The organism is Exilibacterium tricleocarpae (assembly GCF_007004655.1).
In the GTDB taxonomy this organism is placed as follows: Bacteria; Pseudomonadota; Gammaproteobacteria; order Pseudomonadales; family Cellvibrionaceae; genus Exilibacterium; species Exilibacterium tricleocarpae.
In genome coordinates, this window is the sequence record NZ_ML660093.1 from 288,358 (window position 1) to 346,028 (window position 57,671).

Sequence of the window (57,671 nt, forward strand, 5' to 3'; positions counted from 1 at the left end):
TGTTTTATCCAACCGGCGAGGTCATTATCCTGCTCTTCGTTCACGGAAGAACCGGATAGTCACGCCGCAGAAGCTTATTTTCGAAACACAATGCCTGCAGGCAGTGCTTGACCCAGGTCAAAAAATAGCCCTCTTTATAATCATATAGACTCCGCAAACCGCAAGTCGGGGGGATTCGGTATAAGAAAAACCTTTTTACCGTCGAATTGCCGGCTGCCTGTATCAAGGCTCGAAATCCCCAGGTTTGCCTGGCCGCCCTGCAAGGAGAGTGGTTCCAAGCGACATTTCAGCGATAGCAATTAGACAGCAGAGTGATTGCCGAGGTCAAATATTTGTTTCTCATCCCCCCGCTCTGCACTGTGTCGCGTCTAACTAGGAATACGTCTAATAACGAAGTTCAGACAAACAAAAAAAATATAAGGAGTGAGAGAGACTATGGGTTTTAACGTCCGTAAATCCCGAAAAACCGTTCGATCCAATCTATTGTGTGGTGCCGCCATGGCTTGCCTGGTGACGGCGACTACCCCGGCGCAAGCCGACAGCGAGGCGCATTTCGATATTCCGCCGCAGCCTCTGGCGGAGGCGCTGCGTGATTTTGCCATGCAGAGCGGCTTTAATATTATGGCCGACGCCACTCTGGCTACGGGCAAGCGCAGCTCTGGATATACGGCGACCGCCGAACCCGAGGTGGCGTTGCAGACTCTGCTGGCCGACAGTGGTCTTGGTTATTCCCGCGATGGTGACACTATCGTTATTACTTCGGCGGCGGATGTTAAGCGGACGGTCGCCCAGGTCACCACCACCCAGGCTGGGACGGGAGCACGAACTATCGTGGATAACAACGAGGAACTCAGTGCTGGTAGCAGTCTGGAAGAGATTATCGTTACCGCCCAAAAGATGGAAGAGAGTATTCAAGAAGTTCCGATCGCCGTTTCGGCCTTCTCCAGCGAAGGGCTGGATGACCTGAAAATAGAGCGTGGTGAAGAGTTACTGCGCGCGGTGCCCAATGTCGCCTTTTCGAAGTCGAATTTCAGCGGCTATAACTTCTCTATCCGAGGCATAGGCACCAAGGCGATATCGGCCAGTACCGACCCGGCCGTCGCCGTCAGTTTCAACAACACGCCGCTGATCCGTAACCGGTTGTTCGAACAGGAATTTTTCGACGTCCAGCGTGTTGAGGTGCTGCGTGGCCCTCAGGGCACGCTTTATGGTCGTAATGCTACAGGCGGTGTGGTCAACGTACTTCCTGTGCTGCCTGAATCGGACTTCGGGGGGGAGATCGAAGCTGAAGTGGGCAACTTTGACACCCGACGCCTCAGCGGCAACTTGAATATCCCGGTCACTGAGTCCTTCTCTCTGCGTTTTGCCGGAGCGCTCACCAAGCGTGACGGCTTCGATACAAACACCTTCACCGGCAACGATGTCAACGACCGTGATCTCTATTCAACTCGTGCCATCGCGCAGTGGGAGCCGAGCGACAGGTTCAGCGCCAACCTCCTCTGGCAGCATTTCAAAGAGGACGATCGTCGCTCGCGCACAGGCAAGCAGCTTTGCAACCGCGATCCAGGCCGGGCGACGGTTGGCAGTGTTACGGTTCGTGAGGAGTTGCGAGGGCGCCTTAGCCAGGGTTGCCTACCTGGCTCGCTCTATGACGCCGAGGCGTTCGGCGCTCCGAATGGCGCAGGGCTTGCTTTCGTGACAGTGGCTTCGACGATTGAAGCGGGTAGGTTGGCCGGTGGCTCTCCCATCAATGTTATAGATTTCGGCGTTGATCCCTATGCCGGCGTCCAGCAGTCGCGAGACCTGCGCGAGATCGCCACCAGCTACGATCCGGTGTTTCGCGCCGAAAACGACCTCGTCCAGTTTAACCTGGAGGTGTCACTGAATGACAACCTGCAATTTTTCTCCCAGTCGACCTACGCCAGTGATGACTATTATTCTTCGCAGGACTACAATCGTTTTGTATCTGACACGGTGTTCAACGATTCTGCAGATTTGTTCAATGTTCTCGGACAGCCTAACCCAGATCCGGGGCCGACGCCGGAAGGCATATTTACAGACCCCCAACTCGGGCCGTCCGATCGCGTCTTGTCAGTTGATATCAGTCAGTCGGATAATGAGCAATGGAGCCAGGAATTTCGGTTGCAGTCGTCTTTTGACGGCACCTTCAATTTCAGCCTTGGTGCCAACTATCTCGATTTCGAATCACAGGACGACTATTACGTGTTCAACAACACGTTCACGCTTATCGGTGAATACTTATACAACAGCACCGTAGGTGAATCACCATTCTTCGTAGGAACGCGGAATTGCGACGGATTTAATGAGCTGCGAGAGTGTGTCTATATCGATCCGAATCCACTCGGCCAGTTAAATGACGAGGGCCATAACTACTTTCTGAGCAGAAACTTAGTGGAGACCAAATCTTGGGCCGTGTTTGGTGAAGCCTACTGGCAGGTTTCTCAGGACGTGAAGGTCACCGGTGGCCTGCGGTACACGAAGGATAGGAAGACGGCTACTCCGATTCCGAGCCAGTTATTGCTGGGTGCGGAAAACTTCGGGACTCAACCGGGTTCGGGCACCGGCGGACGCGTCAGTCGAGGCTATCCTGCAGATGATGATATCAAACAACAGTGGAACGAGTTTACTGGTCGTTTTGTAATCGACTGGCAGACCCAGACACCGTTCACCGACGAAACCCTTGTCTACCTATCACTCGCTCATGGCTACAAGGGAGGTGGCTCCAATCCCCCGCGCGTCGATATAGACCAGAGGGTGGTTCAATACCAACCACTGGAAGGCGTCTTCAAACCCGAATTTGTCAACGCTATCGAGCTAGGAACCAAGAACAGCTTGTATGATGGTTCATTGATTCTGAATACAACAGCGTTTTATTACAATTACCGGGATTACCAGATTTCGCAGATTGTTGATCGAATCTCTTTCAACGAGAATTTCGACGCTGAGAGTTGGGGATTGGAGATCGAAAGTTCATGGCAGGCGACGCCGAATACACGCATTGATCTCAATCTTGGCTATCTAAAGACGCGCATTGGCAAAGGTGAAGAATCGATCGACGTCATGAACCGCACGCAAGGCAACGAGGACTGGATGCTGGTGCGCCCGTGGCTGCAGGTTCCGTCCAACTGTATTGCGCCAGTCGATGTGGTCGAAGCCGTTCTCGGCTCGCTCCCCCTTACTTTTTCACCCCCGAGTGCAGCGGTACAGCCGTTGGCGGCGTTGTGCGGTGGCGCGAATCGCGTTGGTAGCTACAGTGATGCAATCGATACGGTTTTCCGGTGGGATCAGCTTTTATTACTTGATCAGCCCGGTTTTGACTTTAACTATAATCCATTCGAAGACGCGCCAAACAATGGTCGAGGCTTCGCTGCCGATCTCAGTGGGAATGAACTGCCGAACTCGCCTAACTTCACCTTCAATTTGGGTGTGCAGCACATTTTTGACATTCGCGACTGGCAGCTTAAGCTGCGTGCTGATTACTACCGTCAGTCCGACAGCTATGCACGGGTATACAACACTGTTTACGACGAACTGGAGGCCTGGGACAATCTGAATGCAGCGGTTACACTTACTCATCCGCCTTCGCTATTGCAGATGCAGCTTTATGTGAAAAATATCTTCGATGATGCACCGATCACCGATACCTTTACTAATAGTGACGACACCGGCCTCAGTGCCAATGTCTTCACTTTGGAGCCACGAATCTTTGGTTTCAGTGTAAACAAGCAGTTCTGATATCGAGCTATATGCAGGAGGTGGTAGTATGTATACCACCTCCTGTTTTTTCTTTATATAAATTCATATCTTCTATTTTTAATCGACAAGCTTAGGGGCTTTTGGATACATTTATCTGGATTAAGTCCTGCGTAACCTTTGTTTTAAATAGCTGACTGCAGGGCGTTTTTTATCTTGCCCTTACGATGAAATACAGAGTAAAGTGTCGGTTCAATAGCTCTATCACTTCCAGAAACAGATAGCTCCTAATATGCAGAGTTTATGCTCTTGCATACTTACCAAATTTCTAATCGATGCTAATCCCACAAATCCTCTCCCAGACTCACGAATAGAGCTGTTGTTGACAGCAGACATTCCAATGCAGTGGCGCTAGAGTAAAAACATCAGGTTCAAAATTACCAGCCTTTGCAGGCTAGCGATTACCGCGCCATTGTTATAGCATTCAGCGCAAAGTACCCCCCAAAAGTCCACCAATTGAACAATTGGTGAGCAAAAAACGATAAGAAACAACCGACAGGAGAGACAACCACCCATGACGGACTTCTACATCACCCACGAATACTGGTTCGCCGTATTCCAACTGGTCATGGCCATGTTCGGCATGGGTGCAACCCTGACCGTCAAGGACTTCGGCGAAGTGATTATGGAGCCCAAAGCCGTGACCATCGGCAATCTGGTGCAACTCTTGCTGGTACCGGTGGTGGCCTATCTCTTTATTCTGGGGTTCGGTCTAACGGGCGGTATTGCCATCGGGATCGCCTTACTGGCAGCCATACCCGGCGGCACCTCATCGAATATGTTCACCTTCTTTGCTCGGGGCAATATCGCTCTATCCATCTCGATTACCGCTATTACCACCCTTGCGTGCCTGTTGACCACGCCGCTGATTCTGGAATTGTTGATTTCCCGCTATATGCCGGCGGATTTTGTGATGCCCAGAGGCCAGATTATCAGCGAGATCTTTTGGACCCTGTTACTGCCCTTGCTACTGGGCATGGTGGTATTGCGGACCCTGCCCAACCATGCTGAGTGGATCGCCCGCTGGTCGATAAGAGCGTCGCTGCTCGGAATTCTCGCCATTGTGGTGTTTTCGGTGTTGGCGGGACGCCTTGATGCCCAGGCGTTTGGCCTCACCAATATTCTGCTGATCGCCGCGCTACTGGTGATCTTGACGGCCGCCGCCTGGGCGGTGCCGGTGTTATTTGGTCTGCCGCTGCGCGATGCTACCGCCATCGAGATGGAGGTGGCCGTGCGCAACGTGAACCTGGGGTTGTTGATCAAAACGCTGTTATTTCCGGCAACGCTGGGGCAAGCCGACCCACTGGGTGATACGGTGCTATTCAGTCTGTTGCTGTTCGGCGGCGCCCAATTGCTGATGGGGGCAGGGCTGATCGCCTGGCGCCGCCGGGCAATGCTTAAGACTGCCTAGCTTGGGGCTGGCGGGGCGGTTCGAGCCTATTCTACCCCTTGTCTTGCTGCCATTTGGCTCAGGTGGTTGATATTTGATCTATATCTATGCGTCCCAACAGCTGGGTAGTGTTGTCCTCTTATCTGTTATAGCTGCCGAAGAACTTGGGCTTTAGAGGGTAAGCTGTGAATTCAAGGCCATCTTGCCCGGTAAGCGCTGCAACAACGGTTCAACTCCTATGGATGCCAACGCCGTTTTCTACTATCAGCTACTAGTAATATTCAAGAAAAACAGATACTTGAATACAATTTGGTTTATTTTTCATCAACCATCTTCGCCCACCAGTCGATCAATCAGGTTGCGGGTTTGCTGTCCTTACCGGTTCCATAGTAAGAGGTTCTTCACAGGTATACTGACAGCTTTTTTATAGTGCGTGCTCCTGGGTAAGTATAAGACGAGCTCAATTGGACTATTTCGGCGGTTTGGGAGAGGTTAGTCTATGGATGTTCGGACGACAATGACGGCAAAAAAACACGATTCCGATTAAGAGTATGGATGTTGACAATAAGCCTCAAAAGAACCTGCCCGGCAAAAATTCAGGCCCCAGGGGAGGGCGCTATAATATGTCTGCGATTTCCTGCGCGTTTTTGGAGAATATCTCTTTTCTGAAAAGATTTCTCTCGCGCTTTTTACGCGACCAGCAGGATATAGAGGATGTTGTTCAAGAAGCGTATTTACGTGCTTACAACGCCGAGCAGAAAAAAGATATTGAACAACCAAAAGCCTTCCTATTTCAGATTGCCAAAAACCTTGCATTAAATGAATTGAGTCGCAAGGCGCGCCAGGTTACCGAGTATATAGAGGATAGTGATTCCAACACATTAACCGATACCGGATCGACCACTGAAGAAGAGTTAGAGGCCCGAGAGCATATAGCATTGTTTTGCGAGGCCATTGCCGCCTTGCCGGAGCGCAGGCGCCGGGTGTGCCTGTTGCGTAAAGTGCATGGACTGCCTCATAAAGAAATTGCCGAGCGTATGGGTATTACGGTCAGCGCCGTTGAAAAACACTTGCTCAAAGGTATGTTGTTTTGCCGAGCCTATATCCGAAAAAAAGAGCAGGGCCAATTAATGGGCAGTCCGGGAAAGCCGGCTCGCCCCATCTCGTTGGAGGATAGAGGCTGATGAAGACTATCTACAAGTTTTCAAACCGCGCCGCGATAGAGCGTGAGGCCGCTGAGTGGCTGATAAAGCTTGAAAGAGATACCAAGCCCACGGCTGAGGAGCTTAAAGCGTTGCAGGCGTGGATTAATCGCAGCCCTGTGCACCGCGAAGAGATAAACAGCCTGGCCGTGTTCTGGGGCAATATGAATGTGCTGACTGAGTTGGCTGTTCCGCTGGGCAAAACTGAAATCCAGATTGCACTTGAATCCAGTAAAAAGCGGTCTCGCAACAGTTTGCGTGGCTTTTTTATCGCGGCAAGTGTGTGTGGCTTTGCCTTCGCTATTGCGTTTGCTTATATGCTATTTTCTGGGGATGGCATGCTGCAGAACAAGGACGCCGGGTTTTATGCAACAGTGGTCGGTCAGCAAAAAACCACGACGTTAGACGATGGTTCTGTTATCCACCTCAATACGAATACACAGCTAGAGGTCAACTATAGCCACCAGTTTCGCGATATTCTGCTGCTGCAGGGCGAGGCGCACTTCACTGTTGCCAAAAATTCCAGCAGACCATTTCGAGTGCGGGCAGGCAAGGGCAGGGTGCAGGCAATTGGCACGGCGTTTTCTGTTTACCTTAATGGTCAAAACCTTGACGTTACAGTTACTGAAGGGCGGGTTGGCTTGGCATTTATCAATGAACCTCAGGTTGAGGAGGCTGATACCGAAGGCAACCCCGTGAGCGACAGCTCAGTTGGCCGGATTTTAGAGCGTGAGCCTAACCGCGGCTTGACTACCGTTGATCGGAGTGAAAGTTTTGTTGAAGAAGAGCTTGGCTTATTGGAAGCAGGACAGGCAACGACGATTAAAAACGCGCTCAGCAAGGGTCTGCACTTGGCTGGTGAGCTTGAATTAGTTGAACGTGTTACGAAAGATGAAATGGAAAAGCGATTGCTATGGCGAAAGGGACTATTAAAGTTCACCGGTGATCCGCTGGAAGATGTCGTCAAGGAAATCAGCCGCTATACATCGCTTTCCATAGAGATAACAGACCCTGCGGTGCGCGCCCTCAGGATCGGTGGTCAATTTCGCGTGGGCGAGACCGATGCGATGTTTAGGTCACTTGAGGTTAATTTTGGTATTCATGTTGCGCGAGTCGGACATAATAGGGTTCAGCTATCATTGGATAAAGACTAATTAAGTATGAAAGGAATTTTAAAAATAATAGCAGTCTGCTTTGCGGATTTTCTTTTCTCGTTAGTTGTGCGGTTGAGAAGGCTGCTAGTGCATAGAGATTCTCCTCAGTTTTTATGCACATAATCAGGCGGGTAATAAGGACAGGAGCCGTTGGTATTTCGGTGTGTTTTTTCTGGTTAGTACTGTTAAGCCGTGTAGCTTGCGGCTCAGAAATATCTGAATCAGCAGATGCTCCCGCAAGCGATTCGAAAAAACAGCTCTACGATATCAACATACCGGCAATGAATGCAGCCAAAGCGTTAAACATCTTGGCTGATCAAACCGGCGTTATGTTTTTATTTCCTTACGATGTGGCGGAATCTCGACGAGCGAGCACTGTCGATGGTCGATACACACTTGAACGTGCCTTGGCAATTCTACTGAAAGGTTCCGGATTGTCGGGAGGTCTCTCAAATCAGGGCGTTGTCGCGATTCGCGTTGACGATAGCGCTGTCAACGCGGATGAGGGAGGGGGTAGTGTAAATACTAGTAGTAAAATATTAGCATCTTTGGCTGGCTTTCCAGTGGGGAGCAGTGCTGCGCAAAGAGCAGTAGCGCAGGACCAAGGCGGTGGGAAGGATAATCGGGCTTTGGCGCTGGAAGAAGTTGTCGTCACCGCACAAAAGAAAGAGGAGGGCATTCAGGATGTGCCGATCGCCGTCTCGGCTTTCTCCGGCGAGGGCTTGGATAATTTCAAGATTGAGCGTGGTGAAGAGTTGCTGCGGGCGGTGCCGAATGTGTCATTTTCTAAAAGCAACTTCAGCACCTATAACTTTTCCATTCGCGGTATTGGCACTAAAGCGATATCTGCCGGTACAGACCCGGCGGTGGCCGTCAGTTTTAACAATACGCCTCTGATCCGCAATCGGTTGTTCGAACAGGAATTCTTTGACGTTCAGCGAGTTGAGGTGCTGCGCGGACCTCAGGGTACCCTCTACGGTCGCAATGCCACGGGTGGTGTAGTCAACGCAATACCGGTGTTGCCGGAGCCGAATCTCGGTGGAGAAATCGAAGCTGAAGTAGGCAACTTCAACACCCGGCGTCTCAGCGGCAACCTCAATCTACCGGTCACCGATACTTTGTCGATGCGCTTTTCCGGTGTCCTGACTAAACGTGACGGCATCGACACCAATACGTTTACCAACAACGATATTAATGATCGCGACCTCTACTCGACCCGTACCATCGTCCGATGGGAGCCGAGCGATGGGTTGAGTGCCAATTTTATTTGGCAGCACTTTAACGAAGACGACCGCCGTTCGCGCACCGGCAAGCAGCTTTGCACCCGCGACCCCGGTCCCGAGATGGTCGGCGACACAATGGTTGCCACCCCCATGTTGCGCGCACGTCTCAGCCAGGGTTGTCTGCCGGGCTCACTCTATGACAGCGAGGCGTTTGGCGCGCCCAATGCTGCCGGCTTTGCCAATATATGGTTCTCGACCTTTTTATCTCCTGTGGGCTTTCGTGAAGACGGCTCCTTCGCCTTTATCATCGAACCCGGCGACGACCCCTATTTCGGGGTGAAGCAATCGAGAGACCTGCGCGAGATTGAAACCAGCTATGATCCCGTGTTTCACGCTGAAAACGATTTGTTCCAGCTCAATCTGAAGGTGTTGCTAGGTGACAGTCTGGAGTTCTTTTCACAATCTACTTATGCCAGCGATGACTACTACTCCTCGCAGGATTATAACCGCTTTGTTTCCGCTTCTAATTTCACCGATTCTACAGGCTTATTTAATTCCCTGGGCGATCTGGGCAATCCCAATCCGCCGACACCGGGAGGCGTTTATACCGATCCGCAACTCGGCCCGTCCAGAGGTGTGCTTTCGGTCGATATCAGTCAGTCGGACAGCGAGCAGTGGAGCCAGAAGTTTCGCTTGCAGTCGTCCTTCGATAGTGAGTTCAATTTCGGTCTCGGCGCCAACTATTTCAATTTTAAGTCGCAGGACGATTATTATGTTTTCAACAATACGTTTACCTTCATTGCCGAATACGTGTATAACCGTGAAGATGGCGATTCGCCTTTTATGGAGACCCGTAATTGTGATATCGATGAACAGCGAGAATGTGTCTATGTCGACCCCAACCCGCTTGGTCAACTAGACGAACAAGGCCACAATTACTTTCTCAGCAGAAACCAGGCGCGGACCAAATCCTGGGCTGTGTTTGGTGAAAGCTATTGGCAAATTGCAGAGCGTGTAAAAATCACCGCCGGCCTGCGCTATACCCAGGACGAGAAGGTAGCAACCCCGATTCCCAGTCAGTTGCTGCTGGGCTCGCAAGCGGGTGGAACACAGACCGGGGACGGAAGTGGCGGACGGGTCAGTCGAGGGTATCCAGCCCAGCCCGATATCAAGCAGAACTGGAACCGATTTACCGGACGATTTGTCATCGATTGGCAAACCGAAACGCCGTTTACGGACGAAACGCTGGTTTACTTCTCTTTTGCCCACGGTTACAAAGGTGGCGGTTCCAATTCTCCGAGGGTCGATATTGATCCGCGTGTAGTGCAGTTTCAGCCGTTGGGTGAGACGTTTAAACCGGAATTTGTCAATGCTATCGAGATCGGTGCCAAGAACAGTCTCAATGATGGCTCACTAATCTTCAATGCCACGGCCTTTTACTATAACTACCGGGATTATCAGGTTTCGCAAATCGTTGATCGTATTTCGTTTAACGAAAATTTTGACGCTGAGAGCTGGGGGCTGGAAATCGAGACCGCGTGGCGACCGACACCTAATTCCCGCATTGATCTTAATATGGGGTATCTCGATACCCGCATTGGTAAAGGCGAAGAATCAATCGACGTAATGAATCGAACCCAGGGCAATGAAAACTGGATGCTTGTGCGCCCGCATGTGCAAGTGCCGTCCAATTGTATCGCGCCAGTGCAAGCTGTTGAGCGGGTTATTGCTCTCGAGCCCGTTCATGACAGACTTGTCGAACTTGCCTTGGCGTCATTGTGTGCAGGTACGGCGCGTTGGGGTTCCTTTACCCCGGAAATCGAGTCGGGCTTACGCTGGTACGAGACATTCGGCTTTATCTACAATCCGCTGACTGAAGCGCCCAATGCAGGCCGCGGTTTCGCAGCCAATCTTAGTGGAAACGAATTGCCAAATTCGCCTAACTTTACTTTTAATTTGGGCTTGCAACATATTTTCCAACTTAGCGACTGGGAATTAAAGTTGCGCGCCGACTACTACCGTCAGTCCGATAGCTATGCACGGGTCTATAATTCTGCCTACGATAAGCTGGAAGGCTGGGATAATCTAAATGCAGCAGTGACGCTTACGCATCCGCTTTCACAGCTACAGATGCAACTCTATATCAAGAATCTTTTCGACGATGCGCCAATTACTGATTTTTTTACAAACAGTGACGATACCGGACTTACTGCAAATGTCTTCACTTTGGAACCACGGATCTTTGGCTTTAGTGTGAACAAAAAGTTTTGACTTTCAAGCTATGTATTTTGGCGGTTTTTTCTTAGTTATTTAAAGATGTTCGCCATATTACTGTTGGTGTTTTGTGTGCTGCACATAGCTGCTTGATTTTTATGAAATTTTCCTGGGGTGGGATAACATTATATTGAAAAAGGCCGTTGAGCTTATAGGAAAACTGTGAGTAAAGTTTGTGAGAATTTCTTATTTTAAAATTTTTCGTTATTAATTTGACTTTGTAAACTTAGACGAAATTCAGGTTTATCGTTAAGTCTGCCCAGCTTATTAACACGGCAGAGTTTCGGGATTTAGTGATTTCTAAGTCTAGCCAAGTTGTAATTTTTGATTCATATAATGTTGTGTTGAGCAACTATAGTATCGTCTTTGCAGGGCACAGTATGCATAGTAAAAAAATCCTATAGGCTGGTATTTTTTATTAATAATTGTTGACAGTTTTTGGAGAGGGTGAATATTATCTAAAGCGCTGGATGTGTAAGTAGTCGGCTGCCTACGTTAGTGATAACACTTGCTTTTCGTTAACAATGACAACAAAAGGAATTTACGCCATGCTATCTTCCAGATCTTCTTTAGTGCTGTTTTATTTCATTTTTTCGCGTATGCTACTTTTGTTGTTGATGACAACATTAGGTGTGCTGGCGAGTGTACGGGCGGTGCAGGCTAACATAGACTTAAGTGCTAATTTATCGGCGCCAGCGACCAGTGACGGTAACTATACGGTAAGCTGGAACAATCCGGCCGGCTTCCGGTATACATTGATTGAGCAAGATGACAGCGGCAACTTTCAATTTGTTTACTCCGGCCACGGTAATTCGTTTACATTTACCGATAAACCTGAAGGCTCTTACACCTACAGTCTTATTTGTTTTGAACACATATGCCCTATCCCTGAAGACCAGGTCACTGTATTAGTGCGCGCAACACCCCCCGGCACCCCGGGCAGCGGCCCGGTCGTCGGCCACCCCGACGTCGGCGCCATCGGCGGCAGCCACAGTGTCGGCAACGACGGCAGCGCGTCTTACCAGGTTCCCATCGCACTGCCGCCGGGTATCGCCGGCGTGCAGCCTGAACTGGCCCTGGTTTATAACAGCAATGGCGGTGACGGCATTGTTGGCAAGGGATGGGGCTTATCCGGCCTTTCCGCCATCACTGTATGTCCGACCAATCTCCATGACGATGGCTATATCGCTACCAGTGCGGTTTTCTGCCTCGATGGGCAGCGGTTGGTGGCAGTGAGCGGTGCCTATGGTGCGCCGGGCACCGAATATCGGACGCAGCGGGAAAGTTTTTCACAGATTTTTTCTTACGGCGATATCGGCGGCAGGCCGGAATACTTCGTTATGAAGACCAAAGCGGGTCTTATCATGGAATACGGCGCCACCGCCGATGCGAGGACGACAGGGATCGAGGCTGCGCCCGTCCCGGCCTACGGCTGGTCTCTCAATGAAATTCACGACCGCTACAGCAACTATGCCCGCTTCACCTACCACACCGACAATACCGCCGGTGAACACTACATTACCGATATCAGCTACACTGGTAACGCCAATCTCGGTGTTGCACCGATTCATTCCGTTGCATTTGTCTACACTGAACGCGCCCCTGTCGACATCAGTCGGGGCTACTTTGCTGAGAGCAAGGTCCTTAACAACAAACTGTTGTCGGAAATTCAATTGCGTGCCCATGGCAGTATGGTGTCCCGCAAAAAACTCACCTACAGTACCGACTCTACGTTTGGTGATTCGGGTGGCCGCTCGTATTTGTCTCGCCTCGACGATTGCCTTGCCGACGGTACCACCTGCCTGGCGCCGACACAGTTTACCGTGGACCCGGCCGGACTGGTCAACTTTTCGGCCAGAACCTGGCCGGTGTCCAATGTTTGGGGTGGTGCCGGTTATATCAAGGTCGGTGATTTTAACGGTGATGGTATGGATGACCTGGCCTCCGCACAAAGCGGCCTTATGCATATGAAGCTAGCGACGGGCACGGGTTTTACCAGCGCGACCTGGCCGGTGGCCAATGCCTGGGGTGCGGCCGCTAACACCTGGGTCGGCGATTTTAACGGCGACGGACTTAGCGATATTGCGTCGGCCAACCGCGGCAATGTGTATATGAAACTGTCCACCGGTAACGGCTTCACCAGCCAGACCTGGACCGTGCCCAATGTCTGGGGCGATACCCGAAACATCTGGGTCGGCGATTTTAACGGCGATGGACGCAGTGATATTGCCACGTATAACGGCAGCACGGTGTATGTGCACCTGTCGACCGGCACGGGTTTCACCACCCAAAACTGGGGCGGTGGAGGGCTCTGGGGCGGCGCCGGCTGGAATTTTGTCGGCGACTTTAACGGCGACGGTATGATGGATATTGCGTCGCGCTACTACGAGAAAACCTATGTGCGCTTGTCTACAGGCACAGGCTTTACATACGACCGGTGGACCTTGTTCAGCAACTGGGGCAGCGAAGCCTATACCTGGGTGGGGGACTTCAATGGCGACGGCTTAAGCGATATCGCCTCGGCCAATGGCGGACAGGTTTTTATACAGATATCTAACGGGCGTACCTTTTTGAACGAGGCCTGGCCCGTACCGAACAACTGGGGTGATGGCTCCGGGTGGACCTGGGCGGCGGACTTTAATGGCGACGGGATGACGGATATCGCATCCACAGATCAAGCCCTGTCTCCTACATCAATTGAAATGAAATTGTCCACAGGCAACGGCTTTATCAGTAAAAGACGCACGGGTGGTAGGGAGTGGGGCGGCGCTGGAGGCGTCAGACTCGGCGATTTTGACGGCGACGGTATTACCGATATTGCCTCTATTCATGGTGGCAACGTTTATATGAAGCGTTCCACGGCTAAGACGACGACATTAAGTAAAGTTACGAATGGTTTTGGCTTTGAAACGAGGTTTACCTACAAACGGCTAACGGATGCCTCGGTTTACACAAAAGATCCGGTTTCACCTTACCCGGCCATGTCCGTGCGCAACCCCCAATACGTGGTGTCGAAAGTAGAGACCAGCGACGGTATCGGCGGCGTTAACAGCAGCAGCTACCGCTACACGGGTAAGAAGGTGCACCTGCGCGGTATGGGCACTCTCGGCTTCCGGCAGATGACCACCACCAACGATGATACAGGTATCACCTCGGTGGCGACTTTCAGCCAGGACTATAACGAGCGTCTGCAGGGTATGTTGTTACAGTTAACCACTACAGCGCCTGGCAGTATTGTCACCAGTAACACCGTCAATACTTGGCAAACAGCCCCGTTCGGCTCTGGCGCTGCGCGTCGCTATCAAACCCGGTTAAACCAAACCACGGTGACTAAACGCGATCTCAATGGTGCGTTTTTACACAAAGAGGTCAACACCTACCCCAGTTACGATGGTTACGGCAATCTGTTGACGACGGAGAGTAAACTCTACAACGCATCAAACGTCTTGCTGCGTACCTCGACCACTGCCAACACCTACACCAACGACAGTAGCAACTGGTTAATCGGCCAGCTCGCCCGCACCCGCGTCAACACCCATGTTGTGGGCCAGTTGCCTCGTGCCAAGGTTTCCACCTGGCTCTACGACGGCACTACCGGTCGAAAAACCCGCGAGCAGATTCGACACCCCGACAGCGACGACATTCTGCACGAGACCGCCTACGGTGTAGATGCCGGCGGAGCCACGGTGGTAAACGGCTTCGGTCATAATCTGGCGGTAACTGTGAGTGGCCCTGATTTTGCCAGTCGCACCAATAGTGTTTCCTACGACGGCAGAGGTCGCTTGAGCACCCAGACTAACGCGATTAACCAAGCAAGCTCGCGTACCTACTACACAACCGGCAGCACCCTTGATGGCGCCTACCCCGAAAAAGTGAAAACTGTCACCGACGCCAATGGTATCGTCACACTTTTTAAATACGACGGCTTTGGGCGGGTACAGGAGACGATCAGCGGCTGGGGTTCCGGCACACCCATCAGCACCACGGCTGCCTATCGGTATTGTGACAGTAGTTGCCCGGTGAACGCGGTCTACTACACCCTGGAGTACACCCAAGGTGGTACCGAAGGCCGTGTCTACCTGGACGCGTTGGGGCGGGAACTGCGCAAAGGTGTGCTCGGACTCGAGACCTTCAACGGCACGCCCAAGTTTGTGTACACGGACTATCAGTACAATACCCTGGGGCAGAACACCAAGGTCTCCGAACCCTATTTTGAGGGTGGGACGCGCTACTGGAGCCAGTTGAGTTACGATATCCTGAGTCGTGCCACCCAAACCACGCTGGCTGACGGCCGAGTGGATACGGTCGATTACAACGGGTTGACGGTCAGCTCCCATATGGATGTCACCGGAGTCAACCAGCACAAGGTGCTGGTGAAAAATGCCATGGGCCAGGTTATCCAGAGTCAGGACAGCGACAGTAACCAAGTCGATTACGAGCACGACAGCCATGGCAATATGACCCGGGTAATCGATCCCGCCGGCAATACCACCGTGATCACCTACGATGAACTGGGTCGCAAAATCAGTATGGATGATCCGGATAAAGGGGTATGGTCCTACACCTACAACGGTCTGGGCGAACTTATCACCCAGCGCAATGCCAAGGGCGTGGCCAGTTGCAGTGCTTACGACCTGTTGGGCCGACTGACCAAGCGTATCGATAATTACAGCGGTAGTGTGTCTGGCGCCGTGGGGCTGCCGAGTGATGCTACGCAGCAGTGTGCCAACGACACCGGCAATCCCGAAACGGCTACCTGGACCTATGATACGGCGACGGGCGCGGCAAAAGGCAAGCTGCACCGGGTCAACGGCAAAAACGGTTTTGTCGAGACGCATAGTTACGACAGCCTGGGGCGTCCTATAGAGACCCGCAAAACCGTCAACGGCAGCACCTACAGTGTCGGCATCAGTTACGACAGCTTCAGCCGCCCGTTGACTACGACCTATCCCGGCCCGAGCAACCGCCTGCAAATCAAAAATATCTATCACAGTAGCCTGGGTACGGTGGTCCAGGTGCGCAATGCGGCCAACAACGCTCTGTATTTTGATGCCAGGCAGTGGGATGCCCGGGGCAATCTGGTCGATGAAGTCTACGGCAACGGTGTGGAGACGTTGCGCGGTTATGAAAACACCACGGGCCGCCTGACCGATATTCGCAGCCATACCGCCGGCAGCGGCATGCTCGATGTGCAGGACCTGAAGTTTACCTTCAGTAAAGTCGGCAACTTGGACTATCGCGAAGACTTCCGCAATTACTTTCGCGAAGACTTCAGTTATGACAGTCTCAACCGGCTAACGACCAGTCAAGCCAACTTCGATGTGGGCGGGCCTTACAACGAGACACGCACCACGACGGTAGGCTATAACGCCATCGGCAATATCCTCAGCAAGACTGGCGTGGGCAATTATAGTTATGGCGGGACTTGCAGTGGTGTACAGGCCGGCCCCCATGCCGTGACGGCCATCAGTGGCGCCAAGAGCACCAGCTATTGCTACGATGCCAATGGCAATATGATCAGTGGTGATGGCCGCACCATCACCTATTCCCATTTCGACAAACCGACGCGTATTACCAAGGGCTCGGCTGTCACTGAAATCACTTACGGCCCCGACCGTGATCGTTACTTTCGTAAAGATACCATCAGCGGCAAGGTCTCCGAGTACACCTATGTCGGTGGTCTCTATGAGAAGGTGCAGTTCAAGGATAATGACACGACGGTTAACAAAACCGAAGAGCGTCACTTTATCGGCGGTTTTGCGGTACTGACGCTGGAAAACCGCACCGGCAGCAGCGCGGGAGTTAGCAAAACCCGCTATCTGCACAAGGACCATTTAGGGTCCGTGACCACCATTACTGACGAGACCGGCAGTATTGTCGAGGAATTCAGCTTCGACGCCTGGGGCAAGCGGCGGGCGAAGAGCCGAGCCGAACTGGAGGCGATTCTGGGTCGTAGTTGGCCGCAGTTGACGGGGTTCGAGAAAAACAACCAGACTCTACCCGCCCTGACGCTAGTCTCGACCATCACCAATCAGGGGTTTACCGGCCATGAGCAGTTGGATGCGGTGGGGTTGATCCATATGAACGGTCGGGTCTATGATGCGGAGATCGGGCGTTTTATCAGTGCCGACCCGTTTATTGACGACAGGACCAATTTACAGGCGCTCAATCGTTACAGTTACGTGCAGAATAACCCGCTGTCCTATACGGACCCGAGCGGGTATTTTTTGAAGCCCTTGTTATCAAAAGTGGCCAAGTTGGTGAAAAAGACCTTCAAGGCCATTGGCAATGCGGTGCAGTCGGTGATCCAGGGTGTGGGTCGCATGTTGGGCAAGGTGCCGTGGTTGCAGGCGGCGGTGGGGGCGGTGTTGGCGGTCTATTGCCAGTGGTGTCTGCCGATGTATTTTGAGGGTATGATGTATCTCAACGCCTCAATCACCCTGGCCAACGGGGGCTCGGTGGGGGATGCCTTGAAGGGTATGGCGGTAGCGGTGGTGAGTGGCGGTATCACGCAGGGCATCGGTGGCGGTATATCGAGTGCGCTGACAAAAGCGTTTAGTGTCACGACTGAATTGGGTGGGCAGATTGTGAGTCTTGCCAGTTCGACCATTACCAGTGGTATTGCGGCCAAGGCCAGTGGTGGGAAGTTTGCTGATGGAGCGCGGATGGGGGCGGCTTTAGCAGGGTTGAGTTGGGCGTTGAGTGCGAGTGCGCCGAAGGCGGGGAATCACAGTCCGGGGGAGGGGCCTGAAGATGAATATAAGATGGCAGGGTGCGAAGGGGTGCCTGGGAAGTGTGGTGATGTGTCGAAAAGTGCACAAAAGGGAGATGGAAAGATTGATTTAACCGAGCATGAAGGGGTAAATGGTTCTCATACAATAGCAAAGCATGTTGGCAAATCTGATCAGCAGTTATTAAAAAGAATTAACCAAAGTTATAAAGTTGGCCCCATAAAGATCGGGCTTAATGAAGCCAGTTCGTTCTCATCACTAGAATCTGCCAATAACCTTGTGTCATCTGTTTTAAGTACAAATGAAGCCGAAATATCAACTTTTTTGCAATCTGACCAGAATACTTTAGTTCTAAATAAATCTTTCGGATCGACCACTGGTAGAGTTGCTTATAGAACTGGAGGCAACATTTTTCGGCCTGGTAGAGTTAACTTCGGCACGGGTAATAGTGTAAGAGTGGTCATCCGTAGGAATGACAGTTTTAGTGGCGGTTTTAATGTTCATACCGCTTTTCCAACGAGGAATTAAATAATGAATATCCCCGAAGTATGGATTTCTTTTGGTATGTTTTTACATCAAGATTTTATTTCAATGTATCCAGATTTTTTTTCTGGAGTTATTGAGTTTGCTCAAGGACTTTCACCAGCTGATCGCTATGAATTTAAAGCTTTTATCTCAGAGATTGTTAGTGGTGATTTGAATAAGAAAGAGCTTTACGAGTTATGGGAAAAATCTGGTAGCCAGCTCAGAGTTGATAACCTTCCAGAAATGTTTGTTGGAATTGATAACGCGCTAAAAAAGATAAATTAAAATAATCAGAGTGGAAGCTTAGCCCCGCTCTTGCGGGGCTAACTGCGAGTTCTGGGGACAGTTCACCGGATTGAGTACGCAGCGCGACGCTTTTAAAGCCTAGCTTTAGCGTTGGACTTATGGCAATGAGCGTAGTGTGTAGGTTCTTTAATCTTTCAAGGGAGATGAACATTTGCATAGCTTCGAATGGGATGTAGCACAGGGGGTCAAGTCTTGACTAATAGTTAGTACTGAAATGCAAGCCATGCTAGACTCCCCCTTCAAGTTTTGAAGCAAGGAGGTTTCAAAATGGCTCGGCCGTTGCGAGTGGAATATCAGGGAGCGTATTACCACGTCATGAATCGTGGTCAGGATCGGAAGCAGGTATTTGACGGGGACAAGTATTACCAAGCTTTTCTGCAAGGACTTGCAGAAGCTCACCGCCGATTTGGTATGGAAATCCTGGCTTACTGTCTAATGAGCAATCACTATCACTTACTGGTTCACACACCACGTGGAAATTTGAGCCGTGCGATGCGCCACGTGAATGGCGTATATACTCAGCGTTACAACCGTCTTAAACAGAAAGATGGCCCGTTATTTCGAGGCCGTTACAAGTCCATATTGGTAGATGCCAGCGCGTATCTGCTCCAGGTTAGTCGCTATATTCACCGCAATCCGCTGGAAGTCCGAAATCCTCTGGTTGATAACCTATTGTCTTACCCCTGGTCGAGTTATAGCACCTATGTGACGAACAGCACTTGCCCGCAGTGGCTGTATCGCGAACCAATCTACGGGGAAATTGGTGGGACACCGCCGGGGCAGGCTTATCGTGAGTATGTTGAAGAAGGTACAGATAGAGAAATCCCGGAGTCTCATGGTAAGCCTGGATTTTCCGTAATATTGGGGTCGAAAGCATTCAGGGAAGAAGCTTGCGCGAAAGTGGTAAGTTGGAGGGAAGTATCGCGAAAAGGTTTGGCGGAACCGGTGTCGATCGTGGCAGTAGTGGATGCTGTTTCGGCCTATTATAGATGTGAAAAAACATCGATTATCATTGGCCGGCGCGGTCCCAGGGCAAATATACCACGCTGGATAGCGATGAAGTTATGTCAAGACCTTTGTGGACAGACATTGAGTGAAATTGGAAAAGAGTTTGGTGTCGGTAGTTATTCGACGGTATCGCAGACAATAGCTCGGCTAAAGACTTTGATGAAGAAGGATAGAAAAATCGTTGCGGACCTAAATACTATTAGTCAAGATTTGACCCCCACTTCTAGTGACGACTATCACCGACGAAACCGGCGGTATTGTCGAAGAATTCAGTTTCGATGCCTGGGGCAAGCGGCGCGCGAAGAGCCGAGCTGAATTGGAAGCGATTCTGGGCCGTAGTTGGCCGCAGTTGACGAGTTTCCAGAAAAACAACCAGACTATACCCGCCCTGACGCTGGCCTCGACCATCACCAATCAGGGTTTTACCGGCCACGAGCAATTGGATGCGGTGGGGTTGATTCATATGAACGGTCGGGTCTATGATGCGGAAATCGGACGCTTTATCAGTGCCGATCCGTTTATTGACGACAGGACCAATTTACAGGCGCTCAATCGTTACAGTTACGTGCAGAATAACCCGCTGTCCTATACGGACCCGAGTGGTTATTTCTTGAAGCCGCTGCTGTCAAAAGCGGCCAAGCTTGTCAAAAAAGCCTTCAAAGCCATTGGCAATGCGGTGCAGTCGGTGATCCAGGGTGTGGGTCGCATGCTGGGCAAGGTGCCATGGTTGCAGGCGGCGGTGGGAGCGGTGATGGCGGTTTATTTCCCGTGGGCCCTGCCGATGTACTTTGAGGGTATGATGTATCTCAATGCGTCGATCACCCTGGCCAACGGTGGCTCGGTAGGGGATGCCTTGAAGGGTGGCGGTAGCGGTGGTGAGTAGCGGTATCACGCAGGGTATCGGCAGCGGTATATCCAGCGCGCTGACAAAAGCGTTTAGTGTCACGAGTGAATTGGGTGGACAGATTGTGAGTCTTGCCAGTTCGACCATTACCAGTGGTATTGCGGCCAAGGCCAGTGGCGGGAAGTTTGCCGATGGAGCGTGGATGGGGGCGGCTTTGGGGGGTTAAGGTGGGCGTTGAGTGCGAGTGCGCCGAAGGCGGGGAATCACAGTCCGGGGGAGGGGCCTGAAGATGAGTATAAGATGGCGGGGTGTGAAGGACTGCCTGGGAAGTGTGGTGATGTGTCGAAAAGTGCGCAGGAGAGGTTAAATGAATTAGCCGCAGATACCATGGCTGGTAAATATGACTCGCCACAGTCTGCGGCAGAAGCTTTAAATAACGATGAAGCTCTAATGGATTTTGCGAAGGCAGCGGGTAAAGAAATTTGGGCTGTAATAGATCAAAAAACTTTTAGTATTAAAGAAGTCGGAGTGGGATCTTCTTCGTCTGCTAGAGGTGTATATCTTGGTTCCTATCGAGGGGGAGATAGTGTCTGGCACACACATCCTGGTGGTGGTGATATTCATTCTGGAGATTGGAATTCAGCATACCTTGAGGGGGGAAGGGGTAGCGCTGCTTATATCTTTGCTTCCGGTGACAGGCTTACTGGGTACAATATGCGCGCTCACTCATTACCGTTTAGCAGCGCTGGGGGTTACAGAAATTACAGTGGAAGCTGGAGGTTCGAGAAACTAATCTTCAGCAATGGCTCTTGGTCTTCTATCAATGGATCATTTTCAAAATAAAATTAACAAAGGGGATGTTACGAGGTGCAATGTTGTGAATAGGTTTTTATTGCTTTTTCTGTTATTTGTATGTATTAGCTCAAACTCTGATGAGCTTGTTTATACACGTGAAACAGTTAATAGTTATTTGAATTCTAGTGAAGGCATATATGTTGTTGTAAAAGTCGGTGGGCGAATTCCATACAGTGAATATAGAGAATATTTGATAAGTCAGTTGGATGAGCATCAGATTTACAGCTCTTGGAAAGGTATCGAATTCAAAAAAACAGAAGAGTTCTTGATTTTGAAGAATTATAAGGGGTTTGGTGATGTCGGTGGTATTATAAATGTCGCATCGCTTTCTGATTATGGATTAACTAAGATCGGTAAAAAATACTTTCTATTTATACGTAAAAATAGGGGAGTCTTAGAGTATGGAGCGTGTGATGTTTTTAGTTTGGAGGCTATTCCAAGTGCTATGGAGAAAAAGCTAGACGACATTATATCTTTTATTCGTAATAGCACTCTTACGCCATGTTTGTTTGATGTGAGATATGATGACCCCGAAAGTAAAGAATAGAAATAAGGACAAGAGTACAGGGGTCAGTACAGAGGGTCAAATCTTGACTAAGTACAGAGGGTCAAATCTTGACTAATAGTTAGTATTGGCTTGCGCGGTCCCAGTGCAAGTATATCGAGCTAGATAGCCATGAAGTTATGTCAAGACTTTGCGCACAAACATTGAGTGAAATCAGAAAAGAATTTGGTACCAGCAATCATTCGACAGTATCGCAAACAATAGGTCGGCTAAAGACGCTAATGAAGAAGGATAAAAATATCGTGCGGCTTAAATACTATTAGTCAAGATTTGACCCTCCCATCAAGAGGACCCCGCTGCGGCTGATCATTACTCTCGAAATGCCGAGAATGACCAGTTCTTCAAAGACGAAGGTCTATATGGAAGGGATGATCTCACGATCGACGAAGTGCAAAATGCAGGGGACTATGGCATGAAGCAAGCCTCAGCTTCAGAGACGGCGTACCATAGGATTGGTGAAGGAAATGAAAACAATCTGAAATTCACCAGTAAGGTAGCGCATAAAGAAAGTTGGTATCAGAGAAACTGGTCTAATCGTTATGGGCGATATGAGATAATACTGCAACCGAATGGAGATGGAACTTTTACTCATGTTCTAGGTAGCCTAAACATGGGTACTCTAAATCGAGGAAACAATCCTATAACACACTTTTATAGGGATGTTATCCCTTACAAAAGATACGGCAACATGCCGGAATAGTTTGAGGACATAAGGCGTGTTTATAAATAAGTTTAGGTTTTTTATTATATTATTGGTTGTTACTCCGTTTATGACTGCTTGTAGAGTGTATAATCTTTATCAATACAAACCTTTGGCTCTCGATGTATTGGGTGGAGAACTTATTGTCAGTCTAGAAGGTACCTATGGAGAAAATTACGAGAAAGATGGCAAAAGGTTTGCGGATTTTGGTGCTCCTTATAACTTGAAATTTATGCTTTCTATGCCTTATGAGTATGATTTGGTTGAAATTCAAATCAGGGATATAGAAATTGTTGGCGAGAAGAGTAAAAGGAAGTTTTTTTTACCTGATACCGGAAGCAAAAAGATCAAAAATCCAAGGAACCGTTCAAACCCTGATGCGACAGCAAGAACTGTTATTGCGTCAGTAGGTAACTTGTCATCAGAAGACTTTGAATATGAGCCGTACTCGTTAACCGCTACAGTGGTTGTTTATGCTAGTGAAACATCTTTTCGCGAAGAAGAAATTTCTTTACGGTTAGAAACAGACTATAAGAGAGAACGCCGCAGTGACTGGTTTGATAAAAACATGAGTATATAGGAAAAATGAGCCGGGATTCGGGGGACAGTTTAGAATGGCACTTCCTTAAGCTTAAGGAAGTGCCATTCGGGACAGTTCACTGAATTATGCATGGCATGTTAAAATTTATGGAAGGACCGATATTTAAAAGATGAACTGTATTAATAGGTTTTTCTATCAGTCTTTAATTGTTAGTCTAATGATTTTCTTGTCTGGCTGTTCTAGAGAACCAAAGATATGGCTGTATAACTTTTCGGGGGCATCTGTTAATATAAGTTATCCCGGCCAACAAATTTTGATTGAACATGAAGATGCTTCACTGTTTAAAAATTGGGGTGCAAAGAGAAATACTCTGGAGCCATACGATTTAAAAGTAGGGTTTGGTGAAAATTCCTTCTGTTATTTTTTACAGAGAATAACGATTGGAGGTTATGCTCAGTATGATACATCAAAAAAACTGGTTTTAAGACTTAGGCTTGACCAAGATAAAAGTATTAGTGTGTATAAAGCTAATGGTGATTTTAACTCACGAAGCCCGTTAGGCATTCAGCCTAAAGGCTATCCTTCACAACCTGAAAGATGTCCAAACGACTGATAAAAGTGAATAAGGAGTAGACTAGGCTGCTACTTTCTTAAGCCTGAACTATTAAAACAAAACACGATTTCTGTCTCTTCAAATTATCGGGGCTCTGGGGACAGTTCACTGAATTAGATGCGCAACGCGAACTTTTTAGAGCCTGGTCTTAGCTTTGGACTTTTCGTAGTGGGCGCAATTTCCCGCTTAATAGAGGGTGAGTGGAGTTAGAGTAAAATTTTATAAATTGGAATGGCCCCAAGCTCAGTGTGTTTGCTGGTCGCGCCAACATTGGAGAATGACAATTTTGGAGTGTCAATGCTATATCAAGTTGAACCCAGTAAGAGCAAAGATGGCAATAACCTCGCCGACTATTTCTGGCCCAGCTATCAAGTCATCGCACTCGGGATCGAATCGAACTAAAGCCACCCCACGAGCAGTATAAGGTTATGTGCAAGACGGAGCCGGCATGTCGCGCTGCCCATTGGACGTTATTTGCTACCCAGGTTGATAAAGAGCTACTTGGCACTGGTTTTTACTCTGACCCTAAACACTCCAAATATTCAGAAACCCTGTTGCACAAAAAGTCGCCAAATTGATACGAGAAAAGTGGATTTCGAGTCCTTGCAAGAAAACTCCCGGTAAGTAGCCGACCCACCGCAACAGGCCCACTTCACGCTACCCAAAAAGCGACCTGATTCTCCTACCCCCAGAATTAACCACCATCAACACCAAAAACTCATATTATGCTATTTCAGCATAAAGTGATCGATATTTCGAATGGTAAGCCAGGCATAAAGTGATATAGAGTGCGTCCTGATAAACGCAAACGTCTTAGCAGGTCCAGTGATCAGGGCCTGCCAGTAAATAGGAACCCGTGGTGATGTCAAAAGTCAAGTTCGTTGTTTTACTGGCGCACATCCTATATTTAATGATAATCGCCGGCAACGCCAGTGCGATATTACCGAGTAACGAACCTTTCAGCCCGGCCATCCCCGTGCCCGAAGCAGAGCTGGGGTTTGCGCCGGGAGATTGGCATGCCCGCCCGGAGCAGATCACCCGCTATATGGAGCGACTTGCTGCTGCCAGCGACCGCGCGACACTCCAGGTAATCGGCCGCTCGGTTGAGCAGCGGCCTTTGGTACACCTGATTGTGACCAGCCCGGAAAACCAGTCGCAACTGGAGTCGCTGCGCCAACAACACCTTGACATCGACACCAATGACGGCGGCCCCCTGGTCATATGGCTGGGCTACAGCATTCACGGCAACGAACCCAGCGGCAGCAATGCCGCGCTCGTGACCGCCTACCACTTGGTGGCCGGCGAGGCGCCCTGGGTCAAGGCATTGCTGGAAAACACGATTGTCATCATCGATCCCCTGTTTAACCCCGACGGCCTGGCCCGCTTTGCCACTTGGGCGAATATGCACCGCGGCCAGCAGACAGTGGGGGACAGGCTGCACCGCGCCCACTGGGAGGCCTGGCCGTCAGGTCGCTTCAACCACTACTGGTTTGATATGAACCGCGACTGGCTGCCGGCCACCCAGCCGGAATCGGTGGCGCGCTTGCAGCAGTTTTACCGGTGGCGCCCCCATGTTCTTGGGGACTTTCACGAGCACAGCGCAAGACACCATGGCTATTTCTTCCAGCCCGGCGTACCCTCGCGACAAAACCCGCTGACGCCGCGCGAAAACGTCCAGCTCACCACCGACCTGGCGCAGTACCACGCCAAGGCCCTGGAGGCCCTCGGGCAACGCTACTACACCCGCGAGACCTTCGATGACTTTTACTACGGCAAAGGGTCCACTTTTCCCGATATCAACGGCAGTGTAGGCATCCTGTATGAACAGGCGACGGCCCGGGGCCATAAGATGACCTCTGATCACGGTGACTTCACCTTTACCGATGGTGTCCGCAATCAATATGCCACCAGCCTGTCCACGCTGCGAGGCGCCGATGCGATGCGGCAGCGCCTGCTGGCCTATCCGCAACGCTTTTATCGCGAGGCGGCGGCCCGCGCGCGCAAGCAAAACGGCCGCGCCTGGGTATTCGGCGAAGATAGCGACCCCGGCCGCGCGGGTGCTTTGGTCGAGCTGCTCAGGCTGCATCAAATCAATGTCTATCGTCTGGCACAAAATATTGAGGTGGGAGGCCGGGATTTTCTGGCGGACCGGGCCTGGGTGGTGCCCATTCGCCAGCGTCAATCGGCGCTGATCGAAGCGATATTTGAACAGCGCACGACCTTTGCCGATAACCAGTTTTATGATGTCTCTGCCTGGACCCTGCCCAGCGCATTCAATTTGCCGTTTGCACAAACAAGATCACTGCCTGAATATCACCAGTCCGCCTCGAATAACGGTAACGACGCAGTGCCGTTTCAGCCGCAGCCCGCGGCGGTGGCTTACCATTTTCCCCGCAGCGGCCTTGGCAGCGCTGCGATGGCCCTACATTTATTGAACGATGAGGTTCGCGTCTATCGCGTCGGTTATCCTCACTTGACGATAACAGCCGAGAGTTCGGTACAACCAGGTGACTTCGTCGTGCCTGTACCGGCTGGCGGGGATCGGCAGGCTCTCGAGCAACTGTTGGGCGAGCAGGCTGAGCGTTGGCAGGTGTCGGTGCGCGCGCTTACCAGTGGCTTTAATCTGGCGGGCCCGGATTTGGGATCACCGAACATTCATGTGCTCAAGGCCGTAAAACCGTTGCTCGTGGTTGGCGCAGGCGTCGAACCGAAAGAGGCCGGCCATATCTGGCATTTTATCGATCGCCGTCTTGGCCTGCCGGTGCCGATGATTGATATCCAGCGCCCGGAGTTACTGGATCTCAGCGGTTACACCCATCTCTTGATGCCGGATATCAAACCCAAAGCGCTGCCTAAAACCTGGTACACACCCATCAGACAATGGGTTAAGCAAGGTGGTGTGCTGGTGACCCAGAAGCGCTCTGCCCGATGGGCGCAGGCGTTGTTTTCGGAGCGCCCGGCCGACACCGACAAAGCGATCACTGAAAAAAGTCGCATCGATAAACTGATAGCTGAAATTACTGCCAATAAAGATAACTCTATGGATAAACTGGGCCGGCAACCCTACGGCCAGTACCGCTCCGATGCGGCCGACAGGATAATAGGCGGCGCCATTTTCTCCGCACAACTGGATCTGACACACCCACTCGCCCAGGGTTATAACAGAGAGGCAGTGCCGATTTTTCTAAACAGTCTCACCCAGCTTAACGCCAGCAAAAATGCCTATAGCGCACCGCTGGTATTGGAAGATTCAACACCGGCGGCCGGCTTTGCCAGCGAGTTTGCCCGCAACCAATTAAAGGAAAAACCGATGTTGATTGCTGATAAAGTCGGTAAGGGGCTGGTGGTCAAGTTTGCGTTTAACCCTAACTTTCGCGCCTTTTGGCGAGGCACGGAAGGGCTGTATCTCAATGCTTTGATAAACCCCGCTTTAGTGCGGTCGACGCGATTGCCGTTTAACTTAAAGTCCGCCGGCGAATAGCTGGCGGGCAATACACACTGGCATTTTACCTGTCTTCCTATCCACACTGATAACTCCCTCACATAATGTCCCTCTCACCAGTGTCCGCTTTTATCGGTATTTACTGTTACTGCTAAGGGCTCTTTTTAACCATTACCGCTTGCAGTTTTTAAACGCCCGCTCATGCGGATGCGTACAGCGTTTGTGAACTTTATCAACTTTACGGACCGGTTTGTCTTTCATAATGCCGCACGGGTATGAGAGGCAGGTTGTGCGGTCACTGTCGAACCGCCTTCAAAGTTTTAGCCCATCAACGAACCCGTAGGCCATTCCAGCCAGTAACGCTACCCGCAACCGGCGCTTTCGATTTCTGGCATACCACTATTACAATAAGGCGGGCATACTCATGAGATTGTTAAAAACGATTATCTTTTTATCTCTGGTTAACCTGATCTTCGGCAACACGTTACTCTTTGCCCAGGGATTTCCGAATATTGACCAACCGGCGGCCGGCACCCTGTTACAGGGGCCCATCGATCACCAAATGGGTCGCTTGGCGATTATTGAATATCTCGGTGGCTATGTTATCACCATACCTGAAGCGCCCGGCAGTGAGGCGACCGACCATCTGCGGATGAAAGCCTGGGATATCTCCAACCCCCGCAGCGTCCGCCAACACCAGCAGTTTCGTGTTACCAGTATGCCCGGTTTGGCCCATTCAACATTTGCGCGCGATAACTGTATCTTCGTCGGGGGCTGGCCGAATGATGCGATCTGTGTCGATGAAAACGGGAATTTCGATAATGTGCCGTGGCCGGCCACGCGCCCGCACTGGAATAAGAGCGGCTTGATGCATCCGTGGGCGGCAAAACACTATTGGGCCTACAACGCACCCAACGATGACGCCTGGATAGACCTCGATGGCCAGCGTATGGCGACTTGGAATCACCTCGCCTTGACAGGCGTGCAGGGTTTTCCGGCCTTTATGGGAAACCTGTTGATTTATGCATCGGATCAATCCAATACAGGCATAGCGACATACGACGTGTCGGACCCGACCAACCCAGTTTTGCTCGATGTGTTGAATACACCAGCCACGGAGGGTGGTATCGGCGGTTATTGGTCGGAAATTCACAGTCACTATATGGTGTTTGCCCGCCGTTGGGGTAACGGCACCGGCAGATTTGCCGGTATCCAGGTGGTCGATTTTTCCGATCCGACCGACTTAAGGCTGCATTGCAATATCGATGTCATTCCCGATTCTTTCCCCGGCGCATGGCAGCCGTGGTGGGATCGCCCCGAACCGATGTATGTCGGTTTTCAAGACGAGTTTATTTTTTCCGAACGCTACAAAGTCAATATCGAAACCTGTGAATATCAAACGTTACTGGAGGAGCTTGACAACGGTATAGACACCAGCCAGTACTCTCTGCCCATGGGCAATCTACTGGTTACCGGCGGTTATCCCCTGCAACCCGGCACGGACGGGATGGCTATTTGGGTGCATCAGCAAGAAGCTGACAATCGCGCGCCTTATGTGGGCTACCATATCCCCCGGGCCGGGCAAACCAATTATCCACTGATGGCGCCGATCAGTTTTATGATCCCGGAAAAGCTGCGTCCACAAACTATTGTCGTCACCGAAACCGCCGAGCCGGGTGAGGCGCAAACCATTACCATTACGAAAGTGGGCGGCGACCCCATTCGACTCGATTACATTATTTCCCACACCGGCATCTTGACGGTCGATCCGGTGGCCTATCTCGAACCGGACTCCACCTATGAAGTGCGGCTGACAAGCGGTATTCTGGATGCTGCCGGCAATGCGATGGAGGAGTATACCTTTCGCTTCGCCACCGGAGATACGATTGATCAGGAGCCCGATCCCGATCCGCCAAATTCTCCCCCGGTGATTGAAAACGTTGCTGTAACCCCGCCAACCGGCGTGCAGGTAGGCGAAATAGTCGAGATTAGGGTAACCGCCAGCGATGTGCAATCGATGGAGTACCAGTTTGAGGTGTCCGGCCAGAACGCAGACTGGAGCCCGGATAACAGCAGCACGTTTCAGTTTGACCAGGTTGGTACCTACGCTGTTAATGTGCGTGTGCGGGACAGCCTGGGCGCTGTTTCTCCAGTGAGTCGGGTTGAGATTGTCGTGACAAGCGCGAGTGAACCCGGTCATGCCGGCCTCAACAGTAGTCAACTGTCGTGTGATGCGAGCAGTGACCAGGTCTGGGTGGTGAATCCGGATAATGACACCATCGCTATTGTGCAGGCCGGCACGCTGCAACTCGTTGACGAAGTCTCCGGCAGTGATGATCCCCGCGCGATCGCGAAAGCGTCCGATGACACGCGTTGGGTGACTGCCCATGACAGTGACAGCGTTGATGTCTACTCGGCGTCTGCCGACTTGCTGGCGAGGCTGAATACCGGTTACGGCAGTGCGCCTTACGGTGTGGTTGCCGGCCCGGACGGCACTACTGTCTACGTCAGCCTTTACGGCAGTGGTGAAATTGTACGCTTTGATGTGGCGTCGCGATCCGAAACCGCACGCTGGCCGGTGGGTCCGACACCGCGCGCGCTGGCGCTGTCCCCCGACGGGTCACGGTTGTTTATCACGCGGTTTATGTCTGCCCTGAACTGGGCGGAAGTGTGGGAAATCGATACCACATCAGGTACCTTGGCGCATACCTTCCGGTTGCATAAACACCTGATCGACGACGGTCTCGAAGACGGTCGAGGCGTGCCCAATTACCTGTCTGATATCATTGTCAACGGCAGCGGGGAAAAAGCCTATGTGGTGGCCAAGAAAGATAATACTGACCGCGGCTTATTAAACGGCCTGCCCCTGGATTTAGACGACGACAACACCGTACGTACATTGCTTATGACTATCGACCTGGATACGCGCACGGAGCTGCGCGGGCAGCGGTTCGATTTTGATAATGCCGCTTCACCATCGGCACTAGCGCTGTCGCCCCAGGGCGATATCGTGTTTGTGGCAATGCAGGATATTAACCAAGTGTTTGCGATGAGTGTTGGCGCCGCCGGCGAGATCGAAAACAGAGTTGCGCAGATTGCGGTTGGGCATGCGCCCCAGGGCCTGTGTATCAATGGCGAACAACTGTTTGCCAAGAATTTGACGGATCGCAGTATCAGTGCCGTTGATATCAGTGGCGCTCTGATCGGCGCCGATGTGACTGAGGTAACTACGGTGGCCAATGAAAAAATGCCACCGGATGTGCTCGACGGGAAGCGGATTTTTTACGATGCCGCCAATGACTTGCTGGCCGTTGGCGGCAAAATGAGCGCAGAGGGATATATCAGTTGCGCGACCTGTCATATCGATGGCGATTCCGACGGACGCAGTTACGACTTCACCGGCAGAGGGGAGGGGTATAGAAATAATATATCGCTGTTAGGGCGTGGGGGCGTACGCTTCGGCAATGTGCACTGGTCGGCTAATTTTGACGAAATCCAGGACTTCGAACACGATATTCGTAACGCCTTTCGTGGCCGCGGGTTTATGTCGGATGAATACTTTGCCGCGACGGATACACCACTGGGCGGTTTAAAAGCGGGGTTGAGTGAGGACCTGGATAAACTGGCGGCTTACGTCTCGAGCCTGGGGCGTGATTCCCTGCCGCGCAGTCCGCACCGGCAGGATAACGGCGACCTGACCGCCGCCGCTGTGCGCGGTCAGCAGGTGTTTGCGGATCTGGGGTGTGCTTCCTGCCACCAGGCTGGTGCATTTACCGATGGCACCTTACACAATATCGGTACCCTGCGCACCTACTCCGGCGGCAGGCTGGGCGGTGCGTTACCGGGAATCAAAACGCCATCGTTATTGGGGCTGTTTGCCACGGCGCCTTATCTGCACGATGGCAGTGCGGAAACTATAGTGGATGTTTTCAGCACCTTTGGCGGTACTGTCCACCAGGCGGAAACCGGCGATTTGTCGAACGGTGCCGTGGTGGTTAGCCACCTGGATGACTCATTCTCTTATTTAAGAGAAGGGCGGGGGGTACGCCTGACGGCCGGCGCCAGCATCACGCTGGCGAACGTCGATGGCGGCAGCGGCGGGGAGGGGCTGATCCGATTGCGCATCGGCTCGTCGCAGGGTGGAACGCTGACTGCGGCTGCAAACGGGACATCGGCTGTTATTGCGCTGGGCACACAGCCGACGGTAGAGTCCGCCGATGTCAATTTTATAGAGACAGCGGCTATACCTATCGATCTCCAGGCAGGAGACAACACTGTTGTACTGACCTTAGACGATAACGGTGGCGGTGTCATTGTCGACGATGCGACCGTTACCACGGCAGACACACTCGAAGTCGGCAGCCCCCATTCTGTCGCCATGAATCTGAGCGCAGGTGACAGCAACGATTTAAGCGCGTATCTGTTACAAATCGATCAACGCAGTGCGCCGGATGACGCTGCGCCTGTTATCCTGGGTGATCGGCATCCGCCAACTGTTGTTATGGATCTTGTCGTCAACGGTCAAGCCGTCAGTGCCGATGGCGGTGGGTCTTTTGATTCAACCGGCGATATAGTGGATTACACTTGGCAATGGGGGGATGGGACGAGCGACCAGGGAGCCAGCGCGGAACATGTGTTCGAACAGGATGGCAATTATACCGTTACACTGACTGTGTTGGATGCTGCCGGAAACAGCGCTGCTTTAACCGAATCGATCGCCATTGAAACCGGTGGACCTGGTGAGCCCGATGATCCGGATGCGGGTGGTGGATCATTGAGTTTATCGTTTCTTATGGCCATGTTGATACTGTTCGCGCTGCGGCGCAGCAAGCGATACCTGCCACGGAGCACGTAATAGCGAGCCCGGGGCGCAGGGTGCTAACCTGCGTCCTTGTCCCGGGGTTCGCAAAATTCACTGAAGCACTGTTAAATTTGGATGGTCTTGTTAACGCCGGCTTGTGCGACAAAGTCCTTGTCGTGGCTGACCACCAGGAAGGCGCCCCGGTATTGGTGGAGTGCCTCGGCCAGGATAACTTTGGACTCCAGGTCGAGGTAATTATCGGGCTCGTCCAACAGCAGCACAGTATCTGCCTGCTGGCTGGCTGCCAGGAGCAACAGTTTCATTCTTTGGCCGTCGCTGAGGTGTTCAATGGTTTTGTGTACGCTATCACCGCGGAGCCCTATCGTTGCCAGTGCGGTACGGGCGAGTTGTGCCGTAAATTGCTCGCACTGGGTCAGGAAAAACGTCAACACAGTCTGCTCATTATTCAATGGGTCGAAATTCTGGTCGACATAGAAATAGTTCACCTTGCTGTCTAAGGTGCCGGAAACCGGTAACAGCTCACCTTGTAACACCTTTAACAAGGTAGACTTTCCGGCGCCATTGTCGCCGTCAACCGCCACCTTATCACCCGCGTCGACAAACAGTGTCATCGGCTTATGGGTGCCAAAGGGTAAAACCAAATCAATAATATTGATTAACCTGCTGGTGGAGTAAGACGCATTGCCGATCGTCAGGCGCTGGTCCTTAAGCTGCTCGTGTCTGGATTTCAGTGCCTGCGCCTTGACATCTAATTTGGCAAGCTGTTGATTTTCACTTTTTTTGCGACTGCTGACCGCCGACTCGGCACTTTCCTTTTTGGCATCCAGAAGAATCTTGGGCTGGCCCTTTGAGCGCCTTATGCGATTGCCTTGTGCAGCCCGTTGCTGAGCTTTTTCATGGCTTTTTTGCCGGTTCTTTTCTGCGAGCCGCCGCTGCTGTCGCACCGTGTGGAGCTGGCGCTCTACAGCCTGAAGTTCCGCCTCTTTGCTGCTTTTGTAGTGATCGTAGTTGCCGCCGTAAACCGTCAAGCCCAAGGTGCTGAGTTCAAGTATGGTTGCGGCAGACCTCAAGAGTTCCCGATCATGGCTGACAAGGACAACCGTACCATCAAAGGCCTGTAGCTGCTGCAGCAACCAGGTTCTTGCACGGCGATCGAGGTGATTTGTGGGCTCATCCAGCACCAGGATATCAGCACCGGCGTGGAATCCTTGCCAAAGTGCGAGTTTACTCAACTCCCCGCCACTGAGCTGGCTGCAGGGGGCCAACGGATTTGAGGGCAACTGCAGGGCCTGTAAATCGGCGGTCAGCGTTTCACGTAAATTCCAATGGTCGCCCAGGGTATCAAAATCAGCTGTGCTGCCTTCTCCAGCCAGCACACGATCGAGTGCGACAAGCTTGTCATATAAGCCGAGGAAGCCGGCGATGGTCGTGTTTTGTTGCAACAGTTCCGATGGCTGGCTATAAAAGGCAAGCCTTCCTTTACACAGAACGGAACCGGACAGCGGTTTCAACTGCCCCGCCAGCAAGCGAGCGAAAGTGGTCTTTCCAATCCCGTTTCTTCCCACCAGTGCTGTCACTTTTCCGGGCACAAAGCTGTATGAAATATTTTCAAACAGCGGCTTCTCGCAATCAAAATGAAAAGTAAGGGAATCAACTTGCAATAAACTCATAGTGACACCTGATCAATATCAGGGTCGCGGGCTCTACCGTATAAGTCGTATCAGAAGAAAAGCTTAACGCCCACTAACCCTGGTTATCCAAAAGAAAAAGATTTGGCAGGTGTTAGTTGTTCATTTTGGGCGCAAACTCCTTGGAAGGGTTCGGGGCAGTATAGGCAAATTTTCAGTGCAAGGCAATCCGGGTGCGGAAAACCGTTAAAGCGCAATAGCGGGGGGTAGGGTCTGTTGGCAAAGTGATCCTATATGAGGAATATTTTCGACGCCGCGCCGATTATTGGTGCCTTTATCAACAGTTATCACATCGGCCTTGTCGCCAAGGCCGGTGCTCAAAGGGTGCAGGTTATTAGCTTCAGTATTAGCAAGCCGATCTGCACTAAGCCCGGTGTCGAGTCGGCCTGTTACGGTCCGACGGCACGCCGATGATAGCCTGGTGTCGCCGGGCGCTGGTCGGGGGCGGCCAGGTTGGGCTGGGGCAGGAGTTCAATTGCAATCTGTGTCTTATTGCGAGAGGTGACCCGGGCGATATTGTCGATTTCGAGCGCGCGCACGAAGCTTTCCACGTCACCGGTGCGGAAGACACCCAGAATTTCAGGCTCAGGCAGCCCGTTGTCTATGAACGTGAGCTTCTGTTGTGAATAGCGGTTGATCTCGGCAATAGCATCGGCCAGCGGTTCCCCGAGAAAGACCAGGTGCCCGTTCAGCCAGCTGGTCTGTAGGTGTACATCGACCTGCTCGACGACCCAGTTGCTGTCCTGCGGCGCTGAAAGCCGCCCGCCGGGTTGCTGTATATCCACCGGGGGCGGGTCCGGCTGCGCAGGGCCGCCGTCCGCCTCGACGCGCACGAGGCCTTCCACCAGGGTAACTGTCACATCGTCGCCCTGCATACTGACCTGGAACGCCGTACCGAGCGCCCGCACTGTCTTGGCCCCGGCGCGCACAATAAAAGGCCGGCTCGGGTCTTTGGCGACGTTGAAGAAGGCGCGGCCGCGCAGCAGCTCGAGGCTGCGGTTCGCGCGCATATCGCTCACCTGTAGCGCCGAGTCGGTGTCGAGGCTGACCGAAGAACCGTCGGACAGCGAAAAGGTCAGGCGTTGCCCCAGGTGAGTGCGGTAAATGGCGGTTTCCGTGTGCTGGGCAATATCGATATCACCGGCCAGGCCGGAATCGATGACCGTCCAGCTTGTTGTCACTGACAACAGTACCGCCGCCACTGCCAGCCCGGCTCGCCGCCAGCGGCTCGGCTTGTCGAAGGTTCGGCGGTCCTGTTCCCGCGCCGCCAGGATTTGCGGGTCCTGGGCGACGGCCTCAAACATTGCCCAGTGGCGCTCTATGCGCCGGTAGGCCGCGCGGTTTTCCGGGCTCTGACACAGCCACTGGTTGAACAGGCGCTTATCGGCATCGGTCATATCGCCGGCGCGATGCTCGTTGAACCAATGCGCTGCGGCGGTGCAGCCTAGTGTACGATCCGATTGGGGGCGGGCACTCACGACTCGTCCTCCTGCCCCTGCCTGAGCCGCCTCGGGGCGTAGACGTCGGCCTTACTTGCCCGCCGCGTAAAGTAACGCCGCGGGCCGGTGCCATACTGTCGTATCCAGGCGTCGAGATTGTTAATGCGTACTTCGCTCATGGAACCACCGGATTGCCGTCTCTTCGCTGTGGCGTGTCGAGCCCCTTGTCCTGCCCAACAAAGTCCTGTCCAACAAAGCTGCCTCTCTTTATTACATAACCTCTCAATATAGACTCCGCAGAAGGCCGGTCGGGGGGATTAGCCGGGCCGAGTGTTGTGACGATTTTTCCACTGTCTGTTTTTGCGTTATCACCCTTCGCCGGTATAGGGAGCTGGCACGCTTGGGCATATCCTGATATATAGACACTAAATATCAGTTTTATAAAGTTTTATATGCATTTTAGTTCTAGTTGCCGATAGGTAGTTTGATGAGGTTGTGTCTCTACTACACTGCTGACGCCGCAATCCATGGGGAATGGTAGCTATCTATACCGTGGGGCAGGCGCTCACACAGCAGTGGTCCCGATGTCACAAATAATGATAAATGAGAGATGTCAATGCAGCGTCATCCGAAAAAAAGAGCGCGCAAAAACGACTCCAGGCTTTTTGACGCCTACCTGGTCTGCGAGAGTTCGCTGAAGCGTTTTCTCTACCGGTTCTATTCCCGCACGGAAGATATCGATGAAATGGTTCAGGAGACTTTCCTGCGGGCCTTCGATGTCGAACTGGGTCAGGAAATCAAATCACCCAAAGCCTACCTGTTCCGCGTAGCGCGCAATATAGCCTTGCGGGAGCTGAGTAAAAAAAGCCGGCAATTGACGGACTACCTGGAGGAGTCGGTCGATGAGAGTATCCTGGCTCGGGTGGCCTCCATTGAGGAAGACGTCATCGCGCAGCAGAAACTGCAGCAGTGTTGTAACGCCATAGCCGATCTGCCCGAGCAATGCCGTCGAGTGTTCTTGTTGAGAAAAGTGCATGCCTGTTCTCACAAAGAAATCGCCGCGCAGTTGGGTATATCCGTGCGTACGGTAGAAAAGCACCTCGCTAAAGGTGTTGATCGCTTTACGGACTATATGGCCCAACAGGAATCAACCGCGGAGCCGAAAACGAAAGGCCCTGCATCAGCCAAGCATCCCTGGAACTGACATGAATCGCAACACCCGTAAGGACAAGGTCATCCCGTTTGAAGAGCCGCAAAGTGTGCAGGCACAAGCTTCTGCCTGGTTGGCTAGATTAGATGGCGATGATATCTCCGATGAAGACTTGCTCACTTTTAAACAATGGATCAACCAGGACGAGGCGCACGTTGCGGCTTTTGAAAAAGCCACAGCGGCCTGGGGCGAACTGAATATTCTCACCCGACTGCCGTCGGCCCTGCAACAGAAACGCCAGCAAAAGGTGCGCAATAAGAAAGTTAAAATAAAGTATTTACTGCGCAATGCCGCCGTAGCGGCCATAGTGGTTTTGGGTCTGCTTGCGGGTCTACAGCAGGCTTTTTCTCCGCCACAGCCTGTGAGTTACTGGACTGCCGTAGGTGAACAAAAGACGATTACACTGCCCGACACCAGCTTGGTGCAGCTAAATACCAGCAGTCGTATAAAAGTTGACTACAGCGCTACAGCGCGCGCTGTCTACTTGTATCAGGGCGAAGCTCACTTTGAGGTGGCATCGAATCCGGGGCGACCGTTTGAGGTGTATGCCGGCACCGGGCGCGTGCGTGCGGTAGGTACGGCCTTTTCAGTTATGTTGGTTGACAATAGTGATGACGTGAATGTGATTGTTACGGAGGGCGTTGTCGAGGTAGCCCCTGAAATCCATCCGCCGCCCGTTGCAAAAGGTCACTCCCCAGGCACTGTTGCGCTACCGCCTCCCGTAGCCAGTCAACGGATAGAAGCGGGTAAAGCGGCTCTCTTTGATGAAGACGAAGTCAAGGTCGTCCGGCAGATCGACGCCGATGAAATGCAGCGCCGCCTGGCCTGGCAGGAGGGGCTGTTAATTTTCAGTGGCGAGTCTCTGGAAGAGGTGGTGGCACAGCTCAGCCGCTACACCGATACGAAAATTCTTATAAAATCTGAGGCGGCCCGCGAACTCAGCATTGGCGGTCAGTTCCAAGTGGGTGATACCGAGGCCATCTTCAATGCCCTGGAGCGGGGTTTCGGCCTGCAGGCCGATTACGTCACCAGCAGTCTTGTCTATCTCTCCTACAGCAATGAACGATAAAAAAAGAATGACTCGATGGGGGATTTTCTTCACCTATGTCTCTTTAGTTGTGCGAGCAGTATGGAGAGACAAGAAGTGTGTCCTTTCATTGGGGCTTAAGGATTGAGTATGCAATACCGGCTGCCGAAAGAACTGTCGAAGGCGGTAGTGATTTCTATGCTGGTATTTGTGTCGATGCTGTCGACAGGTGAGAGTGTTCAGCGCTACCAGTTGAACATCGCGTCGCAAACTGTCGAACAGGCCTTGCGTGAACTGGCGAACGTAACCGGTAAGCAGTTGTTGTTCCCCTACGATAGGGTGAAAACCTCGAAGTCGACATTGATTTCAGGGCGCTACACGGTTGAGGATGCGTTGGCGATCATTTTGAAAGACACTTCACTTTCCGGAGAGCTCACTCAAGAAGGTGTAATCCTGGTTACACCAAGACAAAAAAAAAGTGACGGGAAAGTGAGCATGAATAACAACAAGCATGTTTTGGCGGCGACTATTGGGTTTATGGTCGGCGCCGGTGGTGCCGAGCCAGTTGTGGCAAAAGACAACTACGACGATCGGCAAGGCCCGGCGGTCTCACTGGAGGAGATTGTCGTTACGGCCCAGAAGGTCGAGGAGAGTATTCAGACGGTGCCCATTGCCGTGTCGGCTTTTTCCGGCGAGGGTCTGGACGATTTGAAGATCGAGCGCGGCGAGGAGCTGTTGCGCGCGATTCCCAATGTCACCTTCTCGAAGGCAAATTTCAGCGGCTATAACTTTTCCATCCGCGGTATCGGTACCAAGGCGGTGTCCGCCAGCACTGACCCTGCCGTGGCTGTCAGTTTCAACAACACCCCCTTGATCCGCAACCGATTATTCGAGCAGGAGTTCTTCGACCTCCAGCGGGTTGAAGTACTGCGTGGCCCCCAGGGTACTCTTTACGGTCGCAATGCCACGGGCGGTGTCGTCAACGCACTGCCCATGCTGCCCGGGCCGGACCTCGGTGGCGAAATCGAGGCTGAGGTGGGCAATTTCAGTACGCGGCGGGTCAGCGGAAGCCTCAACCTGCCGCTCACCGATACCTTCTCCCTGCGCTTCTCCGGCGCACTGACCAAGCGCGATGGTTTTGACACCAACACGTTTACCGGCAGGGATGTGAACGACCGCGATCTCTATTCGACCCGCGCCATCGCCCAGTGGCAGCCGAGCGACAGTTTCAGTGCCAACTTTATCTGGCAGCATTTTAAGGAAGATGACCGCCGTTCGCGCACGGGCAAGCAACTGTGCACCCGCGACCCCGGCCCTGGGGTGGTCGGCAGCACAACAGTTCCCACTGCTTCACTGCAGGCACGTCTCAGTCAGGGCTGTCTGCCGGGATCGCTGTATGACAGTGACGCGTTCGGCGCACCTAACGCCGCCGGCTTCGCCAACGTGTGGTTCCCGGGCCACGTAGCCCCCGTGGGTTTCCGTGCGGATGGCTCCCAGGCTTTTATCATCGAGCCCGGCGAAGATCCCTACGCCGGCGTCAGGCAATCGAGGGACCTGCGCGAAATCGAGACCAGTTATGACCCCGTTTTTCGCGCTGAAAACGACCTGTTCCAGTTGAACCTGGAGGCGTCGCTCGGCGAACATCTGCAGTTTTTCTCTCAATCCACCTATGCCAGCGACAACTATTACTCCTCGCAGGATTACAACCGTTTTGTCTCCGATCCGAATTTTACAGATTCAACGGGCTTGTTCAATGTCAGCGGCGCACTGGTCGATCCCGATCCGCCAACGCCGGGGGGTGTTTATACCGATCCCCAACTCGGTCCGTCCAGAGGCGTTTTGTCGGTCGATATCAGCCAATCGGACAACGAGCAGTGGAGTCAGGAATTCCGCCTGCAGTCGGCGTTCGACGGCCCGTTCGACTTCAGTCTCGGTGCCAATTACCTCGATTTTGAATCGCAGGACGATTACTATGTCTTTAACAATCTGTTCACTTATCTCGCCGAGTATTTTTATAATTTCGAAAGTGGTGATTCGCCGTTTATAGAGACCCGCAACTGCGATATCGACGAGCAGCGGGAGTGTGTCTATGTCGATCCCAATCCGCTCGGCCAGTTGGACGACCAGGGCCACAATTACTTTCTGAGCCGAAACCTGGTGCGCACCAAATCCTGGGCTGTGTTCGGTGAAGCCTATTGGCAGGTCACCGACGCTGTAAAGATCACCAGCGGCCTGCGGTATACCCAGGATGAGAAGACGGCGACCCCGATTCCCAGTCAGTTGCTGTTGGGATCGGAAGGGCGTGGGACCCGGACCGGGGCATCCAGTGGCGGGCGCGTCAGTCGGGGCTATCCGGCGCTGCCCGATATCGTACAGAATTGGAACCGGTTTACGGGCCGCTTTGTACTCGACTGGCAGACCCAGACCCCGTTTACCGATGAGACCCTGGTTTACCTGTCGTTCGCCCATGGCTACAAGGGCGGCGGCTCCAATCCGCCGCGGGTCGACCTCGACCCGAAGGTGGTCCAGTTCCAGCCGCTGGACAGCACGTTCAAACCTGAATTTGTCAACGCCATCGAGATCGGGACCAAGAACAGCCTGCGGGATGGCTCGTTGACCCTGAACGCGACAGCTTTCTACTACAACTACCGGGACTACCAGGTTTCGCAGATCGTCGATCGCATTTCGTTTAATGAGAACTTCGACGCCGAGAGTTGGGGCCTGGAGGTCGAAACCGCCTGGCAATTGACACCCAATTCCCGTATCGATCTCAATATGGGTTACCTGGATACGCGCATCGGTAAAGGCGAGGAGTCGATCGATGTGATGAATCGCACGCAGGGCAATGAAGACTGGATGCTCGTGCGCCCGCATGTGCAGGTTCCCTCCAACTGCATAGCGCCGGTGGAGTTGGTTGAGAGGGTTCTCTCTTTCGAGCCGATTCTCGATAGAACCGTCGAATTCCCATTGGCCTCGTTGTGCGCCGGCACGGCGCGTTGGGGTACATTTACGCCGGAAATCGAGTCGAATTTAGCCTGGTACCAGACATTCGGTTTTGTCTACAATCCATTGACCGAAGCGCCCAATGCCGGCCGCGGTTTCGCTGCCGATCTCAGCGGCAACGAGCTGCCCAATTCACCCAATTTCACGTTTAATCTTGGCTTGCAACATATATTTTATCTCAGCGACTGGGAACTTAAGTTGCGCGCCGACTATTACCGCCAGTCCGACAGCTATGCGCGGGTATACAACACGACTTACGATAAGCTGGAGGGCTGGGATAATCTCAATGCGGCGGTGACGCTTGCGCATCCGTCTTCACAATTGCAGATGCAGCTCTACGTGAAGAACATCTTCGACGACTCACCGATCACCGACGTTTTTACCAACAGCGACGACACCGGACTCAGTGCCAACGTCTTCACGCTGGAGCCGCGCATTTTTGGCTTTAGCCTGAATAAACGGTTTTGAGTCCGGGAGCCGGCTGTCGGGCTGGTGCTTTTACTGCTCACTGTCTCGCTGTTGCGGTGTTTACTTTAATGGAAGACAGAGGGAAGTTTTTCCAAGCGGTGGTATAACGCTGCCGCATACAACCTAAAGAGGAATGCCATAATGAGAAAACTTTTAGCATTACCCGCTTTATCCATGGCCATCACCGCAACCGGCTTCACTGCCAATACGGTTGCCGAGACCTGGTCGCCCACCGGTACTACGGCTATGCTGTCCGGGCAAATGATGGTTTCCGGGGCGTTTGGCGGGCCGACAGTGTTCTGTAATCCGTCCGGTGGTATAGCGCTCGACGGCTCGTCGGCCACCGTCGGTGCGCCGGATCTCTCATTCGCTACGGCTCTCTATTGTGGGTTCGCTCTTTTTCTGGACCAGCCTTATAATCTCGAACCGTCGAGTTTGACGTCCGTCACGCTGCAAAATGTACGGGTAGCCGGTTATTTTGGTGCCTGTGCCGGCGATCTGGAGGGGGAGTTTGACCAGCTCACCGGCCGTATCACGTTCAATACCGCGATCCTGCCCTCGGCCTCACCCAGGTCCCCGGATTGTGTGATTAACGGCTTTTGGGACACATCGCCGCAGATTTCTTACACCATTCCCTAGGGCCTGTCTACACTCAGTGAGTGTAGACAGGCCCTAGGTTGACCGCGGCGGTTGTTTATCCGGGAAGTCCCTATGCCCGCGACCGATTACCGGCACCGGTATCGCGTCGCGGTGCGGGCGCCGTCAGTCGCCTGTTTTCGGCATCAGCTCTGAGAACTGTTCCTGCAGGCGCTGCATGCCCCCGATCCAGCGGCCGTAGTCGTTGGCTTTGTTCTGGAAGTATTTTTTCACTTGTGGGTGAGGCAGCACCAAAAATCGTTCTTCGCTGATAGCTTCCAGCGCTGCCTCGGCCACCTGTTGCGCTGACAACATACCGTCGACCCCGGCCACGCTGCCGTCGGTGCCCGCCGTCATTGCGGTTTCAACCGCCTGCGGGCACAGGGCCGAGACCTTGATACCCTGATGCCCGTGGGTCACCTGCAACCACTCCGCACAGGACAGGGCCGCATGTTTGCTGATCGAGTAGCTGAGGGAGCCGAGTTGGGTCAATAAACCCGCCGCCGAGGCGGTAATCAGAAAGTAGCCCTGACCCCGTTCCAGCATACGCGGCAGGGCGGCGCGGGCGGCGTAGATATGGGCCATGACATTGACGTCCCATACCTGGGCGAAAGTATCGTTATCCGTTTCCACACCGCCCATTCGCAGAATACCCGCATTGCCGCAGAACAGATCGATATGACCCCAGGTGTCCTCAGTGGTCTGCATGAGTTTGCGGATATCGGCCTCGCTGCCCACATCGCAGGCGACGGCGGTGGCGCCCAGCTCTGTTGCCAGATCACTCAGCGATTCAGTGCTGATATCGGCCAGCACCAGTTGCGCCGGTCGTTCCCGGTGAAACCGCTGCGCCAGAGCCCTGCCGATGCCACTGGCCGCGCCGGTGATAACCACTACCTTATTTTCAATATCCATAACCTCTCCTGAAATAAAGACACGCCTGTCCGGTATGCGACAGTCTGCCGATTTTGGCGAAAACCTGCCTTGAAGTAAACGCGTGCTTATCAAACGGCACCGCATGGCAAGTCCTTGAGCCGGCACGGTGGCAGGTTTTGAGAAGGTGCGATTAGTGACAGTAGCGGGACTATCCGGACTGGATCGGTTCCCAGTAATAGGTGCCCAGCAGCAGGTCGAACAGTGGAAACGTGAGATTGAAATTGCGCTCGGTCATCAGCGCCCGGCGGTGGTGAAGGCGGTGCAGGTGCAGCAAGTGCCGCAGTAGCGGGGCCCGGTGTACCCAGTGAGGTGCGGGCAGGTGGTAGCTGAAATGCAGGACCTCATACAGCAGGTACATCGCCAGCAGGCTGATGGCCAACAGATAGCCGGCGTTGGCGCCGAGCAACAGACCGGCAAGCAGGCCCAGTGGCAGGCTGAAGGTGAAGATATGGGCGATTACCAGGTATACCGGGAACAGCACCACTCGCCAGTCTTTCGAGGTCTCGAAGGCGAGTTTGCGGTCGCTGAAAAAACTGTGGTGATCGCCGGTGTGGCGCTGGTAAAACAACCGTGCCCAGCGGCGTTTGTGGTGACCGAGCCAGCGGTGGGTGGCGTATTCGGAAAAGTTGGCCAGCACCATGCCGAGGGGTACCATCAGCCAGTCGCTGCCGCGCAGTCCGTCCAGTTGCAGGCTCCACAGACACAGCGCGGTAAGGCCTATGACGCCGACGGCGAGAGCGTGCCAGCCGCCGCGGTAAATGGGGCTGATCTGGGCCCGGTAGTTGGCTCTGAAGGCGTCGACATTATGCTTATCCAGCATGGGCGGGATCGCTCTCAGTTGAGTTGAAGCGTCGAGGTTTACGGTAACTCGTTGGAGGGCTGTTTGTCTAGGACAGTGCTATCCGTCACGGGCCGCGCCGGTACAGGGTATTTTTCAGCCTTCCGAAGCGAGGACCTCTGCCGGCGTGAACCGACCAGTGTGGCACGATCTTATAATCCCCAAGCCTCCAAACCACCCTGAAAACCCGCGCAAATGCATCCTCACTGACAACATACCGGCCATAACTCCCAGATACATCTATAGTGTAGGTGTAAGTGCAAGCCCCTATTTGTCAGTCAATAGGAGCGAATTTGTCATTGAGGCGCCTTCCTGAATCCCTAATCCTTAGCGGTCTGGAAGATGCCGACCTGACGCAGCGATCCAGGAGGTCGCCTAACTTGCCCCTCATGGCGATATATCCAGCGTCGAGGTCCGGGCAGTCACCGTTTTCTCTCATTTTAAGAGGCTGATAGATGATCTATTCAGGTAAAGCCATCACCGTTAGTGCGCTGGAGAATGGCATTGCGGAGCTGAATTTCGACTTGCAGGGCGAATCGGTTAACAAGTTCAACACGCTCACCACCGATGAGCTGCGCCGGGCCGGTGAGGCGCTGGCCGCCGCCGGCGGCATCAAAGGGCTGCTGGTGACCAGCGCTAAAGACGTCTTTATCGTCGGCGCCGATATCACTGAGTTCGGCAAGAACTTCAACCTCTCCGAAGCGGAGATCGCCGAGGCGGTATACGCCACCAATCAGTATTTCAACGCAATCGAGGATTTACCTTTCCCCTCGGTGACGGCCATTAACGGCTACGCTCTCGGGGGCGGGTTGGAGATGGCGCTGTGCACGGACTACCGGGTTATGTCGAGCAGCGCGAAAGTCGGCCTGCCCGAAACCAGACTCGGCATTATTCCCGGATTTGGCGGCACTGTGCGCCTGCCGCGGCTGATCGGTCCCGACAATGCCGCCGAGTGGATCGCCGCCGGCAAGGACCAAAAAGCCGAGGCGGCCATGGCCTGCGGTGCTGTGGATGCGGTGGTCGAGCCGGACTTGCTGCGCGAGGCGGCACTGGACCTGCTGCAGCAGTGTATCGACGGCAAGCTGGATTATGCCGCCAAACGCGCCGAGAAAAAGGCGCCGCTGCAACTCAACGATATCGAGGCCATGATGTCGTTTGAGACCGCCAAAGCGGTGATTGCCGGGCAGGCCGGGCCCCACTACCCGGCGCCGGTCAGCGCCATCAAGACGATTCAGAAAGCGGCCAAGATGGAGCGCGACGAGGCGCTGCGCGAAGAGGCCAAAACCATTGCCAAGCTGGCGAAAACCGAGGTGGCAAAAAATCTGGTCAGCCTGTTTCTCGGCGACCAGGCGTTGGGCAAGGCCGCCAAGCAGTGGGCGTCACAATCGGAAGACGTGAAACAAGCCGCCGTGCTCGGTGCGGGTATTATGGGCGGCGGCATCGCCTACCAGTCCGCCTATAAAGGTACCCCCATCGTTATGAAGGATATCAACCAGGCAGGTATTGATCTGGGACTTTCAGAGGCCGCCAAACTCTTATCAAAACTGGTCGAGCGCGGGCGTATGACCGCCGATAAAATGGCCGGTGTGCTGAATCAGATTACACCGACACTCAGTTATGACGGTTTTGACGCGATCGACCTGGTGGTAGAGGCCGTGGTGGAAAACCCTAAAGTCAAACATGCGGTGTTGGCAGAGGTCGAGGGCAAGCTCGCCAAGGACGCTATCCTGACCTCCAATACCTCGACCATCTCGATCGATTATCTTGCCGAACCCCTGCAGCGGCCGGAGAATTTCTGCGGTATGCACTTCTTCAATCCGGTGCACAAGATGCCGCTGGTAGAGGTGATCCGCGGTGCGAAAACCAGCGATGCCGCGGTGGCGCGCACGGTGAATTACGCGCTGGCGATGGGCAAGAAGCCGGTCGTTGTGAAGGATTGCCCCGGGTTCCTGGTCAACCGTATTCTGGCTCCCTATATGGGTGCCTTTATGGGCATGATGCGCGACGGCGCCGACTTTACCAAAGTCGATAAGGTGATGGAGAAGTTCGGTTGGCCCATGGGCCCCGCTTACCTCTGCGATGTGGTCGGTATCGATACCGGCGTGCACGCCGGTGAGGTGATGACCAAGGGCTTTCCCGAGCGCATGTCCCGCGATTTTAAAACCACCAGTGAAATTCTGTTCGAAGCCGATCGCTACGGCCAGAAAAACGGCAAGGGTTACTACGCCTACGAGACCGACAAGAAAGGCCGGCCGAAGAAGGTGGTCGATGAATCTGTCTGGGAGCTGTTTGCGCCGCACTGCGAAGCGCGCCGCGACTTTACCGATGAAGAGACGATCGACCGGGTGATGATTCCGCTGTGCCTGGAGGCGGTGCGGTGTCTGGAAGAGGGCATTGTCGCATCGGCCACCGATCTGGATATGGCGTTGATTTACGGCATCGGTTTCCCGCCGTTTCGCGGCGGCGCTCTGCACTACATCGATGACATGGGCGTGGCTGAGTTTGTCGCCAAGGCGGATAAGTACGCCGAGCTGGGGCCTCTGTACGCGCCCACTGATCGTCTGCGTGAAATGGCCGGCAACGGCGAAACTTTTTTTTCGCCTGAGCACTGACACGCCTTAGGCTATAGGAGATAGAATCGTGAGTTTGAATCCGAGAGATGCCGTTATTGTCGACTTTGCGCGCACCCCCATGGGCCGCTCGAAAAACGGTTGTTTTCGCAACCGCCGTGCCGAAGACCTGTCTGCCGATCTGGTCAACGGCCTGTTTGCCCGCAACCCGAATGTGGACCCCAACGAGGTGGAGGACGTGCTCTGGGGCTGCGTCAACCAGACCAAGGAGCAGGGCTTTAATGTCGCCCGTATGTTTTCTCTGCTGACTGTAATTCCCCACACCGCCGGCGCCCAGACTATCAGTCGCCTGTGCGGTTCGTCCATGTCGGCACTGCACACCGCGGCCCAGTCGGTGATGACCGGCAACGGTGATGTGTTTGTTGTCGGCGGGGTGGAGCATATGGGTCATCTGCCCAATGGTTTTGGCGTCGATCCGAATCCGCGTCTGGCCAAACATGTGGCCAAGGCGGCGGGCGCCATGGGCATGACCGCGGAATTTTTGAGTATTATGCACGGCATCGGCCGCGAGCAGCAGGACGCTTTTTCTGAACGTTCCCATCGCCTGGCCCACAAAGCGACCGTCGACGGGCGTTTTGCCGATGAGATCATTCCGATTGAAGGGCACGATGAGCGCGGTTTTAAGGTTAAGGTGGTCGAGGATGAAACCATTCGCCCGGATACTACCCTGGAGGGTTTGGCTAAACTGCCGCCGGTATTCAATCCCAAGGGTGGCACGGTAACCGCGGGCAGTTCTTCACAGATTACCGACGGCGCTTCGGCGATGCTGGTGATGTCGGCCGAGCGCGCCCAGGCGCTGGGTATTGCGCCGGTTGCCAAAATTCGCGCTATGGCGGTGGCGGGTGTGGACCCGTCCATTATGGGCTATGGGCCGGTGCCGGCCACGCAAAAAGCCCTGGAGCGCGCCGGCCTCAGTATGGACGATATTGATTTCTTTGAACTCAACGAGGCCTTTGCCGCCCAGGCGCTGCCGGTGCTGAAGGATATGAAGCTGCTCGATAAAATGGATGACAAGGTCAACCTGCACGGTGGCGCGATTGCACTGGGTCACCCTTTCGGTTGTTCCGGAACGCGCATTACCGGCACCCTGTTGACCGTGATGCAGCAGAACCAGGGAACGCTGGGTGTATCGACTATGTGTGTCGGCCTGGGGCAGGGCATTACAACTGTTCTTGAAAGAGTATAGGCGACTTTTTTACAGGCGTTGCGCGGGGCGATGGCTTTGCGATTGTCGGGAGCGCTCCCTTTAGAGGGGGCCGCCCGGCGTAAACCGGCTCCAGTAACGCAGTTTCGATACCCGACTACCAGCAACTGACTATCCTGTTTCCGTTTGGGTTTTTGAGGGGAGTGCCACCCGTCACGGGCCGCGCCGGTACAGGGTATTTTTCAGCCTTCCGAAACCAAGACCTCTGCCATTGGGCACTGTTTGCTACTACACTTCACTGTCGGCACGAGATTTCAGCGTAGGGCTGAAAAACACCCAGTACCACCCCGTCCCTGGTTGGGCAGATGATCAAAACCCTGATGCCATAGCCTGGCGGTAAGGAGGACGAATCAGTGTATGAAACCAGAGCGCTCGACGAGACGACCTGGACGGATTTCGCGCATCTGGTCGAGGTGAATAACGGCGTCTGGGGCGGATGCTGGTGCACGTGGTACCACGGGAAGGATGCCAGTGCGGACGGCGACTCTCCAGCTCTGAAGCGCAAGGCGAAAGAATGCCTCGTTCGCCAGGGCAGGGCGCATGCATCGCTTGTATTCGAGGGGGAGGACTGCGTGGGTTGGTGCCAATTTGGATCGCCAGAGGAACTTCCGCGAATCCATAATCAGCGTGCCTATCTGGCCACCGCTTCGATGTTACCTGACTGGCGGATCACCTGCTTTTTTTCCGGCAAGGGTCATCGCGGCAACGGCGTAGCGTCGGTCGCATTGGAAGGTGCAATCGAGCAAATCAAGACATTAGGTGGTGGGTGCGTCGAAGCGTTCCCGGAAAACACCGAGGGCCGAAAGGTCTCGGCCGCATTTCTTTTCAACGGTGCCCTGTCCATGTTTGAGCGGCACGGTTTCAAGCGATCACGGCAGATCGGGAAGCACAGGTGGGTGGTGACAAAGACCGTCACTTAATGTGCAGCGCTGGAGTCACCTTCGCGGCTTTGCCGCCATCGGGAGGTGACCGAACAATCCCTGCTGCTCTCCAATAGATGCCCCCTCGATTGTGAGTAGCTTGAGTTTGGTCTCGGTTCCGCCGTGCGCTGAAAAGCCGGTGAGCCGGCCGTTCGCACCAATAACGCGATGACAAGGGACGATAATTGGAAAAGGATTGCGCCCCAGCACCTGGCCAACCTTTCGGGCGAGCAGTTTGTCGCCGAGCCGGGAGGCGATATCCCCGTAGGTGAGTGTCTCGCCGGCCGGGATAGTGCGCGTGGCAGCATACACTTTTTTTGGGAACGGGCCGACTCCACTGAAGTCGCAGACAATGAAAGACAGATCCGTTCTTTTTCCTTCGAGCAGCCCAGTGATTGATCGAATGGCGCGACGAATACGAGCAGGTGGTTCACCCCATTTCGATCCCGTTCGCGCAGTCAGACGGGCCGCTGTCGCGGCGGACGCCACCTCTGGCAGACATGTTGCGATGACCTTGTCGCCATACCAGGCGATACCGCAGTCGCCGACCGGAGTCGGGAACAGCGTGCCATATGTGGGCATGTCAACCCTTAAGGAAGGCATTGAAAGCGACGACGGCGATCGGGCAATGTATCCGCACTTGCCGTTATCCCTTATCTCGCGGCCTGCACCTAACTCGACGTGGCAAGAGCCTCGAAACCGAGCAAAGCCAACATTCGTGCCGAGCAGCCATCGAAAGCATTGGCGGTCACAAAAAGACCCGGTCTCTCATCTAAGGCGACAAAGGCGCGCGCTTTTTCTGACTGGTTAATTGACATATTCGAAATCTCCAGACTTAACTGTTGGGGCGTGCATGCCCTGCTATCTCACGTAACCGCGAAGAAACGATGGATCGGGCCACCGTCACCGGTTCTGGATTTGGTGACGGCGATAATACTGTTGAGCCAGGCATAGCGCGGGTCACTGGTTTCAAATTGCGGTGCCGCACGAAAATAATAGCGCCATGCGCCTGCCGGGTCGTCCGGCTTTTCAACATCAAACGCATATTCGGCGTCTTCCGGCGCCGACCAGAACCGGCCTTGCCAATGAAGGTAGAGCAAGGCATTGTCATGTGTCTCCAGGCAGAAGCGCACATCCAGCACACCCGTTCCGTCCGGGCGGATGCGTATCCAGTCCGCACCTGAGTCCGGCACCACGCGTCCGCGCAGGTGAGGTCCTTCGAACGTCCCGCCTTTTACCAGGAAGATCACGCGTTTGCCGTCGGGTGTCGGTCCCACATCCATAGCCGGCAGGTGAAGTTTTACACGTGCTTCAAACAGGAACTCGAGTCCGGGCGGGCTGTCCGCGTCCCAGTCCGCCTCGTTGGATTTGAGATGATCAAGCATATCGATCCCCTTATTGTGTCGCCGCTGATGGCGGCGACATGCCGAAAATGTTCTTCCACATGCCGTCAATGGAAATCCCGGATTGGGTGGCGATCTGGGCCAGATCGCACATGAAATGCTCGGTTGCGATCAGATCCTCCTTGAAGGTCATCCGTATTGTTACCGGGATCGCGATCAGGCGTCCGTTGGGCAACATACCACTCGCATCGCTCGCCTTGGCAGCCATCGTCATGCGGACTCCACCCCAGCCGACAAAGTGTTTGCCGTCCGCAACATAGCCCTCGAAGCTTACTTCGTAATCCGGATAATTGGCGAAGAAATGCGTGAGCAGAGCTGCATTTTCCGCTTTGCCACGAGCGATCGCACCCCAAGCCGGTGAGGTCAGTTCGATGTCGTCGTGCATGAAAGTGAGGGCGGCGGCGACATCCTGCCGGTTCTTGGCCGCGCCCAATCCAGCCGCGAGCTGATACATGCGTTCGGGGGTCATAGCAGCTCCCTGTATAAGCAATCAGGGTGAAACTATATGCATAACGCATATATATGTCAATCCTGTAATTGAAAACATTATGCGTTATACATACACTGCTGGCATGGATCGCACGACAAACCTGCTGGGCGCGCTTGCCCTCGCAATTACAGACCGGATCAGGTCCGGCATGAAACACACCTTCGATCGCTCCGGGGAATCGGCTGCGGCAATCGTTGTTCTCGGATATGCGCCCGGCCTGTCCGTCGAAATTCTTCGCCAGGTGCTCGATCTTTCACATCCCGGCACTGTGCGTTTGATCGACCGCCTGGAAGAAGACGGCCTCGTCGAGCGACGCAAGGCTGCCGATGGTCGAGCTGATGGCCGAGCTGTTGCGCTGCACCTAACACCAAAAGGCGGCAGGCTGCGCCGGCAACTGATGGACCGTCGTCTTGATATGCTGGAAGCGGCCCTCAAGGGACTTACTGCTGACGAGCGGTCGGTTCTCGGTGACTTACTCGCAAAGGTCTTGACGAATCTGCCGGAAACCGAAATGGCAAAACACCGCATTTGTCGTCTCTGTGCCGTTCGGACGTGCTGCAACTGTCCTATTCCGGGGCGGGCGATTTGATTGCTCACTCAGGGCTGCGCTGGGCCACCCCTGCGGCTGTTCAGGAAGGGGTGTGAACCTCACCCTCCAAAAGTCCCTTCCCGATGGGACAGTTCCCAATTCCCGGGGTACGCGTTAAACTGTTTCGGATATCAACGGGTTAGTCGGCTGAGGCGGCGAACCTTCCGAATGATTTACGCTGACCGGCAAGGGCGATTTCCCGCGAGGGCACACTGATATATGAAGGCAACCATTAAGGACGTCGCCAAACTGGCAGGAGTCTCCTTTAAAACTGTTTCCCGCGTTATCAACAATGAACCCACGGTGGGCCAGGCGCTCCAGGAAAAAGTCTGGGAAGCGGTCAAACGGCTCAATTACCAGCCCAATCTGTCGGCCCGCCACCTGCGCGGCAGACCTTCCTCCATCGGCTATCTCTACGACAATCCCAACAGTCACTACGTTATTGATATTCAGCATGGTATTTTGGAGGAATGCCGGCGGCAGGGGTATGAGCTTGTTATTCATCCCTGCAATGCCAAGTCTCCCGATCTGGTCGAGGAGGTGGCGGCCATGATCCGGCGTTCCCAGGTGGCGGGCCTGGTGTTGACACCGCCGCTGTCGGAGATGGACTCGGTGGTGAAGACGCTGCTCGAGCAGAAGGTGGCGTTTGTGCGCATTCTGTCCGGCACCGCCGTGCCCGATGAGTTGTCGCCCTGCGTCTATATCGACGACCACCACGCCGCCATGGATATCACTCAACACTTGATCGATTTGGGGCATCAGCATATCGGTTTTCTCGGCGGGGACGAGGCGCACAAATCCAGTATCGAACGCCTGAATGGCTACCAGGAAGCCTTGAAAAAAAACGGTCTCGAGGTGGAACCGCGCCTGATTCTGGAAGGGGAGTATTCGTTTGAATCCGGCGTCCAGCGCACCAAGCAACTGCTGCGTGAGGCGCGCAAGCCCAGCGCCATTTTTGCCTGTAACGATGAGATCGCGGCCGGTACGTTATTCGCCGCGCGCTTGATGGGTATTACGGTGCCCCAGGAGCTGTCGATCGTCGGCTTTGAAGACAGCCCCTTTTCCCGCCAGACCTGGCCCAAGCTGACCACGGCCAGGCAGCCCAACAGCACCATCGCCCAGGCGGCTACGGCACTGCTGATCGACCGCATGAAGTCGGATCGGCAGGGTGCTGAATCCGGCGATGAAACTCTGCAAAACGGTTTTCATCCCAAACTGGTGATTCGTGATTCCACCTGTCCGGTGCCGGCCGATATCTGAGCCGTTTGTTTCAGGGAGCCGCCGGGCCGGCAGTGGCACCGACCCGGGTGATCTGCCCCTCACGGCAGTGACTTTAGCTGAGAGGTGCCAATTGACCGGTCTGTCTCCAGTATTTTTAGTCGAGATCGGCAAAATAATCGCACTATTTTCAATTACTTATCTCTCTAAGCAGAACCGCCTCGGCGATCTGCCTCCGGCTTGCTTCACAACCTTGACTTGAAATCACCCACAACTTCGAGTGGTTTTTGCTAGTGGTGTCCCAAAATCTCATTGACAACGTTGTCTGCTGTGTATTACTGTTTCGACAACGTTGTCTCGGCAGCGCTAAAACAATAGACTCAAGAAAGCAGAGCGAGGGGAGGATCTCATGTCAGAGAAGCTTAGAGAAGCTGTGCGCATTGCCAACAAAGCCTTGGTGGTTTGTGGTTCGCTGGGTGCGCTGGCCTTAAGTACCAACACGGTGCTGGCACAGGACGGAGCGGAACAAGTCGACGAGATTATTGAAGTCGTCGGCCTGCGCGCAAGCTTGCAAAAAAGCCTGAATGTTAAGCGTTTTTCCGACAATATCGTGGATGTCATCACCGCTGAGGATATCGGCAAGTTCCCGGATAAAAACGTGGCGGAGTCGCTGCAGCGGGTGCCTGGTGTGACGATTCAGCGCCAGTTTGGCGAGGGTTCGGGGGTGTCGATTCGCGGCGCCGGCGAGGACCTGACGCTGACCACACTCAATGGGCAAAATGTAGCCTCGACGGGCTGGTTTGTGCTCGAGCCCGCCAAGCGCAGCTTTAACTATGAATTATTGCCCTCTGAACTGGTGGGCGACGTCCAGGTCTTTAAAAATTCCCGCGCTGACCTGGCAGAAGGCGGTGTGGGTGGCACCGTGGTGGTCAAGACCCGCCGGCCGCTGGATTTGGATGCATTGAGTCTACACGGCTCCCTGGAGGGGCAATACCAGTCTGATTCCGAGGAGACCGACCCGCAGTACTCCGGTCTGGTCAGTTGGAAAAATGCTGCGGAAAATTTTGGTGTGCTGGTCTCCGCCGTGGCCCAGGAACGCAGTTTATTGCGGCAAGGCAATGAAGCGTTTTGGGCCTGGGGCGCCGGGCCTGTCGCTTTTCAGCAGGAGCGCGAACGCACGGCTTTAACGGCGACCTTTCAGTATCAGCCGACCGAAGACCTGGATATTGTCTTCAATGCCATCGATATGGAAATGGAGGCCGATAATACCAATTATGCGCTCTGGTTTACGCGTGCCGAAAGTGACGATACCGTGAGGGTAGACGGCACACCGGTAAGCGGACCACTGAATATCGCTTTTTACCAGGCGCGACCCCGTGAAGCCACCATGAATTCGGAAGTATTCGACCTGGATGTCAATTACACGGGGGACGGCTACACTCTCCACTTCCAGATAGGTGAAACCACCTCTACCGGCGGTACCGATTTTGAGATGGTTGTCAACGACGAGCAGCAACCCGCCCTCACCAACGGCACCTACGACTTCAGCGGCAGCGGCCAGCGTTGGAATATTCCCGGTTTCGATGTCAACCGTTATGATCCGGGTGTGGTCAGTATGGCGGGCGGACCGAACTTCAACCGCACACCGAAGACAGATGAAGAAAGCTATGTCCAGGGGGACGCAGAGTTCGAGGTGGATTTTGGTGTGATCAAGTCGATTAAGACCGGATTGAAGTACGCCGATCACAACACGACCAGCCGACGTTTTGAATTTATCCAGGCCGATGACTTCAACCCCGTCATTTCTACGGCAGATTTCAGCAGCGGCAGCATCGATGCCGGGGCGGGTAATTTTCGTCTGCTGGAGCTCGATACCGACGCCGTGAAGTCATGGGCCAAGAGCAGTATTATCGGCCAGACTGAAGACCTGGGCTCCTACAGCGAAATCGATGAAACCAATGTGGCCGCCTATGTGATGGCATCGTTTGACACCGAGGGTATGCGCGGTAACTTTGGTGTTCGGTATATCACCACTGATGCCACATCGACTTACTTTCTCGACGGCGTAAGAACAGAAGACGACGCGGATTACTCTGAGGTACTGCCCAGTTTTACCCTGGCAATGGACTTGGCGGATGACATGCTGCTGCGAGTGTCGGCGGCCCGGGCACTGGCGCGGCCCCAATATGTCGATATGTACGTTAATCCCAACACGCTCGGGACTGATGACGATGTGCCGGACAACCAGTTTTGGGTCCTGGGCAATGTCGCCTTACAGCCGTTTGTAGCCGATCAGTTTGATCTCGGTATCGAGTGGTACTTCACTGATGATTCGCTGTTGTCACTTGCCTATTTTTCAAAAAATGTGAAGAACTTTGTCACCTTTACCCAGAGATCGGCGACAGCGGCGGAAATTCCGTTTGATTTGCCGCCTGAAGAAGCTGTAAACGGCTGGACAGTCCAGGAAAAAACCAATGGTAAATCTGCCACCATTGAAGGCTTTGAATTCCAGTATCAACATGACTTCGGCAATGGATTCGGTGGCATCTTTAACTATACCTATACCGATACTGAGACCGATAGAGATACTTTTACTGACGGCAATCCGTTCCTGAGTGACAGCTCCAAGGACTCTTTCAACATTACCGGTTACTACGAAAACGAGTACATTCAGGCCCGGCTGGCCTATAACTGGCGCAGTGAATATATGCTGCGGGAAACCGGCGCCTACGGTAACCGCCTGCACGACGATTTCGGCTCGCTGGATATGAGCGCCTCCTGGTCGGTCACCGACAACATCGATCTCAAACTCGATATCGTTAATTTACTGGAGGAGGAGGCCGAGCAGTTCGGCAACGATCCGGTACCGCGGGATAACAGCGGTTTTAATCGCGGCTTCCCGCTATATGAGTACGAGATGGCCCGCCGTATTGCCCTGGGTGTGGCTTTCAGGTACTGAGGGTCAGACGCTGTCGAAAAAAGGGAAGCACCGCTTCCCTTTTTTTTGCTAAAAAATTTGCGTTATACTGCGTCCAATCCGGCGATAGCGCGAAGAAACCGCGTTATGAATAAGGCGTAAATATGAATAAGGCGTAAAGTTAAGTCACCGATAGGTATGAATAGAAAGTGCTAACAGAAAGTACTAATAGAAAGTACTAATAGAAAGTACTAACAGAAAGTACTAACAGAAAGTACGAATAAAAAAGTATGAGTAAAATAGTCCCCCTGCACAAAGATCGCCACCGGGATCTGAAGGTAGAGCCTGCGCTCAATGTTGACGCCGCAAGATCCCAGCATATGCTGCCGCTGATCGCGCAGGAGTTTGTGGCGGCCAGCACTGAATTTCCCATTGTCTTTGTCAAGCATGCCGAGACCGGGCAGTTTCAACCGGTGCTGCTACTGGGGCTGCAGGCGGGAGAAAACCTATACCTCAACGCCGCCGACTGGAGCAGCCTGTTTATTCCCGGCTGTATCCGCAATCAGCCGTTCAAGCTGGTGCAAAACGATGCCGATCGCGAGCAGCTTATGGTCGGCGTGGACGAAGCCAGTATTCAGTTACAGACCGATCGGGGTGAGCGGCTGTTCGAGGACGACGGCACTGAAAGCCGCTACCTCCAGCACCGCAAGCAGGCCCTGGTCGATTATTATGACGGCGAGCAGGTGACGCGCGCTTTTGTCGGCCGCCTGGCAGACGCCGGCCTGCTAACGGCGCGGAGCCTGGTTGTCGAGGTGCAGGGCGATAAGGCCGAAATCGACGGTATCTATGTGATTGATGAAAAACGCGTTAACGAACTACCGGATACGGCTTTCAACGAATTGCGTCGCCGCGGTTTCTTAGCGCCGATCTATGCACACTTGATCTCGCTACAGCAGGTGCGCCACTTGTCGCGACGGAAAGAAGCACTGTCCCTGTAGCCGGCCCGGGAGTGCCCGGTCCCGATTGCCCAAACGCCGCGCCTGCCGGTGCCGTGTGGCTCGCAGAGATGATTCGCAGAGGTGATACGACGCTATGGACTCCAGGGATGCCATCAAACATATCATTATCGTCGGCGGCGGTGCCGCCGGTTGGTTGAGCGCTTGTCACCTGGCCAAACGGCTGCACGCCGACAGGTCCGGTGCCGTCAAGGTCACCCTGGTGGAGTCGAGCGAAATCCCCACCATCGGGGTGGGGGAGGGCACTGTGCCTGCCATCCGCCAAAGTCTGCGCAGTCTCGGTATCAGTGAAAGCGAATTTGTCCGCGAGTGCGATGCGACCTTCAAGCAGAGCATCAAGTTTGTCAATTGGCTGCGACCGGAAGCTGAAGGCGGGGACTGCTATCACCATGTGTTCGACTACCCGAATATTACCGATATCGATTTGACACCCTACTGGCTGTTGGGCGCTGCGGAACAAACCTCCTATGTCGATGCCGTGTCGGTGCAGGGGCGAATTTGCGATCGGGGGTTGGCGCCAAAAAATATCACCCAGGCCGAATATGAGGGCATCACCAACTACGCCTACCACCTGGATGCCGCCAAGTTCTCCCGTTTTCTGACCCGACACGCGACCGAGCGGCTCGGCGTGCGCCATGTGCTCGCCAGTGTGCAGGATGTCGAACTCAATGACTCGGGCGAGATCAGCGCTATTGTGACCGACAGCGCCGGCACTCTCAGCGCCGATTTTTTTGTCGACTGCACCGGTTTTGCCTCGCTGTTGTTGGGCCGGAAAATGGCGGTCGGCTTCACCGACAAAAGCGACGTGTTGTTTGTCGATCACGCCGTGGCCATGCAGGTGCCCTATGCCGCCGCCGACACCCCCATCCCGAGCCACACCATCGCCACGGCCCAGGAGGCGGGCTGGATATGGGATATCGGCTTGTCGGCCCGGCGCGGCACCGGCTATGTCTATTCGACCCGCTACACCGACCACGAGCGGGCAGAGCGTGTACTGCGGGCATATATCGGGTCGGCTGCGGATAAACTGGACAGTCGCCGCATACCGATGCGGGTCGGTTACCGGGAAAAATTCTGGCACAAAAACTGTGTGGCGATCGGGTTGTCCCAGGGTTTTGTCGAGCCCCTGGAAGCGACCGGCCTGTTGGTTTACGACGCCACGGCGCGCATGCTGGCGGAACAGTTTCCCGCCTGCAAAGCGGCGATGCCGGAAATCGCTCGGCGTTTCAACCGACATGTGCAGTATGGCTGGGACAGGGTGATCGACTTTATCAAACTGCACTATTATCTGTCCAAACGCGATGACAGTGATTTTTGGCGGGACAACCGCAGACCCGACTCGGCGCCCGCCAGCCTGTTGGACAATCTGGCGCTGTGGCGCTACCAGCCGCCCAGTGACTACGATTTTCCGAGCCGTTTGGATATTTTCAATCTGTCCAACTACCTCTACGTGCTTTACGGCATGGAATTTTTCACCGATATGGAGACCCTGGCACACCGATTCCCCGAAACTGCCCGTGCCCGTCAGGCGTTTGCTTACACCGAACGGGTTTTTCAACAGGTCGCCGGCGGACTCCCCGGACACAGAGAGCTGATCGAGCGGGTACGGCAATTCGGTTTTCAGAAAGTCTAACGGCTACTTTAGAAGGGCACCCGGGGCTGCTACCACGATTGGCATGCCAGATACGGAGACCCTGATGACAACGTTGTCTGTCGGGGGTTACCCATATAAGTAGCTGTTAGCAGGCAGAATTACAACTTGACATCTGAAAGATCCCAGATTATGGTTTTTCATTTAGACAACGTTGTCAATTTGAGGTTAGTATAAGATTCGACCGTAAACCACTGAGCGTAAACCCAGACTAGGGTTGATAACATCCACAAATGGCGCCATTTAGGGGCGTCGTGCCACGGTAATTAAGCTATGAATTTGATTTTTCCGCATCTCAGGCGAGCGTCAGTTTGCCGCCCAACACCCGTCTCGAAGTGCTGCTAGAGGTTAAATCATGGTGGTTGATGTAGTAGGGAGCGATGTACTTTTTCTCGGTATCGACGGCGGCGGCAGTAAATGCA

General features: G+C 53.5%; 39 protein-coding genes (2 of these 39 only partly in view). 29 read left to right on the forward strand and 10 right to left on the reverse strand.

The features are described 5' to 3' along the window. On the reverse strand, positions 1–44 hold the 5' end (the start) of the coding sequence (locus tag FKG94_RS12795) for an RNA polymerase sigma factor (protein ID WP_142904726.1). It extends 466 nt beyond the left edge of the window; 44 of the gene's 510 nt are visible here — the first part of the coding sequence; it begins with the start codon at positions 42–44; its stop codon lies off the left edge, out of view. Between the two features lie 391 nt (positions 45–435). On the opposite strand from FKG94_RS12795, the gene FKG94_RS12800 reads away from it, so the two are divergent. The 16 genes from FKG94_RS12800 to FKG94_RS12875 all read left to right on the forward strand — a co-directional run bounded on the left by FKG94_RS12800 (position 436) and on the right by FKG94_RS12875 (position 32,002). Next, positions 436–3,756, forward strand: coding sequence for a TonB-dependent receptor (locus tag FKG94_RS12800; RefSeq protein ID WP_246125120.1), 3,321 nt, complete (start codon positions 436–438; stop codon positions 3,754–3,756). Positions 3,757–4,288: 532 nt separating this feature from the next. After that, positions 4,289–5,185, forward strand: coding sequence for a bile acid:sodium symporter family protein (locus tag FKG94_RS12805; protein WP_142904727.1), 897 nt, complete (start codon positions 4,289–4,291; stop codon positions 5,183–5,185). A gap of 530 nt (positions 5,186–5,715) precedes the next feature. After that, the gene (locus tag FKG94_RS12810) at positions 5,716–6,348 is read left to right on the forward strand and encodes an RNA polymerase sigma factor (protein ID WP_218943514.1); all 633 of its coding nucleotides are present in this window, start codon (positions 5,716–5,718) and stop codon (positions 6,346–6,348) included. Next, entirely contained in the window at positions 6,348–7,520 is a 1,173-nt protein-coding gene (locus FKG94_RS12815) for a FecR family protein (RefSeq protein WP_142904728.1), read from the forward strand. Before FKG94_RS12810 ends, FKG94_RS12815 begins: the two co-directional genes overlap by 1 nt. Before the next feature lie 281 nt (positions 7,521–7,801). Then, positions 7,802–11,014, forward strand: coding sequence for a TonB-dependent receptor (locus FKG94_RS12820; protein ID WP_246125123.1), 3,213 nt, complete (start codon positions 7,802–7,804; stop codon positions 11,012–11,014). A gap of 620 nt (positions 11,015–11,634) precedes the next feature. Further along, the gene (locus tag FKG94_RS12825; RefSeq protein WP_179957628.1) at positions 11,635–18,276 is read left to right on the forward strand and encodes an FG-GAP-like repeat-containing protein; all 6,642 of its coding nucleotides are present in this window, start codon (positions 11,635–11,637) and stop codon (positions 18,274–18,276) included. A 3-nt stretch (positions 18,277–18,279) separates the two neighbouring features. Further along, the gene (locus tag FKG94_RS12830; protein ID WP_142904730.1) at positions 18,280–18,558 is read left to right on the forward strand and encodes a hypothetical protein; all 279 of its coding nucleotides are present in this window, start codon (positions 18,280–18,282) and stop codon (positions 18,556–18,558) included. Positions 18,559–18,846: 288 nt separating this feature from the next. Continuing rightward, on the forward strand, positions 18,847–19,902 hold the full coding sequence (locus FKG94_RS12835; RefSeq protein ID WP_142904731.1) for a transposase: 1,056 nt from the start codon (positions 18,847–18,849) through the stop codon (positions 19,900–19,902). Continuing rightward, positions 19,814–20,470, forward strand: coding sequence for an RHS repeat domain-containing protein (locus FKG94_RS12840; protein ID WP_142904732.1), 657 nt, complete (start codon positions 19,814–19,816; stop codon positions 20,468–20,470). Before FKG94_RS12835 ends, FKG94_RS12840 begins: the two co-directional genes overlap by 89 nt. After that, positions 20,463–20,657, forward strand: coding sequence for a hypothetical protein (locus FKG94_RS12845; protein WP_142904733.1), 195 nt, complete (start codon positions 20,463–20,465; stop codon positions 20,655–20,657). Before FKG94_RS12840 ends, FKG94_RS12845 begins: the two co-directional genes overlap by 8 nt. Positions 20,658–20,770: 113 nt before the next feature. After that, complete coding sequence (locus FKG94_RS12850; RefSeq protein WP_142904734.1) at positions 20,771–21,274, forward strand: hypothetical protein; 504 nt, start codon at positions 20,771–20,773, stop codon at positions 21,272–21,274. Between the two features lie 34 nt (positions 21,275–21,308). Then, a complete protein-coding gene (locus FKG94_RS12855) occupies positions 21,309–21,833 on the forward strand; it encodes a hypothetical protein (RefSeq protein WP_142904735.1) in 525 nt (174 codons plus the stop codon). A 734-nt stretch (positions 21,834–22,567) separates the two neighbouring features. Further along, positions 22,568–23,131 (forward strand): hypothetical protein, encoded by a 564-nt coding sequence (locus tag FKG94_RS12860; RefSeq protein ID WP_142904736.1) that lies wholly within the window; start codon positions 22,568–22,570, stop codon positions 23,129–23,131. Between the two features lie 130 nt (positions 23,132–23,261). Then, positions 23,262–23,705 carry a hypothetical protein gene (locus FKG94_RS12865; protein WP_142904737.1) on the forward strand — a complete coding sequence of 148 codons (444 nt, stop codon included), beginning with the start codon at positions 23,262–23,264 and terminating at the stop codon, positions 23,703–23,705. Positions 23,706–24,567: 862 nt separating this feature from the next. After that, a complete protein-coding gene (locus FKG94_RS12870; protein ID WP_142904738.1) occupies positions 24,568–27,186 on the forward strand; it encodes a M14 family zinc carboxypeptidase in 2,619 nt (872 codons plus the stop codon). A gap of 385 nt (positions 27,187–27,571) precedes the next feature. Then, a complete protein-coding gene (locus FKG94_RS12875) occupies positions 27,572–32,002 on the forward strand; it encodes a PKD domain-containing protein (RefSeq protein ID WP_142904739.1) in 4,431 nt (1,476 codons plus the stop codon). 71 nt (positions 32,003–32,073) lie between these two features. On the opposite strand, the gene FKG94_RS12880 is transcribed toward FKG94_RS12875, so the two are convergent. From FKG94_RS12880 to FKG94_RS28745, 3 genes are all read right to left on the reverse strand, one after another. Next, positions 32,074–33,639, reverse strand: coding sequence for an ABC-F family ATP-binding cassette domain-containing protein (locus tag FKG94_RS12880; protein WP_142904740.1), 1,566 nt, complete (start codon positions 33,637–33,639; stop codon positions 32,074–32,076). Between the two features lie 407 nt (positions 33,640–34,046). After that, the gene (locus tag FKG94_RS12885; RefSeq protein WP_142904741.1) at positions 34,047–35,135 is read right to left on the reverse strand and encodes a FecR family protein; all 1,089 of its coding nucleotides are present in this window, start codon (positions 35,133–35,135) and stop codon (positions 34,047–34,049) included. After that, positions 35,132–35,275: a hypothetical protein gene (locus tag FKG94_RS28745; protein ID WP_179957629.1), complete on the reverse strand. Its 144-nt coding sequence runs from the start codon at positions 35,273–35,275 to the stop codon at positions 35,132–35,134. The genes FKG94_RS12885 and FKG94_RS28745 overlap by 4 nt, the downstream gene beginning before the upstream one ends. A gap of 437 nt (positions 35,276–35,712) precedes the next feature. Here FKG94_RS28745 and FKG94_RS12890 point away from each other — a divergent pair, with 437 nt between their 5' ends. The 4 genes from FKG94_RS12890 to FKG94_RS12905 all read left to right on the forward strand — a co-directional run bounded on the left by FKG94_RS12890 (position 35,713) and on the right by FKG94_RS12905 (position 41,443). Then, positions 35,713–36,300 carry an RNA polymerase sigma factor gene (locus FKG94_RS12890; RefSeq protein WP_179957630.1) on the forward strand — a complete coding sequence of 196 codons (588 nt, stop codon included), beginning with the start codon at positions 35,713–35,715 and terminating at the stop codon, positions 36,298–36,300. A gap of 1 nt (position 36,301) precedes the next feature. After that, positions 36,302–37,375 (forward strand): FecR family protein, encoded by a 1,074-nt coding sequence (locus FKG94_RS12895; protein ID WP_142904743.1) that lies wholly within the window; start codon positions 36,302–36,304, stop codon positions 37,373–37,375. 108 nt (positions 37,376–37,483) lie between these two features. After that, positions 37,484–40,804 (forward strand): TonB-dependent receptor, encoded by a 3,321-nt coding sequence (locus FKG94_RS12900; RefSeq protein WP_246125125.1) that lies wholly within the window; start codon positions 37,484–37,486, stop codon positions 40,802–40,804. Positions 40,805–40,945: 141 nt separating this feature from the next. Further along, positions 40,946–41,443 (forward strand): hypothetical protein, encoded by a 498-nt coding sequence (locus FKG94_RS12905; RefSeq protein ID WP_142904744.1) that lies wholly within the window; start codon positions 40,946–40,948, stop codon positions 41,441–41,443. A 123-nt stretch (positions 41,444–41,566) separates the two neighbouring features. Here the strand turns inward: FKG94_RS12905 and FKG94_RS12910 are convergent, their stop codons facing one another. Further along, positions 41,567–42,352: an SDR family oxidoreductase gene (locus FKG94_RS12910; RefSeq protein WP_142904745.1), complete on the reverse strand. Its 786-nt coding sequence runs from the start codon at positions 42,350–42,352 to the stop codon at positions 41,567–41,569. Positions 42,353–42,521: 169 nt separating this feature from the next. Further along, positions 42,522–43,193, reverse strand: coding sequence for a sterol desaturase family protein (locus FKG94_RS12915; RefSeq protein WP_142904746.1), 672 nt, complete (start codon positions 43,191–43,193; stop codon positions 42,522–42,524). 473 nt (positions 43,194–43,666) lie between these two features. Between FKG94_RS12915 and fadB the strand changes: the two genes are divergently transcribed. The 3 genes from fadB to FKG94_RS12930 all read left to right on the forward strand — a co-directional run bounded on the left by fadB (position 43,667) and on the right by FKG94_RS12930 (position 47,965). Beyond that, entirely contained in the window at positions 43,667–45,823 is a 2,157-nt protein-coding gene (gene fadB / locus FKG94_RS12920) for a fatty acid oxidation complex subunit alpha FadB (RefSeq protein ID WP_142904747.1), read from the forward strand. Between the two features lie 28 nt (positions 45,824–45,851). Next, a complete protein-coding gene (fadA, locus tag FKG94_RS12925; protein ID WP_142904748.1) occupies positions 45,852–47,027 on the forward strand; it encodes an acetyl-CoA C-acyltransferase FadA in 1,176 nt (391 codons plus the stop codon). A 371-nt stretch (positions 47,028–47,398) separates the two neighbouring features. After that, positions 47,399–47,965, forward strand: coding sequence for a GNAT family N-acetyltransferase (locus FKG94_RS12930; protein WP_142904749.1), 567 nt, complete (start codon positions 47,399–47,401; stop codon positions 47,963–47,965). 15 nt (positions 47,966–47,980) lie between these two features. Here FKG94_RS12930 and FKG94_RS12935 read toward each other — a convergent pair whose 3' ends face one another. The 4 genes from FKG94_RS12935 to FKG94_RS12945 form a co-directional block, all read right to left on the reverse strand. After that, the gene (locus FKG94_RS12935; protein ID WP_142904750.1) at positions 47,981–48,547 is read right to left on the reverse strand and encodes a methylated-DNA--[protein]-cysteine S-methyltransferase; all 567 of its coding nucleotides are present in this window, start codon (positions 48,545–48,547) and stop codon (positions 47,981–47,983) included. Positions 48,548–48,636: 89 nt separating this feature from the next. Continuing rightward, complete coding sequence (locus tag FKG94_RS28750; protein ID WP_179957631.1) at positions 48,637–48,783, reverse strand: hypothetical protein; 147 nt, start codon at positions 48,781–48,783, stop codon at positions 48,637–48,639. 48 nt (positions 48,784–48,831) lie between these two features. After that, positions 48,832–49,350 carry a DUF3237 domain-containing protein gene (locus FKG94_RS12940; RefSeq protein ID WP_142904751.1) on the reverse strand — a complete coding sequence of 173 codons (519 nt, stop codon included), beginning with the start codon at positions 49,348–49,350 and terminating at the stop codon, positions 48,832–48,834. 10 nt (positions 49,351–49,360) lie between these two features. Continuing rightward, positions 49,361–49,837: a nuclear transport factor 2 family protein gene (locus tag FKG94_RS12945; protein ID WP_142904752.1), complete on the reverse strand. Its 477-nt coding sequence runs from the start codon at positions 49,835–49,837 to the stop codon at positions 49,361–49,363. Between the two features lie 79 nt (positions 49,838–49,916). Here FKG94_RS12945 and FKG94_RS12950 point away from each other — a divergent pair, with 79 nt between their 5' ends. The 6 genes from FKG94_RS12950 to nagK all read left to right on the forward strand — a co-directional run. Continuing rightward, complete coding sequence (locus tag FKG94_RS12950; protein ID WP_218943515.1) at positions 49,917–50,447, forward strand: MarR family winged helix-turn-helix transcriptional regulator; 531 nt, start codon at positions 49,917–49,919, stop codon at positions 50,445–50,447. Between the two features lie 219 nt (positions 50,448–50,666). Then, positions 50,667–51,707: a LacI family DNA-binding transcriptional regulator gene (locus tag FKG94_RS12955; RefSeq protein WP_142904753.1), complete on the forward strand. Its 1,041-nt coding sequence runs from the start codon at positions 50,667–50,669 to the stop codon at positions 51,705–51,707. A 367-nt stretch (positions 51,708–52,074) separates the two neighbouring features. Beyond that, a complete protein-coding gene (locus FKG94_RS12960) occupies positions 52,075–54,624 on the forward strand; it encodes a TonB-dependent receptor (RefSeq protein ID WP_142904754.1) in 2,550 nt (849 codons plus the stop codon). Between the two features lie 248 nt (positions 54,625–54,872). Next, on the forward strand, positions 54,873–55,580 hold the full coding sequence (locus tag FKG94_RS12965; RefSeq protein ID WP_142904755.1) for a SapC family protein: 708 nt from the start codon (positions 54,873–54,875) through the stop codon (positions 55,578–55,580). 94 nt (positions 55,581–55,674) lie between these two features. Further along, positions 55,675–57,231 (forward strand): tryptophan halogenase family protein, encoded by a 1,557-nt coding sequence (locus tag FKG94_RS12970; RefSeq protein ID WP_142904756.1) that lies wholly within the window; start codon positions 55,675–55,677, stop codon positions 57,229–57,231. A gap of 373 nt (positions 57,232–57,604) precedes the next feature. Next, positions 57,605–57,671: the 5' end (the start) of an N-acetylglucosamine kinase gene (nagK, locus tag FKG94_RS12975; protein ID WP_142904757.1), read on the forward strand. 857 nt of this gene lie beyond the right edge of the window; 67 of the gene's 924 nt are visible here — the first part of the coding sequence; it begins with the start codon at positions 57,605–57,607; its stop codon lies off the right edge, out of view.

Coding starts and splice junctions, on each gene's coding strand:
- FKG94_RS12800 (WP_246125120.1), top strand. CDS start 436: ATGGGTTTTAACGTCCGTAAATCCCGAAAAACCGTTCGATCCAATCTA.
- FKG94_RS12805 (WP_142904727.1), top strand. CDS start 4,289: ATGACGGACTTCTACATCACCCACGAATACTGGTTCGCCGTATTCCAA.
- FKG94_RS12810 (WP_218943514.1), top strand. CDS start 5,716: ATGGATGTTGACAATAAGCCTCAAAAGAACCTGCCCGGCAAAAATTCA.
- FKG94_RS12815 (WP_142904728.1), top strand. CDS start 6,348: ATGAAGACTATCTACAAGTTTTCAAACCGCGCCGCGATAGAGCGTGAG.
- FKG94_RS12820 (WP_246125123.1), top strand. CDS start 7,802: ATGAATGCAGCCAAAGCGTTAAACATCTTGGCTGATCAAACCGGCGTT.
- FKG94_RS12825 (WP_179957628.1), top strand. CDS start 11,635: ATGACAACATTAGGTGTGCTGGCGAGTGTACGGGCGGTGCAGGCTAAC.
- FKG94_RS12830 (WP_142904730.1), top strand. CDS start 18,280: ATGAATATCCCCGAAGTATGGATTTCTTTTGGTATGTTTTTACATCAA.
- FKG94_RS12835 (WP_142904731.1), top strand. CDS start 18,847: ATGGCTCGGCCGTTGCGAGTGGAATATCAGGGAGCGTATTACCACGTC.
- FKG94_RS12865 (WP_142904737.1), top strand. CDS start 23,262: ATGAACTGTATTAATAGGTTTTTCTATCAGTCTTTAATTGTTAGTCTA.
- FKG94_RS12870 (WP_142904738.1), top strand. CDS start 24,568: ATGTCAAAAGTCAAGTTCGTTGTTTTACTGGCGCACATCCTATATTTA.
- FKG94_RS12875 (WP_142904739.1), top strand. CDS start 27,572: ATGAGATTGTTAAAAACGATTATCTTTTTATCTCTGGTTAACCTGATC.
- FKG94_RS12880 (WP_142904740.1), bottom strand. CDS start 33,639: ATGAGTTTATTGCAAGTTGATTCCCTTACTTTTCATTTTGATTGCGAG.
- FKG94_RS28745 (WP_179957629.1), bottom strand. CDS start 35,275: ATGAGCGAAGTACGCATTAACAATCTCGACGCCTGGATACGACAGTAT.
- FKG94_RS12890 (WP_179957630.1), top strand. CDS start 35,713: ATGCAGCGTCATCCGAAAAAAAGAGCGCGCAAAAACGACTCCAGGCTT.
- FKG94_RS12895 (WP_142904743.1), top strand. CDS start 36,302: ATGAATCGCAACACCCGTAAGGACAAGGTCATCCCGTTTGAAGAGCCG.
- FKG94_RS12900 (WP_246125125.1), top strand. CDS start 37,484: ATGCAATACCGGCTGCCGAAAGAACTGTCGAAGGCGGTAGTGATTTCT.
- FKG94_RS12905 (WP_142904744.1), top strand. CDS start 40,946: ATGAGAAAACTTTTAGCATTACCCGCTTTATCCATGGCCATCACCGCA.
- FKG94_RS12910 (WP_142904745.1), bottom strand. CDS start 42,352: ATGGATATTGAAAATAAGGTAGTGGTTATCACCGGCGCGGCCAGTGGC.
- FKG94_RS12915 (WP_142904746.1), bottom strand. CDS start 43,193: ATGCTGGATAAGCATAATGTCGACGCCTTCAGAGCCAACTACCGGGCC.
- fadB (WP_142904747.1), top strand. CDS start 43,667: ATGATCTATTCAGGTAAAGCCATCACCGTTAGTGCGCTGGAGAATGGC.
- FKG94_RS12935 (WP_142904750.1), bottom strand. CDS start 48,547: ATGCCCACATATGGCACGCTGTTCCCGACTCCGGTCGGCGACTGCGGT.
- FKG94_RS28750 (WP_179957631.1), bottom strand. CDS start 48,783: ATGTCAATTAACCAGTCAGAAAAAGCGCGCGCCTTTGTCGCCTTAGAT.
- FKG94_RS12940 (WP_142904751.1), bottom strand. CDS start 49,350: ATGCTTGATCATCTCAAATCCAACGAGGCGGACTGGGACGCGGACAGC.
- FKG94_RS12945 (WP_142904752.1), bottom strand. CDS start 49,837: ATGACCCCCGAACGCATGTATCAGCTCGCGGCTGGATTGGGCGCGGCC.
- FKG94_RS12950 (WP_218943515.1), top strand. CDS start 49,917: ATGCGTTATACATACACTGCTGGCATGGATCGCACGACAAACCTGCTG.
- FKG94_RS12955 (WP_142904753.1), top strand. CDS start 50,667: ATGAAGGCAACCATTAAGGACGTCGCCAAACTGGCAGGAGTCTCCTTT.
- FKG94_RS12960 (WP_142904754.1), top strand. CDS start 52,075: ATGTCAGAGAAGCTTAGAGAAGCTGTGCGCATTGCCAACAAAGCCTTG.
- FKG94_RS12965 (WP_142904755.1), top strand. CDS start 54,873: ATGAGTAAAATAGTCCCCCTGCACAAAGATCGCCACCGGGATCTGAAG.
- FKG94_RS12970 (WP_142904756.1), top strand. CDS start 55,675: ATGGACTCCAGGGATGCCATCAAACATATCATTATCGTCGGCGGCGGT.